General features: G+C 60.5%; 40 protein-coding genes and 2 tRNA genes (1 of these 42 cut by a window edge). 8 read left to right on the top strand and 34 right to left on the bottom strand.

Annotated elements, in window-relative coordinates:
• Positions 1–1,196, bottom strand: partial view of an NAD(P)/FAD-dependent oxidoreductase gene (locus M5B96_RS07470; RefSeq protein WP_248796057.1) — the 5' portion only. 88 nt of this gene lie to the left of the window's left edge; only the first 1,196 of its 1,284 coding nucleotides appear in the window; the start codon lies at positions 1,194–1,196; its stop codon lies off the left edge, out of view.
• Positions 1,197–1,420: 224 nt separating this feature from the next.
• Positions 1,421–2,911 (bottom strand): aldehyde dehydrogenase family protein, encoded by a 1,491-nt coding sequence (locus M5B96_RS07465; protein ID WP_248796056.1) that lies wholly within the window; start codon positions 2,909–2,911, stop codon positions 1,421–1,423.
• A gap of 164 nt (positions 2,912–3,075) precedes the next feature.
• On the opposite strand from M5B96_RS07465, the gene M5B96_RS07460 reads away from it, so the two are divergent.
• From M5B96_RS07460 to M5B96_RS07445, 4 genes are all read left to right on the top strand, one after another.
• Complete coding sequence (locus M5B96_RS07460) at positions 3,076–3,981, top strand: LysR family transcriptional regulator (protein WP_248796055.1); 906 nt, start codon at positions 3,076–3,078, stop codon at positions 3,979–3,981.
• 293 nt (positions 3,982–4,274) lie between these two features.
• The gene (gene pncB, locus M5B96_RS07455) at positions 4,275–5,474 is read left to right on the top strand and encodes a nicotinate phosphoribosyltransferase (protein WP_248796054.1); all 1,200 of its coding nucleotides are present in this window, start codon (positions 4,275–4,277) and stop codon (positions 5,472–5,474) included.
• 59 nt (positions 5,475–5,533) lie between these two features.
• The gene (gene nadE, locus M5B96_RS07450; RefSeq protein ID WP_248796053.1) at positions 5,534–6,361 is read left to right on the top strand and encodes an ammonia-dependent NAD(+) synthetase; all 828 of its coding nucleotides are present in this window, start codon (positions 5,534–5,536) and stop codon (positions 6,359–6,361) included.
• Between the two features lie 112 nt (positions 6,362–6,473).
• Entirely contained in the window at positions 6,474–7,169 is a 696-nt protein-coding gene (locus M5B96_RS07445) for a hypothetical protein (protein WP_248796052.1), read from the top strand.
• Positions 7,170–7,197: 28 nt separating this feature from the next.
• On the opposite strand, the gene azu is transcribed toward M5B96_RS07445, so the two are convergent.
• A complete protein-coding gene (gene azu, locus M5B96_RS07440; protein ID WP_248796051.1) occupies positions 7,198–7,644 on the bottom strand; it encodes an azurin in 447 nt (148 codons plus the stop codon).
• 419 nt (positions 7,645–8,063) lie between these two features.
• Here azu and M5B96_RS07435 point away from each other — a divergent pair, with 419 nt between their 5' ends.
• Positions 8,064–8,240 (top strand): hypothetical protein, encoded by a 177-nt coding sequence (locus tag M5B96_RS07435; protein ID WP_248796050.1) that lies wholly within the window; start codon positions 8,064–8,066, stop codon positions 8,238–8,240.
• Between the two features lie 110 nt (positions 8,241–8,350).
• Here the strand turns inward: M5B96_RS07435 and M5B96_RS07430 are convergent, their stop codons facing one another.
• From M5B96_RS07430 to rnr, 14 genes are all read right to left on the bottom strand, one after another.
• Entirely contained in the window at positions 8,351–9,262 is a 912-nt protein-coding gene (locus tag M5B96_RS07430; protein ID WP_248796049.1) for a transglutaminase family protein, read from the bottom strand.
• On the bottom strand, positions 9,262–11,748 hold the full coding sequence (locus M5B96_RS07425; protein ID WP_248796048.1) for a circularly permuted type 2 ATP-grasp protein: 2,487 nt from the start codon (positions 11,746–11,748) through the stop codon (positions 9,262–9,264). The genes M5B96_RS07430 and M5B96_RS07425 overlap by 1 nt, the downstream gene beginning before the upstream one ends.
• A gap of 87 nt (positions 11,749–11,835) precedes the next feature.
• The gene (locus M5B96_RS07420; RefSeq protein ID WP_248796047.1) at positions 11,836–15,111 is read right to left on the bottom strand and encodes a DUF2126 domain-containing protein; all 3,276 of its coding nucleotides are present in this window, start codon (positions 15,109–15,111) and stop codon (positions 11,836–11,838) included.
• 182 nt (positions 15,112–15,293) lie between these two features.
• Complete coding sequence (locus M5B96_RS07415) at positions 15,294–15,752, bottom strand: hypothetical protein (protein ID WP_248796046.1); 459 nt, start codon at positions 15,750–15,752, stop codon at positions 15,294–15,296.
• The gene (locus M5B96_RS07410) at positions 15,752–16,207 is read right to left on the bottom strand and encodes a hypothetical protein (RefSeq protein WP_248796045.1); all 456 of its coding nucleotides are present in this window, start codon (positions 16,205–16,207) and stop codon (positions 15,752–15,754) included. Before M5B96_RS07410 ends, M5B96_RS07415 begins: the two co-directional genes overlap by 1 nt.
• Positions 16,204–17,124, bottom strand: coding sequence for an NAD synthetase (locus tag M5B96_RS07405; protein ID WP_248796044.1), 921 nt, complete (start codon positions 17,122–17,124; stop codon positions 16,204–16,206). The genes M5B96_RS07410 and M5B96_RS07405 overlap by 4 nt, the downstream gene beginning before the upstream one ends.
• Positions 17,125–17,342: 218 nt before the next feature.
• Positions 17,343–19,646 (bottom strand): YgiQ family radical SAM protein, encoded by a 2,304-nt coding sequence (locus M5B96_RS07400; protein WP_248796043.1) that lies wholly within the window; start codon positions 19,644–19,646, stop codon positions 17,343–17,345.
• Between the two features lie 95 nt (positions 19,647–19,741).
• The gene (gene dnaB, locus M5B96_RS07395) at positions 19,742–21,139 is read right to left on the bottom strand and encodes a replicative DNA helicase (protein WP_103495657.1); all 1,398 of its coding nucleotides are present in this window, start codon (positions 21,137–21,139) and stop codon (positions 19,742–19,744) included.
• 127 nt (positions 21,140–21,266) lie between these two features.
• Entirely contained in the window at positions 21,267–21,713 is a 447-nt protein-coding gene (rplI, locus tag M5B96_RS07390) for a 50S ribosomal protein L9 (protein WP_017125059.1), read from the bottom strand.
• A 19-nt stretch (positions 21,714–21,732) separates the two neighbouring features.
• Positions 21,733–22,635, bottom strand: coding sequence for a hypothetical protein (locus tag M5B96_RS07385; protein ID WP_248796042.1), 903 nt, complete (start codon positions 22,633–22,635; stop codon positions 21,733–21,735).
• 36 nt (positions 22,636–22,671) lie between these two features.
• Positions 22,672–22,902 (bottom strand): 30S ribosomal protein S18, encoded by a 231-nt coding sequence (gene rpsR, locus M5B96_RS07380; RefSeq protein WP_002551829.1) that lies wholly within the window; start codon positions 22,900–22,902, stop codon positions 22,672–22,674.
• Between the two features lie 28 nt (positions 22,903–22,930).
• Positions 22,931–23,353 carry a 30S ribosomal protein S6 gene (gene rpsF, locus M5B96_RS07375; protein ID WP_040063859.1) on the bottom strand — a complete coding sequence of 141 codons (423 nt, stop codon included), beginning with the start codon at positions 23,351–23,353 and terminating at the stop codon, positions 22,931–22,933.
• Positions 23,354–23,655: 302 nt separating this feature from the next.
• Positions 23,656–24,417, bottom strand: a complete 762-nt coding sequence (gene rlmB, locus M5B96_RS07370; RefSeq protein WP_177090496.1) for a 23S rRNA (guanosine(2251)-2'-O)-methyltransferase RlmB — start codon at positions 24,415–24,417, stop codon at positions 23,656–23,658.
• On the bottom strand, positions 24,414–27,026 hold the full coding sequence (gene rnr / locus M5B96_RS07365; RefSeq protein ID WP_248796041.1) for a ribonuclease R: 2,613 nt from the start codon (positions 27,024–27,026) through the stop codon (positions 24,414–24,416). The genes rlmB and rnr overlap by 4 nt, the downstream gene beginning before the upstream one ends.
• 224 nt (positions 27,027–27,250) lie before the next feature.
• On the opposite strand from rnr, the gene M5B96_RS07360 reads away from it, so the two are divergent.
• Both M5B96_RS07360 and M5B96_RS07355 read left to right on the top strand, forming a co-directional pair.
• A tRNA-Leu gene (locus M5B96_RS07360) sits at positions 27,251–27,337 on the top strand.
• Positions 27,338–27,565: 228 nt separating this feature from the next.
• Positions 27,566–27,652, top strand: a tRNA-Leu gene (locus M5B96_RS07355).
• 277 nt (positions 27,653–27,929) lie between these two features.
• On the opposite strand, the gene M5B96_RS07350 is transcribed toward M5B96_RS07355, so the two are convergent.
• From M5B96_RS07350 to M5B96_RS07295, 12 genes are all read right to left on the bottom strand, one after another.
• Complete coding sequence (locus tag M5B96_RS07350) at positions 27,930–29,864, bottom strand: methyl-accepting chemotaxis protein (RefSeq protein ID WP_248796040.1); 1,935 nt, start codon at positions 29,862–29,864, stop codon at positions 27,930–27,932.
• A gap of 140 nt (positions 29,865–30,004) precedes the next feature.
• On the bottom strand, positions 30,005–31,297 hold the full coding sequence (locus M5B96_RS07345; RefSeq protein WP_040063855.1) for an adenylosuccinate synthase: 1,293 nt from the start codon (positions 31,295–31,297) through the stop codon (positions 30,005–30,007).
• 54 nt (positions 31,298–31,351) lie between these two features.
• On the bottom strand, positions 31,352–32,539 hold the full coding sequence (locus M5B96_RS07340) for an ATP phosphoribosyltransferase regulatory subunit (RefSeq protein ID WP_248796039.1): 1,188 nt from the start codon (positions 32,537–32,539) through the stop codon (positions 31,352–31,354).
• Between the two features lie 293 nt (positions 32,540–32,832).
• Positions 32,833–33,702, bottom strand: a complete 870-nt coding sequence (gene hflC / locus M5B96_RS07335) for a protease modulator HflC (RefSeq protein ID WP_152737685.1) — start codon at positions 33,700–33,702, stop codon at positions 32,833–32,835.
• A complete protein-coding gene (gene hflK, locus M5B96_RS07330) occupies positions 33,702–34,874 on the bottom strand; it encodes an FtsH protease activity modulator HflK (RefSeq protein WP_248796038.1) in 1,173 nt (390 codons plus the stop codon). The genes hflC and hflK overlap by 1 nt, the downstream gene beginning before the upstream one ends.
• 96 nt (positions 34,875–34,970) lie before the next feature.
• Positions 34,971–36,272 carry a ribosome rescue GTPase HflX gene (hflX, locus tag M5B96_RS07325; protein WP_248796037.1) on the bottom strand — a complete coding sequence of 434 codons (1,302 nt, stop codon included), beginning with the start codon at positions 36,270–36,272 and terminating at the stop codon, positions 34,971–34,973.
• Between the two features lie 12 nt (positions 36,273–36,284).
• Positions 36,285–36,545, bottom strand: a complete 261-nt coding sequence (gene hfq / locus M5B96_RS07320; RefSeq protein WP_040063849.1) for an RNA chaperone Hfq — start codon at positions 36,543–36,545, stop codon at positions 36,285–36,287.
• 93 nt (positions 36,546–36,638) lie between these two features.
• Entirely contained in the window at positions 36,639–37,619 is a 981-nt protein-coding gene (miaA, locus tag M5B96_RS07315) for a tRNA (adenosine(37)-N6)-dimethylallyltransferase MiaA (protein ID WP_248796036.1), read from the bottom strand.
• Positions 37,619–39,538 carry a DNA mismatch repair endonuclease MutL gene (gene mutL, locus M5B96_RS07310; protein WP_412548589.1) on the bottom strand — a complete coding sequence of 640 codons (1,920 nt, stop codon included), beginning with the start codon at positions 39,536–39,538 and terminating at the stop codon, positions 37,619–37,621. Before mutL ends, miaA begins: the two co-directional genes overlap by 1 nt.
• Entirely contained in the window at positions 39,535–40,962 is a 1,428-nt protein-coding gene (locus tag M5B96_RS07305; RefSeq protein WP_248796179.1) for an N-acetylmuramoyl-L-alanine amidase, read from the bottom strand. The genes mutL and M5B96_RS07305 overlap by 4 nt, the downstream gene beginning before the upstream one ends.
• Positions 40,963–40,965: 3 nt before the next feature.
• Positions 40,966–41,436, bottom strand: coding sequence for a tRNA (adenosine(37)-N6)-threonylcarbamoyltransferase complex ATPase subunit type 1 TsaE (gene tsaE / locus M5B96_RS07300; protein WP_248796035.1), 471 nt, complete (start codon positions 41,434–41,436; stop codon positions 40,966–40,968).
• Positions 41,424–42,284 carry an NAD(P)H-hydrate dehydratase gene (locus M5B96_RS07295; RefSeq protein WP_248796034.1) on the bottom strand — a complete coding sequence of 287 codons (861 nt, stop codon included), beginning with the start codon at positions 42,282–42,284 and terminating at the stop codon, positions 41,424–41,426. Before M5B96_RS07295 ends, tsaE begins: the two co-directional genes overlap by 13 nt.
• Before the next feature lie 63 nt (positions 42,285–42,347).
• Between M5B96_RS07295 and queG the strand changes: the two genes are divergently transcribed.
• Entirely contained in the window at positions 42,348–43,421 is a 1,074-nt protein-coding gene (gene queG / locus M5B96_RS07290) for a tRNA epoxyqueuosine(34) reductase QueG (RefSeq protein WP_248796033.1), read from the top strand.
• Between the two features lie 9 nt (positions 43,422–43,430).
• Here queG and M5B96_RS07285 read toward each other — a convergent pair whose 3' ends face one another.
• From M5B96_RS07285 to M5B96_RS07265, 5 genes are all read right to left on the bottom strand, one after another.
• The gene (locus tag M5B96_RS07285) at positions 43,431–47,690 is read right to left on the bottom strand and encodes a hypothetical protein (protein ID WP_248796032.1); all 4,260 of its coding nucleotides are present in this window, start codon (positions 47,688–47,690) and stop codon (positions 43,431–43,433) included.
• Between the two features lie 10 nt (positions 47,691–47,700).
• Positions 47,701–49,545, bottom strand: coding sequence for a hypothetical protein (locus M5B96_RS07280; RefSeq protein WP_248796031.1), 1,845 nt, complete (start codon positions 49,543–49,545; stop codon positions 47,701–47,703).
• A gap of 12 nt (positions 49,546–49,557) precedes the next feature.
• Complete coding sequence (locus tag M5B96_RS07275) at positions 49,558–52,578, bottom strand: hypothetical protein (protein ID WP_248796030.1); 3,021 nt, start codon at positions 52,576–52,578, stop codon at positions 49,558–49,560.
• A 53-nt stretch (positions 52,579–52,631) separates the two neighbouring features.
• Complete coding sequence (locus tag M5B96_RS07270; RefSeq protein WP_248796029.1) at positions 52,632–56,672, bottom strand: hypothetical protein; 4,041 nt, start codon at positions 56,670–56,672, stop codon at positions 52,632–52,634.
• A gap of 200 nt (positions 56,673–56,872) precedes the next feature.
• Positions 56,873–57,487: a trimeric intracellular cation channel family protein gene (locus M5B96_RS07265; RefSeq protein WP_248796178.1), complete on the bottom strand. Its 615-nt coding sequence runs from the start codon at positions 57,485–57,487 to the stop codon at positions 56,873–56,875.
• Between the last annotated feature and the right edge of the window lie 184 nt (positions 57,488–57,671).

Below are 57,671 nucleotides of genomic sequence, written 5' to 3'. Positions count from 1 at the left end.
GGACGCATGGGGGCGAAGGGAATCGGCAGGGCCTGAGGATTTCCGTTACACAGGTAATCGGCGAACGCCTTGCCGACCACCGTACCCGTGGTCACCCCACGCCCGTTATAACCGGTGACTGCCACTAAACCGGGCGCCGGTTCGAACAGGCGCATCAGATGATCGGGGGTAAAGGCGATACAGCCGGTCCAGGTGCATTCCCAATCGACCTTTTTCAGATAGGGGAAATAGTGCTGCTGGACCCGATCGGCCCAGGCCCGCAGGAACCACGCCGGCTTCTGGTTGCCGTTGCCCAGGCTGCCCAGCAGCAGGCGACCGTCGGCATCGCGACGAATGCTGCTGAGCACCTGGCGGGTATCCCAGGAACCCTGCCCGCCCGGCAGAATCTGCCGCGCGGCCTCTTCGGTCAGCGGACTGGACGCCACCTGGTAGTAGTAACCCGGAAAGAAGTTGCGCCGCAGTTCGGTCCATTCGCCTTCGGTATAGGCATTGGAAGCCATCACCACCTGTTCGGCGCTGACCGCGCCCTCGGCGGTCTGCACCGACCAGCGCTGGCCCTGACGCTCCAGGCGGGTGACCGGGGAATGGTCGAACAGCTGCGCCCCCAGCCGCGCCGCGGCCTTGGCCAGGCCCGAGGTATAGGCCATCGGATTGAGGGTACCGGCGCGCCGGTCGAGCAAGGCGGCGCCGATTTTTTTCGTTCCAGTGGCGATTTCACAGTCCTTGCCGGTCAGCAGTTCCACCGGGGCCCCGCGACGCTTCCACTGCGCCTCGCGGCTGCGCAGATCGGCCTCGCCCTTGGCGTTGTGGGCCATGTGCAGGGTGCCTTCGCGGCGCAGCTGGCAATCGATGCCATGCTTGTCCACCAGGCTGAAGACGAGGGCCGGCGCCGCCCCGAGCATGCGGTTGAGCTGGCTACCCACCGCTTCGCCGAAACCGGCTTCGATCTCGTCCGGGGGAATCCACATCCCGGCGTTGACCAGTCCTACATTGCGCCCGGAACCGCCATGGCCGGTACGATGGGCTTCCAGTACACAGACGCTCTTGCCTTGTTCACGCAGGTGAATCGCGGCCGAGAGCCCGGTGATACCGGCGCCGATGACACAGACATCGACCTTCAGTTCGCCCTTGAAGGACGGTGCTTCAGGCCGCTGCGGCGTCAGTGTTTCCCATAGACATTCTTCGCGTAACGGCATTGCCAGACTCCGAAAATGAAACCCAACAAACACACTCCCGACTTAACTTGTTGTGGCAGGCGGACTGAATGTGGCGAGGGGGCTTGCCCCCCGTTCGGCTGCGCAGCAGTCGTAAAATCGGTCGATGCGTTCTGTCTGATAGCTCGCGATTACCGATTTCAGGGCCGCTTCGCGCCCCAACGGGGGCAAGCCCCCTCGCCACAGGGACCTGCCTCGCACCTTCGTTAATCGAAGGTAATGCCCTGGGCCAGCGGCAATTCCAGCGAGTAGTTCACGGTGTTGGTCTGGCGGCGCATGTAACCGCGCCAGGCGTCCGAACCCGACTCACGACCACCACCGGTTTCCTTCTCGCCACCAAAGGCGCCACCGATCTCCGCACCGCTCGGCCCGATGTTGACGTTGGCAATGCCGCAGTCGCTGCCCACCGCCGACATGAACTGCTCGGCCTCACGCACATCGGTGGTGAAGATGCACGAAGACAGGCCTTGCGGCACCGCATTGTTCAAACGCAGGGCTTCGGCGAATTCGTTGTAGCCGATCACATAGAGGATCGGGGCAAAGGTTTCGTGGCAGACCACTTCGCTCTGCTCCGGCATCTCGACGATGGCCGGCGACACGTAATAGGCATTCGGGAATTTATCCTGCAACTGACGCTCGCCGCCGAACACCCGGCCGCCCTCGCTCAAGGCCTGTTCCAGGGCGTCCTGCATGTTCTCGAAGCTCTGCTTGTCGATCAGCGGACCGACCAGGTTGCCTTCCAGCGGATGGCCGATACGCACCTTGGAGTAGGCGGCTTTCAAGCGGCTGACAATCTCCGCCTTGACCGATTCGTGGGCAATCAGCCGGCGCAAGGTGGTGCAGCGTTGGCCGGCGGTCCCGACGGCGCTGAACAGAATCGCCCGTACGGCCATGTCCAGGTCGGCGCTTGGGCCGAGGATCATCGCGTTGTTGCCGCCCAGCTCCAGAATGCTGCGGGCAAAGCGCGCGGCCACTTTCGGCGCCACTTCGCGGCCCATGCGGGTGCTGCCGGTGGCACTGATCAGCGCCACACGCGGGTCATCGACGAGGGCGGCACCGGCGTCGCGGCCACCGATGATCACCTGGCTCAGGTACTCGGGGGCATCGCTGAAGTTTTTCACCACGCGCTCGAACAGGGCCTGGCAGGCCAGCGCGGTCAGCGGGGTCTTTTCCGAAGGCTTCCAGATCACCGCGTTGCCGCAGACCAGCGCCAGGGCGGTGTTCCAGGCCCAGACCGCAACCGGGAAGTTGAAGGCGCTGATGACCCCGACCACCCCCAGCGGGTGCCAGGACTCACGCATATGATGGCCCGGACGCTCGGAGGCGATGGTCAAGCCGTACAGCTGGCGCGACAGGCCGACGGCGAAGTCGCAGATATCGATCATTTCCTGCACTTCACCCAGGCCTTCCTGGGTGATCTTGCCGGCTTCCCAGGAGACCAGCTCACCGAGGTCGGCCTTGTATTCACGCAACACTTCGCCGAACTGGCGCACCAGTTCGCCACGGCGCGGGGCCGGTACCTTGCGCCAGGCGTCGAAGGCGTGCTCGGCACGGCTGACCTGCTGCTCGACCTCGGCCGGGCCTTCCCAGTTCACGCCGGCGATGCGGCTGCCGTCGATGGGTGAATGCACGGGCTGTTTGCCCTGTTGATACAGCGCCGGGTCCACACCAAGACGATCAAGCAATGCGGCAACCATGGGGGTCACTCCTGTAGGCGAAAAACGGAAAGCTTCAGTCGAAAACAACACGACGATTCAGACCTTCAGTTGTAGCGACCTTCAGCTTTGCCAACAAACGACGATTAGGCGAGATATCATTCCATTTATTCATGCAGCGCAAGACACAAGTAAAAGGCCCGTCCATGCTGAATAAAAGATACCTGCCTTCGATCACCGCCCTGCAATGCTTCGAGGCCGTCACCCGGCATCTGAGCTTCACCCGCGCGGCTGAAGAGCTGAACCTGACCCAGAGCGCGGTGAGCAAACAGGTCGCGCAGCTGGAAGAGCTGTTGCAGCACCTGCTGTTTCGCCGGGTACGGCGACGCCTGCAACTGACCCCGGCCGGCGATCTGTACCTGGTGGAAGTCCGAAAAATCCTGACCCAGGTGGAGATGTCGACCCACTACCTGCGTTCCTACGGCGGTGAAACCGAAGTCCTGCGGGTGTCCACGCCCTCGACCTTCGGCGCCCGCTGGCTAGTGCCGCGGCTCAAGGGCTGGCGCCTGCGTCACCCGCATATCCACCTGGACCTGTGCAACGAACAGGAGGCCGACGACCTGCTGCAGGGTCGTAGCGACCTGGCGTTCTATTTCGGCCAGGGTTCGCGTCCGGGCACCGAGTGCGTGAGGCTGTTCGGCGAAGAGCTGGTGGCGGTGTGCGCGCCGGCCTGCCTGCCGGAGCAACCGTTCAGCGATCCGACGCAGTTGAGCGAACTGGTCCTGCTGCAGAACGCCTCGCGCCCCCAGGCCTGGCACGACTGGTTCGACAGCCAGGGTTACCACACCGAGCACAGTTACCACGGGCCGCGTTTCGAGACCTTCTATATGTGCATCCGCGCCGCCCAGGTCGGCTGCGGCGTGGCCTTGCTGCCCAGGTTCCTGGTGGAAGAGGAACTGATGGAGGGCAAGCTGGTGCTCGCGTGGCCCCATGCGATGCCCAACCACGACGCCTATTACCTGGCCTACCCGGAGCATTCGGCCGAAGTGCCGAAGGTCCGGGATTTCGTCTCCTGGATGCTGGAGCAGCTTGGTCCTCTCACTCACAGCTGATCCCTTGTGGCGAGCGGGCTTGCCCGCGCTGGGCTGCGAAGCGGCCCTAGAACCTGTGAATCCGGTGTATCAGGCAGACTGAGATAGCCTGTTTTGCGACTGCTGCGCAGTCGAACGCGGGCAAGCCCGCTCGCCACAGAGAACCTGTGGGAGCGGAGCTTGCCCGCGAAGGGGCTGGCACCTACAGCAAAAATTGCTGGTAAAACGGCCCGCGGATATGCGCCACTAGCGATCTTCATTCAAGAACTGCCAGGACGCCGCTGTAACGCGCGACCGGCATGGAGATTCCCCTTATGAGCGATAAGGCCTTTGGCGATCGCATTGTGCAGAACCTGCTGGACACCGACTTCTACAAGCTGACCATGATGCAGGCGGTGCTGCACAACTACCCCAACGTCGAAGTCGAATGGGATTTCCGCTGCCGCAACAGCGAAGACCTGCGTCCGTACCTGGCGGAAATCCGCTACCAGATCGAACGCCTCGCCGAACTGAGCCTGAGCGCCGACCAGCTGGGCTTCCTGGAGCGCATCAGCTTCCTCAAGCCGGACTTCCTGCGCTTCCTCGGCCTGTTCCGCTTCAACCTGCGCTACGTCCACACCGGGATCGAGAACGGTGAGCTGTTCATCCGCCTGCGCGGCCCGTGGCTGCATGTGATCCTGTTCGAAGTGCCGCTGCTGGCCATCGTCAGCGAAGTGCGCAACCGCTATCGCTATCAGGAAACCCTGCTGAGCCAGGCCCGCGAACAGCTCTACCGCAAGTTCGACTGGCTCAGCGCCAACGCCGCCGCCGATGAACTGGCGGAGTTGCAGGTCGCCGACTTCGGCACCCGCCGACGCTTCTCCTACCGGGTCCAGGAAGAAGTGGTCAGCGTGCTCAAGCACGACTTCCCCGGACGCTTCGTCGGCACCAGCAACGTGCACCTGGCGCGCGAATTCGACATGAAGCCGCTGGGCACCATGGCCCACGAGTGGATCATGGCCCACCAGCAACTCGGCCCACGGCTGATCGACAGCCAGATCGCCGCGCTCGACTGCTGGGTCCGCGAATACCGTGGCCTGCTCGGCATCGCCCTGACCGACTGCATCACCACCGATGCCTTCCTCAAGGATTTCGACCTGTACTTCGCCAAGCTCTTCGACGGTTTGCGCCACGACTCCGGCGACCCGGTGATCTGGGCCGAAAAATGCATCAATCGTTATCACCAACTGGGCATCGACCCGATGAGCAAGACCCTGGTCTTCTCCGACAGCCTCAACCTGCCCAAGGCCCTGGAGATATTCCGCGCGCTGCGCGGTCGGATCAATGTCAGCTTTGGCATCGGCACCAACCTCACCTGCGACATCGCGGGGGTGGAACCGATGAGCATCGTGCTTAAAATGACCGCCTGCAACGGCCAGCCCGTGGCGAAGATCTCCGACGAGCCGGGCAAGGCCCAGTGCAAGGACCCGAATTTCGTGGCCTACCTGCGCCATGTGTTCCAGGTCAGCGGCTAGGAACTCGCCAGGCCGTACCGACCAACCCGTTCCAGACCCCATCCCGCAAGGAGTGAATCATGCAAGCCGTACAGCGCCAGATTGCTGAACAGCTCAAGGTCCAGCCACCGTTCGCCGACCAGGCCGCCCTCGAAGCCGAAGTGGCGCGACGGATCGCCTTTATCCAGGATTGCCTGCTGAACTCGGGGCTCAAGACGCTGGTGCTGGGCATCAGCGGCGGCGTCGACTCGCTGACCGCCGGCCTGCTGGCCCAACGCGCCATGCGTGAGCTGCGCGAGCGCAGCGGCAACCAGGATTACCGCTTCATTGCGGTGCGTTTGCCCTACGAGACCCAGTTCGACGAACATGAAGCCCAGGCTTCGGTGGACTTTATCGCCCCCGACGAGCGCCACACGGTGAACATCGGCCCGGCGGTGAAGTCGCTGGCAGCGGAAGTCGCCGCCTTCGAAGGCAAGGCCGCGGTGTCACGGGACTTCGTCCTCGGCAACACCAAGGCGCGCATGCGCATGGTCGCGCAGTACACCATCGCCGGGGCCGCCCATGGCCTGGTGATCGGTACCGACCACGCGGCGGAAGCGGTGATGGGCTTCTTCACCAAGTTCGGTGACGGTGCCTGCGACCTGGCGCCCTTGAGCGGATTGGTGAAAAACCAGGTCCGGGCCATCGCCCGGCACTTCGGCGCGCCGGAGTACCTGGTGGAAAAGGTCCCCACCGCCGACCTCGAGGACCTGGCCCCGGGCAAGCCCGACGAAGCCTCCCACGGCGTCACCTATACCGAGATCGACGCCTTCCTGCATGGCGAGCCGGTACGCCAGGAAGCCTTCGATATCATCTGTCGGACGTACGAAAAAACTCATCACAAACGTGAGATGCCATTTGCGCCGTGATTTATTCGGCAGGAATGTCGTAGGAAACATCTCTTTTCCCGCGTAACACTTGAGGCAGCATCGGTCACTGGGCAGTCTTCGCCGCATCTTGTTGTTGGCAGGGCCCCATCCGATGTTGCTCAATCGCAAATACCCGAAGCTGCAAGCGCAACCCGTGCTCCGATCCCCCTGGTCCTTTCCGTTGCTCGGAGCCCTCGCGATCATCTGTTGGGTCGCCACCGCCGCCAGCCCCCTCGACAACCCCGCCGCCGGCCAACCCAGCGCCGCGCATTTTTCGCTGATCGTCCAGATGCCGGCGCAAACCGCCTTGCAGGCCAACGCCCACTACATCCCGAAAGCCAGCCAACTCGGCTGTCCGTATCAGCCCACGGTGCTGCACTTCAATACCGCGCTCGGGCAAACGCCCCACAGCACCGACTTCAAGGTGCCCCTGGGCTACGAATTGCCTGACTGCAAACTGTATCTGAGTGAAGTGAGCTTCGAGACCGAGGCGCTGTACGGACCTGACAACCTGAACCGCAGCATCACCCATAGCGGCTCGATTGCCGTGCGCGACAACCTGCGCCCGGGTGTGTCGGGTTTTCCAAGTTCGGGGGAAAAACACTATGAGGGTTTGTGCGATTGGGAGATCAGCGACCCCGATGCCCTCTTCGGCCCGGGCCAGGTACTCACTTGCCACGCACTGGACGATCAGGGGCGGCTGATCGGCGGCAATCGCAAACCCTCCAAACTCGGCGGAACCCTGAGCCTGGAGGACCTGCAAGGCAAACGTATTCGCCTGGATCTCAAGATGAAGGAGCAACCCTGAGCGTTGGCGCCAGGGTTGCGGCAAGCGTTTACTTGACGGCGAGCGTGCCTTTCATGATCGAGTTGTGGCCCGGGAACGAGCAGAAGAACGCATAGCTCTCACCGGCCGTCAGTTTCGATACGTCGAAGGTGACCGAATCCTTCTCGCCGGCACCGATGATCTTGGTATGGGCGATGACCCGGGTGTCACCATCCTTCAGGTAGTTCTTGTCGATCCCGGCGGCCATGCCGTCGGTTGCGATCCCGGGCATGTCGGCGGCCTTGCTCAGCACCCAGTTATGGCCCATGACGTTCTTCGGCAGGCTGCCGGAATGGCTCAGGTTCACGGTAAAGGTCTTGCAGCTCTTGTCGATGCTGATGTCCTTGACGGTGTAGGACATCTGATCGGTGGAGTCGACATCGACCTTGCATTCGGCGGCAAGCAACTGGCCGCTGGCGAGGGCCAACAGGGATACCGCAACAACTTTGGCGAACATGGTGAATCTCCAAGGCAGGGTATGAAAATCAGGGAATCAAATGGGAAGACTGCCCGAAATCAAGAGCAGTCCCCCTGATCTGAATCAAGAAATTGTATACAATCCTAAGCTATCGCTTCGATGGATACAATCAACCAGCCAGACGAACTGGCGCCCTCTAACATTAGGACGTTCTCACTCACCGGAGCGTCTAAAATGTCTATCAACAGCCTGTTGCAAAGCTTGCTCGCCGCCTACGCCTGTGGTGCCAGCGGTACCTTTGAAAGGCCGTCGCGCGAGGTTTAATCCTTGGAGAGTCGCCGGCCAACCTTTACTCTGGGGCCAGCCTGTCGCGAAAAACCATTGTTTCGTGTGCTGCGCCACGAACACAGGCAGAATACGCGCCGCTCAACCTCACCTTCGACCCCAGAGGATCGCCCATGGCCAAACCCAATTACTCCTTTGCCAAACGTCAGCGCGACCTGGCCAAAGAGCAGAAGAAAGAGGAAAAGCTGCAACGCAAGAAAACCACCGCCGAAGAAGAGGCCGCGGCCTTGTTGAATCCGGAAGCGGAAAGCGAAGCAACCGAGGCGCAGGAACCAACACCGAACGCCTGATCGACTGATTACACCGAAACCTGTGGGAGCGGAGCTTGGTCCGGGCGGCGTTCCGACGAAGCTTTTGCCGGTCTTGACGCCCCATCGCCGGCAAGCCGGCTCCCACAGCCTCAGTTGAGCGGCCGCCCCACCTCGCCCATCGGCATCACCGTTACCCGCACTTCCGGGTCATGGCTACCACCTCCCAGGATCACCCCGCGCAACGGCGACACATCGGAGAAATCCCGGCCCCAGGCCAGGGTGATGTGCTCCAGGGCCGGCTGCACATTGTTGGTCGGATCGAAATCCACCCAGCCCGACACCGGACAGAACACCGACACCCAGGCATGCGAGGCATCGGCGCCGATCAGGCGCGGCTGGCCGGGCGGTGGCTGGGTCAGCAGGTAACCGCTGACATAACGCGCCGCCAGACCCCGCGAGCGCAGGCAGGCGAGCATCAGGTGGGCGAAATCCTGGCAGACCCCGCGTCGCCGCTCCAGCACCTCCACCAGCGGCGTGGCGACCTGGGTCGCCTCGGCATCGAAGGTGAACTCGCTGAAAATCTTCTCCATCAGCGCCTGGACCCCCACCAGCAACGGCCGTCCGAGCGGGAAGCAACTCTCGGAAAACTCGACGAAGCTTTTCTTCAGATGCACATAGGGTGATTCGAAGCGATAACGACACGCCTCGAGAATCTCCGGATTCAATACCTGGCCACTGTAGGTCAGGGCGCTGCGGGTAGCATCCCAGGCGGTGGAGCGGTCGAAATCCACCGCCGGCCGCGCCAGCACCTCGACATTCAGCCAGGCGTTGACCAACAGCTCGTCATGGGGCCGCTCGAACGCCAGGCGGGTCAACGGATTGCCGAACACATCGAACTCATCGCGGCGGCTGGTCGGCTCGGGGCTGATCTGCAACATCTGCTCGCTGCACACTTGCCAGTCACAGGCTCGCGGCCACAGGTGAGCGAGTTGCTGGGCCAGGGACACCGGGCTGTCGTAGTGATAATGGGTATCGTGGAAAATCTGGTAGAGGGCACTCATCACACGGACACCGTCTGCTGGCTGACATCGTCGACATGGGCAAAATGCCGCAAAGCCAGGCGATCGGAGACCTGGCCGCTGGCATCGGCGATTTCCTGCAACAGCTCGGCCAGGCCGTCGAGCACGTCGCGCACGCCGGTCTCGCCGAACAGGGCGCTTTCCAGGTTGCCGAGATCGAAACGCCCCAGGCGCTCGGCCAACTGGCTCAATCCCGACTCCCGTGGAACCCCGAAGTCATCGTTCAAACGACGCAAGGTACGGCTCACCAGCTTCAGTTGGAACAGCACCGCATGGGGGTTCTGCTCATCCAGCAGCAACAGGTCGAGCACCGGGATCAGTTGCGGCACCGCGAGGTAGCGCGAGCGATAGGTGATGCTGCTGTTGCCCAGCTCCAGCAACCACGCCAGCCCGGCCTGATCGAACACCGCGATGCCACGCAGGAAGGCCGCCAGGCTGCTGCTGAGAAATTGCAGGCGCTCGATGCGCCGACCGATCATCAGGAAGCGCCAGCCCTCGTCGCGGGTCATGTCGTCCAGGGCAAAACCGGACAACGCCGCCAGGGACATGACCAGACGGTTGAGGAAATCCAGCAGTTCACCGAAGTTCGGGTCTTCGCTTTCCAGGCTCAGGGCTTCGCGTTGCAGTTCCACCAGCGCCTGCCAGTTTTCCCGCGACAGCTTGCCGCGCACCTGGGACGCCGCCCACTGCAAGCGTTGCAGATTGGAGCGCAGGCTGAACGGCCAATCGTCGCCGAGCAGGGCCGCCAGCAGGCGCTCGGGCAACTCGCCCTCCTCCGGCAGCAGCATCAGGCTTTCGCCGAGCTCCACCGCCGCCTGCAAGGCCTGGGGATCGTCGCCGTCGACGTAACGCGCGAGCATGATCCGCAACAAACGCGCACTGTCGTCGCAACGCTCGCAGTAGCGACCGAACCAGAACAGGTTTTCCACCACCCGCGACGGCAGGTAGGGATCGCGCCGCACCAGGTCGCGGACCCCAAGAGAACGCTGGGTGCGCCATTGCTCGCCGCTGGGCATGCGCTCGCTGAGCACCCAGGTGTCCTTGCTCGCGCCACCGCGCTGCATCGACACCACCTCGGCGTCGGCCTCCGCCGCCACCCGTGTCAGGCCGCCGGGCAACACCCGATAACCGTCGGCGCTAGCCACCGCATAGACCCGCATGCCAATGGCCCGGGGTTGCAGGGCACCCTCTTCGGCTTGCCAGATCGGCGCCTGGGACAACTGCGCCAGCTCCTGGGCTACATAGGCGTAAGGCCGGGCGCGTATGCGCTCGGCCAGGGCCTGGCGTTGTTCGTCATTGAGGTCGCGGCCGAACACCGGGACAAAACTCTGTGACGGAAACGCCGGCTTGATCAGCAGTTCCGGCAGTTTTTCCAGGGCCTGGGCCAACACCGGCGGTTCGCCACACCACCAGGTGGCGATGGACGGCAGGATCAATTCCTCGCCGAACAGGTGCTGGTTGATCTGCGGCAGGAAGCCCAGCAGGCCGGGCGACTCCAGCACGCCGCTGCCCAGGGCATTGGCCACCAGCACCCGGCCCTGGCGCACCGCTTCCAGCAGGCCGGGCACGCCCAGGGCCGAGTCGGTGCGCAGTTCCAGCGGATCGCAGAAGTCGTCGTCGAGCCGGCGCATGATCGCGTGCACCCGTTGCAAGCCGCTCAGGGTCTTGAGGTAGACCGTGGCGTCGCGCACCGTCAGGTCGCCGCCTTCCACCAGTGGATAACCCAACTGGCGCGCCAGGTAGAGGTGTTCGAAATAGCTTTCGTTGAAACGCCCCGGGGTCAGCAGCACCACCAGCGGCGCCTCGGCATCGCTGGGTGCCTGGCGGACCAGGGTTTCCTGCAGGGTACGGAAGAACCCGGCCAGGTGATGCACCCGCAGGTCGCGGTACAGGTCGGGGAAGGCCCGCGACACAATGGTGCGGTTTTCCAGGGCATAGCCGGCCCCGGACGGCGCCTGGGTCCGATCCGCCGTGACCCACCAGCGCCCGTCGGGCGTGCGCGCCAGGTCCACGGCGAACAGGTGCAGGAAGGTTCCGGCCGGCGGCTGGATCCCTTGGCAAGGCCAGAGGAAATTGTTGTGGCCGAAGACCAGCTCGGCGGGCAGCAGGCCGTCGCGAATCAGGGTCTGCGGGCCATACAGATCGGCCAGCACCGCATTCAGCAGGCGCGCGCGCTGGGCGATACCCGCCGCCACCCGCTGCCATTCGTCGGCGGGAATGATATGCGGCAGCAGGTCGAGCTCCCAGGGCCGGTCGGCGCCCTTGGGATCGGCGTAGACGTTGTAGGTCACGCCGTTTTCCTGGATCTGCCGGGCCAGCAAGGCCTGGCGCTGGGCCAGTTGCGCAGGCGTGCTGCGCTGCAACTGCTCGAGCAGCGGCCGCCAATGCGCACGCACGGCGCCGCCGTCGTCCAGCAGTTCGTGATAGGTCCCCGGTGTCAGCGGGTAGCGGTCAAGCAGGTCGGGCATGGAAAGCTCGGCAGACGGCAAGGGCAATCAGGTTAACGCAGACAGATGACGCACGGATACGCGAAAACTCCGTGCGCCCTGCCAGCTTTATGTGTGTCGCAGGTCCAACGTCATCGGCAGTTCGTCGTTGATCTTCAACGGCGGGATCGGCAGCGTGCCGGGACTGTGGCCGAGGCGGAAGAAGCGCGCCATGCGCCGGCTTTCCGCTTCGTTGGCGTTGACCGGCAAGGTTTCGTAGTTGCGCCCGCCCGGATGGGCGACATGATACTGGCAACCGCCCAGGGAACGATGCATCCAGGTGTCGAGCAGGTCGAACACCAGCGGCGCGTGGACCGGGATGGTCGGTTGCAGGCAGTTGGCCGGTTGCCAGGCACGATAGCGCACCCCGGCGACAAATTCGCCGACCCGCCCGGTGGGTTGCAGCGGCACCGCCACGCCGTTGCAAGTCAGCAGATAGCGTTGCGGCGCCAGGCCGCTCAACTTGACCTGCAAGCGCTCCAGGGATGAATCCACATAGCGCACCGTGCCGCCGACCGCGCCCTCCTCGCCCAGTACATGCCAGGGCTCAAGGGCCTGGCGGACTTCCAGCTCGATGCCGTTGACCGCGTAGTCGCCGACTTTCGGGAAACGGAATTCCAGGTGCGCGGCGAACCATTCGGCGCGCAGCGGATAACCGGCGGCGTTGAGGTCGACGATCACATCGGCGAAGTCCTGCTCGATAAAGTGCGGCAACAGGAAGCGATCATGCAGTTCAGTACCCCAGCGCGCCAACTTGGGCGGGGCATAGGGCTCGCGCCAGAAGCGCGCCACCAGCGCCCGTAGCAGCAGTTGCTGGGTCAGGCTCATGCGCGCATGGGGCGGCATTTCAAAGGCACGCAGTTCCAGCAGGCCAAGACGCCCCGTGGCGCCGTCCGGCGAGTAGAGCTTGTCGATGCAGAACTCGGCGCGGTGAGTGTTGCCGGTCACGTCGATCAGCAGGTTACGCAACAGGCGATCGACCAACCAGGGCGGACACTCCTCGCCCGGCTGCGGCATCTGCGCGAAAGCGATTTCCAGCTCGTACAGCGAGTCGTTGCGCGCTTCGTCCACCCGCGGGGCCTGGGAGGTCGGGCCGATAAACAGCCCGGAGAACAGGTAGGACAGCGACGGGTGGTTATGCCAGTAGCTGATCAGGCTGCGCAGCAGGTCCGGCCGCCGCAGGAACGGCGAGTCCGCCGGCGTCGCGCCGCCGAGGACAAAATGGTTGCCGCCGCCGGTGCCGGTATGGCGCCCGTCGATCATGAATTTTTCGGTGGTCAGGCGAGTCTGGCGCGCCTCCTCGTAGAGGAACTCGGTGCGCTCGACCAACTCGTCCCAACTGGCGGACGGCTGCACATTGACCTCGATCACGCCCGGGTCGGGGGTGATCCGGAAATTCGCCAGGCGTGCATCGTGGGGCGGCTCGTAGCCTTCCAGCAATACCGGACAATGCAGCTCCTCGGCGGTGGCTTCAATGGCGCTGACCAGCTCCAGATAGTCTTCGACCCGCTCCAGCGGCGGCATGAACAGATACAAGCGCCCGCCCCGGGCCTCGGCGCACAAGGCGGTGCGGGTCAGCCAGGCCGCCGACTCGTCGATCTTCGGTACCCGCTCCTCGCTGACCACCGGCTCGCCATGGACCTTGAGGGCGGTGGTATCCGGCAGCTCCGGCAGATCCTGGTTGGGATCGGTCGAGTGCACGAAGGGATATTCCGCCGCTGTCACCCACGGCTGCGAGGCCAATGGCAGACGGTAACCCAACGGCGAATCTCCCGGCACCAGCCGGCAATGGCTGTCCCGCAGGTACCAGCGCCCGCTCTGCCAGCGATCATTGGCGGCGGTGCGGGCCAGCGGCAGCACCTGGCCGATGACCTTGTCCAGGCCCTGGGAGAACACCTTGCGCAAGCGCGCGCGTTCCAGTTCGTCATCCAGTCGCGGATCCGTGGCCGTGACGTTGATCGGCAACTGCCCCTCGCGCCACAGGTAGTAGAAATTGTCCTCGTAAGCAGGAAAGACAAAGCGGCTCGGCAGTTTCAGACGTTCGGCGACACTCGCCAGGAAACGCCCGGCCGTTTCGCCGTCGGCACCGTAGTCTTGCTGCTCGTCGGCGATCAGCGCGCTGTTGTGCCAGATCGGCACGCCGTCGCGGCGCCAGTAGCTGTTGAGCGACCAGCGCGGCAACTGTTCCCCCGGGTACCACTTGCCCTGGCCGAAATGCACCAGGCCTTGCGGCGCATAACGCTGGCGCATGCGCTGGAACAGTTCGGCGGACAGCCGGCGTTTATCCGGGCCCAGGGCGGCGGTGTTCCACTCGGCGCCGTCGGGGTCATCAATGGAGACAAAGGTCGGCTCGCCGCCCATGGTCAGGCGCACATCGCCTTCGAGCAGGTCGGCGTCGATCTGCCGGCCCAGGGCCTGGATCGCCAGCCACTGTTCCTCGGTGTAGGGTTTGGTGACACGCGGCGCCTCCCAGATCCGCTCCACCGACATCTCATGGCTGAACTCGCACTCGCAAGGTTCCACCAGGCCGCTGATCGGCGCCGCTGACGACGGATCGGGGCTGCAGGCCAACGGAATATGCCCTTCCCCGGCGAACAGCCCGGAAGTGGCGTCCAGGCCGATCCAGCCAGCACCGGGCAGATAGACTTCGCACCAGGCGTGCAGGTCGGTGAAGTCGACCTCGGTGCCGGACGGGCCGTCGAGGGCTTTCACGTCGGCGGTGAGCTGGATCAGGTAGCCGGAGACAAAGCGCGCCGCCAACCCCAGGTGCCGCAGCAGCTGCACCAGCAGCCAGGCCGAGTCGCGGCAGGAGCCGGAGGCGTTGACGAGGGTCTGCTCGGGCGTCTGCACGCCGGGCTCCATGCGGATCAGGTAGCCGATGTCTTCGCTCAGGCGCTGGTTGAGAGCCACCAGGAAATCCACGCTGGGCAGCGGCGTGCGGTCGATGCCGTCCAGGTAGGCCTGGAACTTGGGCGTCAGCGGCAGTTTTTCCAGATAGGGCGACAGCTCGTGCTTTTCATCGGCGGCGTAGGTGAACGGGATTTTCTCGGCATAGGGTTCGAGGAAAAAGTCGAACGGATTGAACACCGCCATCTCGGCGACCAGGTCGACCTCGATGCGCAGTTCCGCGGTTTTTTCCGGAAACACCAGACGCGCCAGGTAATTACCCTGGGGATCCTGTTGCCAGTTGATGAAATGCTGCTCGGGCTGGACCTTCAGCGCATAGGACAAAATCCGCGTGCGACTGTGGGGCGCCGGACGCAGGCGAACAATCTGCGGACCGAGCTCGATGGCGCGTTCATAGCGGTAATGCGTGACATGGTGCAATGCGACATGGATCGACACGGCGTGCCTCCTGCGAGCCTGGGCTTGAACCGACGCGCGCAAGACTTATGCCACTTGGCCAAGTCCTGCGCTTTCGGCGTGAGTCGTGCTCGCTCAGCTAAGCACAGCACCAGAATGGCGCCAGCTTGAGGGCGTAGTGCAGAGAGTCGCACAGAAAGAGGGCGAATGGTCGAACAGCGCTCTCAGCGTGGTTTGCGCCGGGCCCCCAGGGCATTTTTCAGGGCTTCGCGCTGGTGACGGATGTCGACGAGCTTGCTGCGCATTTCGCGGTGGCGCCTGCTGTTGAGCAATAGCAGACCCAGTAGCGGAAACAGCACAGCCAGTGCATGGATGACTTTATGCGGATGATCCTCGATGGTCGGCAATACGCCCAACAGGCATACAACCAGCACCCCGGCCAGCCCCCAAACCCACTGCGGCCTGCCGCGCACCAGCATGAAATTGCAATGCACCACGACCAGGGTGATCGCCATGCCACCCAGCATGGACCAGGTTGCTTGTTCACCCAGCGAGGTGTCAGGGAAATAAAAATCCGTCATCAAGGGAATAGCGCAGGCCAGCGAGACCAGCATCGCGAAGATAGCGCCGATGAACGTCGGGAAATAGCGCGCCAGGAAACGGGGCAGATCCACCAGGAGCATCAGGCTCGACGCTGTGCCTGAGCGCGCTGCAGCTTCTCCCGCTGCGCACGGATATCCACCAGCTTGCGCCGCATGCTCCGCTGACCACGACTGTTGAGAAACAGCAGACCCAGCAAGGGGAACAACAATCCCAGCCCATAGAGGCCTCGATGAGGGTCATACGTGATCATCGGCAACACGAACAACAGGCAGGCCCCGAAGACGCCGATCAGCAACCACACCCATTGTGGCCGGCCCCACAGCACCATGAGGTTGCCATGAACGATCAGCAGCGTCAGTACCGCCCCCGCCAGGAGAATGTATAACCCGCTGTCGGCCAGTGGCAGCTGCCGGAAGTAAGTTACGAAGGCCAGGACGACACTCAACCCAAGCGAAAAATAAGCCGCAAAGATTCCGGCGATAAACCCGAGAAAGTGTTCGCGGAAAAAGCCACGCAGTGTCAGCTCCTCACTCACTCGTCAAACTCCTCGTAGAGTCCCACGGCGATGGTTTTGACATTGCCGGACAAGGCGCTTCCGGTCAGGCCGATGGCCGCGCCGAGGGAGTCCTTGATCTGGGTGATCGTGCCGTGCTTGAGCTGGGTGGTTGTATAACGCTTGGGCAATTCACCTGCCAGCTGCCGCAGCTTGAGCATCTTCGAGGTCATCCGCGGGTCGTTGATGCTCAGCAGCTCCTTGGTCAGCTTGGACCGCTCCTGCCGGTTCAAACCACGCAGCACCTCACGTAGGGTTTTCCCAGTGGTGGCCCTGGCGACCCGCACCAGCTTGATGGTGGTGAGGGCGGAAGCGCCGACGCCGACCAGCGAGGCCGCATCCAGGCCGATGGATGCGTTCTGGTACCAGGCCTCGCTGTCCAGCCAGTCATTCACTTCGGGCTTGGCGATTTCCAACCCCGTGCGGATAACACCGTTGACGCACTGCAAGCTGCTGGCACCGGCGGCGGTATAAGCGATGGCGACCACCACCCCACTGGCACCCGCCGTAAAAGGCACCAGGACACTGCCACTGGCGATCACCACCCAACTGATCACTGCACCAGCGCATGACAGTGTGGTGTTCACCGCCTCCATCGCCAGGCGCGACTCGCGTGGATTGCTTTGCACCTGCTGGGCGAATTGCGTGGGCGCAATGTACTTCTGCGCCTCGCGCAGGATGATGCGCTTGGGCTTGATGCTGCAGATCGGCTGGAACTCGCGCAGGGTGACGACGTTGAAGTCGGCGTCGATATAGACCACCCCGGCCCCGACGATGCCTGGGTCGGCGTCAATCGCCGCAAAGAGTCGCGGTAAGTTGATCTGGCTCTCGATACGTTGGCGAGCGAGAAATTGCGAGGGGCTGGAATCCATGCCGATGCCAGGGAGCGGGTTGCTCACGGGTATTCATCCTTGAGAAGACTTGCGTCGGGTGACGTGGGAATCGCGCCACCTTAACAAAGGACTCGGGGTCCCACTAGAACGCAAAAGGCCATCAGGGCCGCTTCGCAGCCCGGCGCGGGCAAGCCCGCTCGCCACAAACCTCAGCCTGGCTTGAGATCGCTTTCAACCGACGGGCATTGAACCAAGCACATCAACCAGGGCAGTCCAGGCTGTAATCAGCGCGGCACCACCGGCTTGCGGGTCGGCTTCTTGCCTTTGCCCTTGGCCGCGTCGGCACGTTCCTTGGCCGCCTGCTGGTTACGGGCAAACGCGGCGGCCTTGGCCTGTTCGCGCTTGTCCCAGGCATTGCCACCATCGCTGCCACGCGGCGGCAGGCCGGTGTGCTGGGTGAGGATCTTGGTGGTCGTGTCCTTCGCCACTTTGTGGCTGCCGGCCGGTGTCGAGTTCTTCCGGCGCGCGCTCTGGTAGCTGTCGGTCGCCGGCTGGTGCAGCGGGATCAACTGGTCCTTGCCCGGCCCGATCAGGTCGCCACGGCCCATGCGTTGCAAGGCCTCGCGCAGCATCGGCCAGCCCTTCGGATCGTGGTAGCGCAGGAACGCCTTGTGCAACCGGCGCTGCTCCTCGCTCTTGACGATGGTCACCGCGTCGCTCTTGTAGGTGACCTTGCGCAATGGGTTCTTGCCCGAGTGGTACATGGCCGTGGCGGTGGCCATCGGCGACGGGTAGAACGCCTGCACCTGGTCGGCGCGGAAACCGTTGCCCTTGAGCCACAGCGCCAGGTTCATCATGTCTTCGTCGGTGGTGCCCGGGTGCGCGGCAATGAAGTACGGAATCAGGTACTGCTCTTTCCCGGCTTCCTTGGAGTACTTCTCGAACATGCGCTTGAACTTGTCATAGCTGCCGATGCCCGGCTTCATCATCTGGTTGAGCGGACCTTCCTCGGTATGCTCCGGGGCGATCTTCAGGTAACCGCCGACGTGGTGGGTCACCAGTTCCTTGACGTACTCCGGCGACTCGACCGCGAGGTCGTAGCGCAGGCCGGAAGCGATCAGGATCTTCTTCACCCCCGGCAAGGCACGGGCACTGCGATAGAGCTGGATCAGCGACGAGTGGTCGGTGTTCAGGTTCGGGCAGATACCCGGGAACACGCACGACGGCTTGCGGCACGCGGATTCGATTTCCGGGCTCTTGCAGGCGATGCGGTACATGTTCGCGGTCGGCCCGCCGAGGTCGGAAATAACCCCGGTAAAACCCGGCACCTTGTCGCGGATCTCTTCGATCTCGCGAATGATGGACTCTTCGGAACGGTTCTGGATAATCCGCCCTTCATGCTCGGTGATGGAGCAGAAGGTACAGCCGCCGAAGCAGCCGCGCATGATGTTCACCGAGAAACGGATCATCTCGTAAGCCGGGATCTTCTCCTTGCCATACGCCGGGTGCGGGACACGCTGATAAGGCATGCCGAACACGTAGTCCATTTCTTCGGTTGTCATCGGAATGGGCGGCGGGTTGAACCAGACGTCCACATCACCATGCTTCTGCACCAGCGCGCGGGCGTTGCCCGGGTTGGTTTCCAGGTGCAATACGCGGTTGGCGTGGGCATACAGCACCGCATCGCCACGGACCTTTTCCACCGACGGCAGGCGGATCACGGTCTTGTCGCGGGTCATGCGCGGGCTGGCCAGGATCTGCACGACCTTGGCTTCCTGCGGATCTTCAACCGGCCCCTTTTCCTGCTCGATGGCACAGGCCTGGGTGTCCTGGGTGTTCACGTAGGGGTTGATGATCTTGTCGACCTTGCCCGGCCGGTCGATGCGCGTGGAGTCGACTTCGTACCAGCCAGCCGGCGTGTCACGACGAATGAACGCGGTGCCGCGCACATCGGTGATGTCTTCGATCTTGTGGCCATAGGACAGGCGCTGGGCGACTTCGACAATCGCCCGCTCGGCGTTGCCGTAGAGCAGGATGTCGGCGCTGGCGTCAATCAGGATCGAGTTGCGCACGCGGTCCTGCCAGTAGTCGTAGTGGGCGATCCGGCGCAGCGAGGCCTCGATGCCGCCGAGGACGATCGGCACATGCTTGTAGGCTTCCTTGCAGCGCTGGCTGTAGACCAGGCTGGCGCGATCCGGCCGCTTGCCGGCCAGGCCGCCCGGCGTGTAGGCGTCGTCGGAGCGGATTTTCTTGTCGGCGGTGTAGCGGTTGATCATCGAATCCATGTTGCCGGCCGCTACCCCGAAGAACAGGTTCGGCTCGCCGAGCTTCATGAAATCGTCCTTGGACTGCCAGTTCGGCTGGGCAATGATCCCGACGCGGAAGCCCTGGGACTCCAGCAGCCGGCCGATGATCGCCATGCCGAAGGACGGATGGTCGACGTAGGCATCGCCGGTGACGATGATGATGTCACAGGAATCCCAGCCAAGCTGATCCATCTCTTCCCGGCTCATGGGCAGGAAGGGCGCAGGCCCGAAACATTCGGCCCAGTACTTGGGATAGTCAAATAACGGCTTGGCTGCTTGCATGGCGATGACCGGTGTCGAGATGAAAATTCGCGGGCGCGGAATATAGCACAAAAAATAACCAAGTCCGACCGTTATAGTCGGAAATCGGCGGGGCCTTACTCGTCGTCGTCGAAGTTGTAGCTGCCCGGAGCCAGGTTCTCGAAGCGCGTGTATTTGCCGATAAAAGCCAGGCGGATAAAGCCGATCGGGCCGTTCCGCTGCTTGCCGATGATGATTTCGGCGATGCCTTTATGCTCGGTTTCCGGGTGATAAACCTCATCGCGGTACACGAACATGATCACGTCGGCGTCCTGCTCGATCGCTCCGGATTCACGCAAGTCGGAGTTCACCGGGCGCTTGTTCGGCCGTTGCTCGAGGGAGCGGTTGAGCTGGGACAGGGCCACCACCGGGCAGTTGAATTCCTTGGCCAGGGCCTTGAGGGACCGGGAGATCTCGGAAATCTCGTTGGTCCGGTTGTCGCCGCTGGACCCGGGGATCTGCATCAGCTGCAGGTAGTCGATCATGATCAGGGCGATATCGCCGTGTTCACGTACCAGGCGCCGGGTCCGCGCGCGCATTTCCGACGGGCTGATACCGGCCGTATCGTCGATGAACAGCTTGCGGTCGTTGAGCAGGTTGACCGCCGAGGTCAGGCGTGGCCAGTCGTCGTCTTCCAGGCGACCGGCGCGGACCTTGGTCTGGTCGATCCGCCCGAGGGAGGAGAGCATACGCATGATCAGCGACTCGCCGGGCATCTCCAGGGAGTACACCAGCACCGCCTTGTCGCTGCGCAGTACCGCGTTCTCCACCAGGTTCATGGCGAAGGTGGTCTTACCCATGGACGGACGGCCGGCGACGATGATCAGGTCGGACGGTTGCAGACCGCTGGTCTTCTCGTCGAGGTCGGTGTAGCCGGTGGACAGCCCGGTGATGGCGTTGTCGGTGTTGAACAGCGTATCGATCCGGTCGATGGCCTTGGTCAGCAGGTCGTTGACGCTGACCGGACCGCCGGTCTTGGGCCGTGCTTCGGCGATCTGGAAGATCTGCCGCTCGGCCTCGTCGAGAATCTCCGCCGCGGTCCGCCCTTGCGGGTTGAATGCGGTGTCGGCGATTTCAGTGCTGATGCCGATCAACTGGCGCAGGGTCGCCCGCTCGCGAACGATCGCGGCGTAGGCCTTGATGTTGGCCACCGACGGGATGTTCTTCGCCAGCTCCGTCAGATAGCCCAGGCCGCCGACCTGCGAGGTCTGCCCTTCCTTGTCCAACTGCTCGGCCAGGGTCACCACGTCGATCGGCATGTTCTGATCGGCCAGCTTGGCAATGGCGCGGAAGATCAGGCGGTGGTCATGTCGATAGAAGTCGCCGTCCGAGACTTGATCGAGCACGCGCTCCCAAGCGTTGTTGTCCAGCATCAGACCACCGAGCACAGCCTGTTCGGCCTCGATGGAATGCGGCGGCACTTTCAGCGCGGCGGTTTGCAGATCGTATTGCTCGGGAGCGGAGATATCGTTCATGGCCACTTGGAATCAGGGGGGTTGCAAAAGGACGTTGCCAAAAAAACAAAGGGCACGACCTGAATGAACAGAGTCGTGCCCGATGTTAACCGTCTGGCGCACAAGTCGCCAGACGATTGGGTACTGCTTAAGCAGCCACCACGACAACGCGTACGGTTGCTTCGACTTCGGCGTGCAGGTGCACGGCCACGTCGAATTCACCCACGTTACGGATGGTGCCGTTCGGCAGACGCACTTCGCTTTTTGCCACTTCAACGCCGGAGGCGGTCAGGGCATCAGCGATGTCGTGGGTGCCGATCGAACCGAACAGCTTGCCTTCGTCACCGGCGGTGGCAGTGATGGTCACTTCCAGCTCAGCCAGTTGGGCGGCACGCGATTCAGCCGAAGCTTTCTTGTCTGCTGCGGCTTTTTCCAGCTCAGCGCGACGCTCTTCGAACGCAGCCAGGTTGGCAGCGGTCGCAGCGGTGGCTTTGCCGAATGGCAGCAGGTAGTTACGACCGTAACCGGCCTTAACGTTTACCTTATCGCCCAGGTTGCCCAGGTTGGCGATTTTTTCCAGAAGGATCAGTTGCATGTGGAAATCCTCTTAACTTTTAACCTTCACCGTTCGCGGAACCGTTATCGGCATCTTTCGACGCCAGGCGTCCGCGAAAATCAATCAGGCTGTCGACAATGGCCAATACCATGAGCAACGGACCGAGCAAGTGCATGAATGGCACGAGCGTGACGTACAACCCCACCAGCCAGAAACTGGCCAGCTTCTTCTGCGCCACCAGCCCGTGAATCAGGGCCAGGCCGGCGAAGACCAGCGGAACACTGCACAGCGGCAACAGAATCAATGCATGCAGGCCGATAAACGGCGCGACAAACATGACGGCCAGCAGCGACAGCGCCACCTTCCTGGGGATCCGGATCGCGCGAAACTCGCGCCCGAAACCACCGGGGTTGTACAACAACGCTTGCCAATAGCGCCCAAGAATCAGGCACATCACACTAAAGACCTGCAGCGAGATCGCCGTCGAGGTGATCAACAGGGGCACGGCCAGTGACGCGAGGAACGCTCGCTGATCTACCGACAACTTGTGGTAGACCTCACCGAGAGCCAGCGGCACGACTTGTTCAAACGTCTGCGCCAACCCTTCGATGAAGGGACTGAAAATCGTCCCCAGACTCACCGCACATGCCAACCCTACAGCCATGCTGACCAGCAGCACGCGGTTCCAGGAGTAGCCGGCGCGTAAAACCAGCGCCAGGCTGCAAGACCCGAGCAGCACCAGAAGGGCCGTGGGGTCTTTCTGGATGTTGAAGTGCCAGAACAGCAGCACCGACAACACACCCAGACCAATGACGCCAAGGGCGTCCGAACCGCGCCGCAGGAGCACAAGGCACCCGGCGGCGGCACTCAACCAGAACAACAGCGGCAATGCCGCAGATCCGGCCACGACGAGCATGGCCTGCATACGTCCGCGCATGATGAAACCAGCTAAGGCGCGCATGCATTCAATCCTTTACTACGTGTCGACTGCCCGGTCTCAGCGGCCGTGGCTGTCGGTGTAGGCCAGCAGGGCCAGGAAGCGGGCGCGCTTGATAGCGGTGGCCAGCTGACGCTGATAACGAGCTTTGGTACCGGTGATACGGCTTGGAACGATTTTGCCGGTTTCGGATACGTAGGCTTTCAGGGTGTTGAGATCTTTGTAATCGATCTCTTTCACGTCTTCAGCGGTGAAGCGGCAGAATTTACGACGACGGAAGAAACGTGCCATGTAATTGGCTCCTCAAAAGGTCCGTGGATTACTCGTCAGCGTTATCGCTGGCGTCGCTGTCATCACCCTCAACGCCATCGGCGTCGGAGTGCTCAGGACGGTCGCGACGCTCACGGCGCTCACTGCGGTTTTCTTCAGCCTTGAGCATCTCGGACTGGCCGGTAACGGCTTCGTCGCGACGGATGACCAGGTTACGGATCACAGCATCGTTGTAGCGGAAGTTGTCTTCCAGCTCGGCCAGGGCCTTGCCAGTGCATTCAACGTTCAGCATCACGTAGTGAGCCTTGTGAACATTGTTGATTGCATAGGCCAGTTGACGACGGCCCCAGTCTTCCAGACGGTGGATTTTGCCGCCGTCTTCTTCGATCAGCTTGGTGTAACGCTCTACCATGCCGCCGACTTGTTCGCTTTGATCCGGGTGGACCAAAAAGATGATTTCGTAATGACGCATGAATGCTCCTTACGGGTTGTAGCCTGCCGCTCAAAAACGGTCAGACAAGGAGTGAATGACACTTGTGTGTCTTGCCTGGAGTAGGCACAGATGCGCCAGCCATCACGGCAAGGGGCGCAATTGTAGAGAAGGGGGGCGAGGGGCGCAAGACAATTGGTGATTATTTGAACAACATCACCCACCGATGCGCACCCGTGCATGTGGATGCAGGCAACCTTGTGGCGAGCGGGCAAGCCCGCACGCCACAAGACCGCGCTCGGCTTAAAACTTGCGAACAAGCCGGCATCGGCCAAGGCCTCAGATCAGGCCTTTTTGCTAGCAGCCTTGACACTGCGCTGGCGCAGCGCTTCGAACAGGCACACACCAGTCGCCACGGAGACGTTGAGACTGCTGACGCTACCGGCCATCGGCAGGCGCACCAGGTAGTCGCAATGCTCGCGGGTCAAGCGCCGCATGCCCTTGCCTTCGGCGCCCATGATCAGGATGGTCGGACCGGTCAGGTCCTGCTGGTACAACTCCTGCTCCGCCTCGCCCGCCGTACCGACAACCCATAGACCGCGCTGCTGAAGTTTTTCCAGGGTCCGCGCGAGGTTGGTCACCGCCACCAGCGGAATCACTTCCGCCGCGCCGCAGGCCACCTTGCGCACCGCCGGGGTCAGGGTCGCCGACTTGTCCTTGGGTACCACCACCGCTAGCGCACCCGCCGCATCGGCCGTGCGCAGGCAGGCGCCGAGGTTATGCGGGTCGGTCACGCCGTCGAGCACCAGGATCAACGGCGCGCCTTCGGTACGATCGAGCAGTTCGTCGAGCATCGCCTCACCCCACACCTGGCTCGGACTGACGTCCGCGACCACGCCCTGGTGCACGCCTTCGACCCAGGCATCCATCTCGCGACGCTCGGCCTGGCCGACCGACACGCGGTTTTCCGCGGCCAGCCCCAGTAACACCTGGACCCGTGGATCACTGCGGCCTTCGGCCAGCCAGATCTGCTTGACGCGTTTCGGGTGATGACGCAACAACGCCTCTACGGCGTGTACGCCGTAGATTTTTTCCAACTGACTCATGACTTGCCCTTGGGTTTACGTGCCCCGCCGCTTTTCGCGGGACCAGCGCCCGCTTTTGGCGGGCCTTTACGATGCTTGCTCGGCTTTTCCGGCGGAGTCCCGCGTGCGGGCTTTCCCTCGGTCTTGCCTTTACCGCCGTTCTTGGCTTCGGCCAACAACGCCTGCTTCAGTTCACGACTTCTGCGCACTTCGGCGTTTTTTGCCGCCGCATCGCTGGGACGATAGGCATCGTCCGATTTCTTCGCGGTCACGCCACGGCGCCCGGCCTTCGCCGGCTCCGCTGCTTTCTCGACCGCTGCCGGAGCAGGAGCGCTGGTTTCAGCCCCGCGCTTCTTGCGACCGATCGGCGCATTGAGGGTTTTCTCGGCCATTTCGAAGTCGATCTTGCGCTCGTCGAGGTCGACGCGCATGACCTTCACTTCCACCGTATCGCCGAGACGGAAGCTGCGACCGGTACGCTCACCCGCCAGGCGGTGATGAACCGGATCGAAATGGTAGTAATCACCCGGCAAGGCGGTGACATGCACCAGGCCTTCGACGTAGATATCGGTCAGCTCGACGAACAAGCCGAAACCGGTCACGGCGGTGACCACGCCCGGGAACGACTCGCCGACGCGATCCTTCATGAACTCGCACTTGAGCCAGTTCACCACGTCGCGGGTCGCTTCGTCGGCACGCCGCTCACTCATCGAGCACTGTTCACCCAACTGCTCCAGCGCCGCTTCGTCGTACGGATAGATCCGCGCCTTCGGAATGGTCATCGCGCCGGCACGCCGCACGTGCGGCGTATCCTGCTTGGAGTGGATGACGCTGCGGATCGCGCGGTGCGTCAGCAGGTCCGGGTAACGGCGGATCGGCGAGGTGAAGTGGGTATAGGCCTCGTAATTCAGGCCGAAGTGGCCCTGGTTATCGGCGCTGTACACCGCCTGGCTCAGGGAGCGCAGCATCACGGTCTGGATCAGGTGGAAATCCGGGCGGCTCTGGATACTGGCCAGCAACGCCTGGTAATCCTTCGGCGACGGACCGTCCTTGCCCTTGTGCAGGGACAGGCCCAGCTCACCGAGGAAGGCCCGGAGTTTTTCCAGGCGCTCCGGCGGCGGGCCGTCGTGGACCCGGTACAACGCCGGAATCTCGTGCTTCTTGAGGAACTCGGCGGTGGCCACGTTGGCCGCCAGCATGCACTCCTCGATCAGCTTGTGTGCATCGTTACGGGTGGTCGGACGGATTTCCGCGATCTTGCGCTCGGAACCGAAGATGATCCGCGTTTCCTGGGTTTCAAAGTCGATGGCGCCACGGGTATGCCGCGCCGCCAGCAATACTTTGTACAGGGCGTAGAGCTGCTTGAGATCCGGAACCACTTCCGAATACTCGCCACGCAGCTTCTTCGCCTCGGTGGTCTTCGGCTGCTCCAGGATCGCGCTGACCTTGTTGTAGGTCAGGCGTGCATGGGAGTGGATCACCGCTTCGTAGAACACGTAGTCGGTCATCTGCCCGCTTTTGTTGATGGTCATCTCGCAGACCATCGCCAGACGGTCGACATGCGGGTTCAGCGAGCACAGGCCGTTGGACAATTGCTCAGGCAGCATCGGTACGACGCGCTCGGGGAAGTACACCGAGTTACCGCGCACCTGGGATTCGGCATCCAGCGCCGAACCGATCTTCACGTAGCTGGAAACGTCGGCAATCGCCACGTACAACTTCCAGCCGCCGGAGAACAGCCGCAGCTTGCCCGGCGTGGCTTCGCAATAGACCGCATCGTCGAAGTCGCGGGCGTCTTCGCCGTCGATGGTGACGAACGGCAGATGGCGCAGGTCAATGCGCTTCTCCTTGTCCTTCTCCTCGACTTCCGGCTTGAGCTTGGCCGCTTCCTTGAGCACGGCCTCGGGCCAGACGTGGGGAATGTCGTAGGTGCGCAGCGCGACATCGATTTCCATGCCGGGCGCCATGTAGTTGCCCACCACTTCGATCACGTCGCCCTGGGGCTGGAAGCGCGGCGTCGGCCAGTGGGTGATCTTCACCTCGACGAACTGACCGACCCGGGCGTCGGCGTTGCGGCCCGGGGTCACCAGCACTTCCTGCTGGATCTTCGGGTTGTCCGCCACGACGAAGCCGATGCCGCCTTCTTCGAAGTAACGCCCGACGATGCTTTCGTGTGCCCGGGACACCACTTCGACGATCACGCCTTCACGGCGCCCGCGCCGGTCCAGACCGGAAACCCGTGCCAGGGCGCGGTCGCCATCGAACACCAGGCGCATTTGCGCCGGGCTCATGAACAGGTCGTCGCTGCCGTCGTCCGGGATCAGGAAACCGAAACCGTCGCGGTGACCGGCGATGCGGCCGAGGATCAGGTCAAGCTTGTCCACCGGCGCATAGGTGCCGCGACGGGTGTAAATCAGTTGCGCATCGCGCTCCATGGCACGAAGGCGGCGGCGCAGAGCCTCGATCTGATCCTCAGTGGTCAGGCCGAACTCATCCACCAGCTCCTCGCGACTGGCCGGCGATCCACGCTCGGACAGGTGCGCCAGGATAAGTTCGCGGCTAGGAATGGGGTTTTCGTATTTTTCCGCTTCACGAGCGGCCTCGGGATCGAGGGACTGCCAATCGGCCATTAGATAAATTTCACCTTGTCTATATGCGGGTTAGTTTGGCATACGCGTATTGAAACGGGAAATTTCAGGCACATAGGCGGCCTTAAAACCCATTTGTCGGCGTGAAAAATGCCATGAGAAGCACATTGAAGCGTTTTTCCAAGTTTTTTTCATGACAGGGGTTTACACTTCAAAGGCGCCTCCGTATAGTGCGCGCCATCGACGACGGAGACGTTGGCGATACTGCCCAGATGGTGAAATTGGTAGACACGCCAGCTTCAGGTGCTGGTGACCGCAAGGTCGTGGAAGTTCGAGTCTTCTTCTGGGCACCAATTCAAGTTTCAGAGTAACACTCTGGAATCTCACAAAAACCCGCGAAAGCGGGTTTTTGCGTTTCAGCTCCCGGAAAACAAGCTGAACCCTCACGCCCCACCCCAGCATGGCCCGACGAACCGCGAACTCGCACCTGAGATTTAATTAAAAGCAAAAACAGGGGTTTACAGATCAAAAGGCTCTCCGTATAGTGCGGTCCATCAACGGCGTGCAACGCTGCTGATGCTGCCCAGATGGTGAAATTGGTAGACACGCCAGCTTCAGGTGCTGGTGACCGCAAGGTCGTGGAAGTTCGAGTCTTCTTCTGGGCACCAATTCAAGTTTCAGAGTAATGCTCTGGAATTTCACAGAAACCCGCGAAAGCGGGTTTTTGCGTTTATGGCCCCATCATTTCTCCTGAACACACCACACCCATGTGGCTGCCCAGCCACAGGTCCGTACTTTGTCGACCTTGAGACCCTCTTCGCGGGCAAGCTCCGCTCCCACAGTGTCCGCGCCTGACCACAGATTGGCGCAGAGACACAAAACCTGTGGGAGCAGAGCTTGTCGGATCGCCGCACCGCCGCGAAGAGGCCGGCACTGACGCCCCGGTCAGGCCCGGAACTGCCCCAGGCTCGCCTTGAGTTGCCCCGCCAGGCTGTCCAGCACCTTGCCGCTGGCCGTGGTCTCCACCACCGCCTGCGCCGCACGCTCGGCCTGGGCATGGATCACCTCGACCCGCCCACGCACCGCATGCGCGCCCTCGGCCTGATGGGCCGCCGCCTGGGTCGCCAGGCCAATCGCCGCATGCACCTGCTCCACCGAAGACTGCACGCTCTGCTGCAACTTCACACTGCTGCGCAACACCGCCAATCCCTCACTGGCCTGGCGCCCCGCCTGGCCGATAGCGGCCACGGCCTCCCGCGCGCCCTGCTGCAAGGCACCGATATGCGCCTGGATATCACCCGTGGAACTTTGCGTCTTGCTCGCCAAGGCCCGCACCTCATCCGCCACCACGGCAAACCCGCGACCGGTTTCACCCGCCCGCGCCGCTTCGATGGCCGCGTTCAGGGCCAGCAGGTTGGTCTGCTCGGCAATCCCGTGGATCACCGTCAGCACCACCTCAATCTGCTCACTCTGCTGCGCCAGCCGCTCGATCACCTTGGCACCGGTATCCACCTGCCCGGCCAACGCCTCGATCAGATTGCCGACCTGGGTCGAAGTCCGGGTGTTTTCATCGGTCGCCTGGCGAATATCCACCACCTGCTTCAATGCCGCCTGCATCGCATGGCTTTCGGTCTGCGCATCGTCAGCCATCTTCGACAATTCGCGCAGGCTCTGCGCCACTTCGTCACGCTGCAAATTCGCGGCCGCATCGGCACCGGCATTGCGCAAGGTCATCTGGCCGATTTCCACCCCGGTACGCTGGGCCACATCCCCCGCTTCGCGCACGATCGGCTGCAACTTGTCGACAAAGCGGTTCACCGCCGAGGCCATGTCGCCAATCTCGTCATTGCTGTTGAGCTGGACCCGCTTGGTCAGGTCCCCCTCCCCGGCCGCCAGGTCATTCAGGGCCGCAATCAGCAGATGCAGCTTGTTCACCACTCGCCGCCCGAGCACCACCGCCAACAACAGCAACACACCGAGACCGACCAGGGCCAGGCCCATGCCGATCCGCCAGCGCAAGGTCTGCGCCGCGTCCTGCACGGTTGCGGTGGTGTTGGCCTGCATTTGCGAAGCAGTGGCCTGGGCCGATTGCAAGCGGGCCTGCATGGCCTTGGAACTGTCCGCCGACGCCCCTTGCAGGCTGTCGCCCACCAGCTTGTCGCTGCTGGCGATCAAGGCCGCGAAACGCAGGTCCAGGGCCTTCAGGTCGGTCTCGACCGAGGCCGTGGAAACCCCCATGCGAACCTTGCCGATCTCCACGCCATTGGGGCTGATCGAAGCTTCAAGGTAGTAGACCGACGGATCGTTCTTCGCCGCGCTGAGCACCTTGTCCAGCGCCCGCTCCCCCTCACCCTTTGCCAAAAGAGCCTGGTTGATCGGGTTTTCCCGGTTCAGGTAGCGGGTCAGGTGCTCGCCGGTCGCATCGTCATAGACTACGAACAGTACGTTCGGATTACGCTGGGCACGGCGGGCGAACTCGGAAAGTGTCGGCACATCGTTATCCCACATGGCCCGGGGGGCCACGGAGGCGAGCAATTGCGCCATGTCATTGGCCGAATCCTTCAGATCCTTCTCCAACGCAGTGCGCAACTGGCCCTGCTCATCCTTCAGTCGCGAGGACAAACCGCTGTTCAGGCGCTGGCGCGTATTGACCGAAAGAGCATCAAGACTTGACGTAACTTCCTTGCCCGCCTGCTCCAACTCGCCGGACAACTTCTGGCTGTCGATACCCAGGCGAGCGCCCAGATCCGCCTCCAACGCAGTCACCGTGCTTCGGGTCAGAGCGACCGCCACCAGCACCTGCACCAAAAGGGCGATACCCAGGGTAACGAACACAGGCCGCAATAGACGGCTTTGTAACAGTGAGAGAATGGCCGACACTGGAGATTCCTCGACTTTGGCGCCATTAATTTGATGGCACCCTTTTTAGAGGATAATCCCAGCAAGGCTCGTGCCGAACAACAGGCAGAAACGACAAAGGGCCCCAAAAGGGACCCTTTGTGATCTACATCAACGGCTTATCAGGCGAACGGGTGACGCAGTACGATGGTTTCGTTGCGATCCGGCCCCGTCGAAATAATGTCGATCGGCGCGCCGACCAACTCTTCGATACGCTTGATGTAGGCGCGCGCCGCCGCCGGCAGCTCTTCCAGGGTCTTGGCCCCCAAGGTCGATTCGGTCCAGCCCGGCATTTGCTCGTACACCGGCTCCAGGCCGATGTAGCTGTCGGCATCGGTCGGCGCGTCGATGACCGCACCGTTTTCGTTCTTGTAACCCACGCAGATATTGATGGTTTCAAGACCGTCCAGCACGTCCAGCTTGGTCAGGCACAGGCCCGAAATGCTGTTGACGTCGATGGCGCGACGCAGGATCACGGCATCGAACCAGCCGCAACGACGAGCACGACCGGTGGTTGCGCCGAATTCGTGACCACGCTTGGCCAGGAAGGCACCGACGTCATCGAACAGTTCGGTGGGGAACGGACCCGAGCCCACGCGGGTGGTGTAGGCCTTGGTGATGCCGAGGATGTAATCCAGGTACATCGGACCCACGCCCGAACCGGTGGCGATACCGCCGGCGGTGGTGTTGGAGCTGGTGACGTACGGGTAGGTACCGTGGTCGATGTCCAGCAGCGAACCCTGGGCACCTTCGAACATGATGTCCTTGCCGGCGCGACGCAGGTTGTGCAGCTCGGCAGTGACGTCGAGCATCATCGGCTTGAGCAGCTCGGCGTATTCCATGCACTCATCGAGAGTCTTCTGGAAGTCGATCGCCGGCTCTTTGTAGTAATTGACCAGCACGAAGTTGTGGTAGTCGAGCAACTCGCCCAGCTTCGCGGCAAAACGCTCGCGGTGGAACAGGTCACCGATACGCAGGCCGCGACGCGCAACCTTGTCTTCGTAGGCCGGGCCGATGCCACGACCGGTGGTACCGATCTTCAGCTCGCCACGGGCCTTCTCGCGGGCCTGGTCCAGGGCAACGTGATAGGACAGGATCAGCGGGCAGGACGGGCTGATACGCAGGCGCTCACGCACCGGCACACCCTTCTCTTCCAGCTTGGTGATTTCCCGCAGCAGGGCATCCGGTGCAACCACCACGCCGTTGCCGATCAGGCACTGCACGCCTTCGCGCAGGACACCCGAGGGGATCAGGTGCAGGACGGTTTTCTCGCCGTCGATCACCAGGGTGTGGCCAGCGTTGTGGCCACCTTGATAGCGCACCACGGCGGCAGCATGTTCGGTCAGCAGATCAACGATCTTGCCTTTGCCCTCATCACCCCACTGGGTGCCCAGGACTACGACATTCTTACCCATAACACTTGTCCTCATTCGCGCAAACTTGGTGCCGGCAGCCGCCGGCGGGAAAACTCAAGAAGCCAGCGGCAATACTTGCCAAAGCCCGTTCTGCTGAATCAATTGCCGGTCGCAGTCCGCTTCGCGGGCGGCGGCCAATGGTTGTCCGGGCAAGCCCTGGACCACACGCTGACCCTCGCCGCGCAACTGGCAAACCAACTGCCAGAGTGCCGCATCCGTGCTGTCAGGCATCCAGATACCGCCAGACGGTAGCTCGATCTCGGCACGCCCCAGGGTCACCAGGGTTTTCAAATCGGTGGAAAAGCCCGTTGCCGGCCGCGCACGACCGAAGTCCGCGCCGATGTCGTCATAGCGACCGCCCTGGGCGATGGCCTGGCCGACACCCGGCACGAACACCGCGAACACCACACCGGTGTGGTAGTGGTAACCGCGCAGCTCGCCCAGGTCGAAATACAGTGGCAACTGCGGGAAGCGTGCGGACAACCGCTCGGCGATCGCCAGCAGGTCATCCAGCGCCGCCGCGACCTGTGCCGGCGCACCGGCCAGGCGCTCACGCGCCGCCGCCAGCACTTCACGGCCGCCACACAGATCCACCAGCGCCCGCAGCATCGCGGCCAGGTCGGCCGGCAGACCTTCGGTCAGCTGGATCACTTCATCGATCGCCTTGCGCTGCAGGGCATCGAACAACTGTTGCTCCACTTCGCCGGACAAGCCGGCGGCGCGGGCCAGGCCACGGTAGATACCGACGTGGCCGAGGTCCATGTGCACATCCGGCACATCGGCCAGTTGCAGCATTGCCAGCATCAGGCTGATGACCTCGACGTCGCTGCTCGGACTGGCATCGCCATACAACTCGGCACCCAACTGGATCGGGCTGCGCGAGGACGACAAGGCCCGCGGCTGCGCATGCAGCACGCTGCCGGCGTAGCACAGGCGGCTCGGACCTTCGCGACGCAGGGTGTGGGCGTCGATACGCGCCACCTGCGGCGTGATGTCAGCGCGGAAACCCATTTGCCGGCCCGACTGCGGGTCGATGACCTTGAAGGTGCGCAGGTCCAGGTCCTGGCCGGCACCGGTCAACAAGGATTCCAGATATTCGATATGCGGGGTGACAACGAACTCATAGCCCCAGCTCTGGAACAGGTCCAACACCTGGCGCCGCGCCACTTCGATGCGCGCCGCTTCAGGCGGCAGTACTTCTTCGATGCCATCTGGCAGGAGCCAGCGATCTACCGTTGCCATTACGCCTTTCCCCTATGATCTGGGCAGCAAGCCCACAGGCGAGCCTTGAGTGAAGCAGAAAATGGTTAACACGCGCGCAAGAACGACGCGACGAACAGCCTGAAACCGGCTTCGCCTACCACTTTCCTCGAAAAACCTGTCGGGTCGATCAACCCGCCGTCTGCCAACCAAACATGCAGACGCAAAAAAGCCGGGAATTTCCCGGCTGCCGCATCATACACCCGTTTTCCGAAAGGATCACCCCGCCCGGCGTTTTAGCTGCCGGGCGGAGGGGGGACATGACGCGTTTTGGATCAGGGCTTGGCTTTTTCCAGGTAGCGGAAAAAGTCGCTGCTCGGATCCAGCACCAGTACGTCGCTCTTGTCCGCAAAGCTTTCACGGTAGGCACGCAGGCTACGATAGAACGCGTAGAACTCCTGGTCCTGGCCGTAGGCCTTGGAATAGATTGCGGCGGCCTGGGCGTCACCATCACCACGGGCTTCTTCCGACTGGCGATAAGCTTCGGCCAACAACACACGACGCTGGCGATCGGCGTCGGCACGGATGCCTTCGGCCAGTTCGTTACCCTTGGCGCGGTGCTCGCGAGCCTCGCGCTCACGCTCGGTGCTCATGCGCTCGAAAACGCTGCGATTGACTTCCTTCGGCAGGTCGATGGCCTTGACCCGGACATCGACCACCTCGATCCCCAGCTCCTTGGCGGCCATGGCATTCAGCGAGGCGGTGATGTCAGCCATCAGCGCGTCGCGTTCGCCAGAGACCACCTCGTGCAGGGTACGCTTACCGAACTGGTCACGCAGGCCTGACTCCAGGCGCCGGGACAAACGCTCGTCGGCGATCTGCTTGAGGCCGGAAGTCGCGGTGTAGAAGCGCTCGGCGTCCTTGACCCGCCATTTGGCGTAGGCATCGACCATCACCGCTTTCTTTTCCAGGGTCAGGAAGCGCTGTGTCGGGGCATCCAGGGTCATCAGGCGGGCGTCGAACTTGCGCACCTGGTTGACGTAAGGAAGCTTCACATGCAGGCCTGGCTGGACATCCGCCTCGACCACACGGCCGAACTGCAGCAGGACGGCCCGTTCGGTCTGCAACACGATGTAGAAGCAGTTCCAGGCAGCCACCGCCACGATGACCCCGAGGATCAGGGCGATCAGTGATTTATTGCTCATCAGCGGCTCTCCCGGGTGCGTGTGGGTTGCGGCTCGGTGATATGCGGCGTGACATCAGTGTTGCCACTGGCCATCGGCCCCACGCCCTTGGCCGGCGAACTGCCGCCCGAACCGCTCTGGATCATCTTGTCCAGCGGCAGGTAAAGCAGGTTGCTCTGGCCGTTCTTGTTGCCGGTCACGAGCACCTTGCTGGTATTGCTGAAGACTTCCTGCATGGTGTCCAGGTACAGACGCTCACGGGTGACCTCCGGTGCCTTGCGGTACTCGGCCACCAGCTTGGTGAAGCGGTCGGCCTCACCCTTGGCGCGGGAAACCACTTCGTCACGATAGCCGTTGGCATCCTCGAGGATACGCTGGGCCTGGCCACGGGCTTCCGGGACCACGCCGTTGGCATAACCTTCGGCCTGGTTGCGCGAACGCTGTTCGTCTTCACGAGCACGGATCACGTCGTCAAAGGCTTCCTGCACTTCACGTGGCGCCGCGGCGCTCTGGACGTTCACCTGGGTCACGGTGATACCGGTGCGATAGGTGTCGAGGAAGCGCTGCAGGCGCTCCTTGATCTCGCCGGCCATCTGCACGCGCCCTTCGGTCAGCACCTGGTCCATCGCGGTGGAACCCACCACATGGCGCAGGGCACTGTCGGTGGCCTGTTGCAGACTGATTTCCGGCTGGTCGACGTTCAGCACGAAGTCCTGCAGGTTGCTGATCTTGTACTGCACGGTCAGCGGCACTTCGACGATGTTCTCGTCTTCGGTCAGCATCTGGCCCTGCTTGGTGTACGCCCGCTCACGGGTGACGTTCTCCATGAACTTCTTGTCGATCGGCGGGAAATAGATGTTCAGGCCCGGCCCCACGGTCTCGTAGTACTTGCCGAAGCGCAGCACCACGGCCTGCTCCTGTTCATCGACGACGTAGACCGCGCTGTACAGCCACATGGCCGCAAGCACGACAAGGCCGATGCCGAGCAGGCCGAAACCGCCGCCCTTGCCACCGCCCGAACCGCCATCGTCACCGCGTTTCTTACCGCCGCCGAACAGCCCGTTCAGGCTCTCCTGCAGCTTGCGGAAGGCTTCGTCGAGATCCGGCGGCCCCTTGCGGTCGCCGTTGTTACGGCGCTTGCCACCCCAAGGATCCTGATTGTTCGAGTTGCCACCCGGCTCATTCCAAGCCATAGCGCTCTCCATCTGATAAAGCAAAGACGCGCCCGCGGCGCGCCGACCAATGCTACAGAATGCCTGTCAACGCGGCACAACCGCTTTCCCAGGCTTTTATTGCAAAGTGTGTTGTTCGATGAATTCCGGCGCCTTCATCCCTTCGCGCGCGACCACTCGATTGAGTTCGGCCCTGGGCAAACGGACGGACAGCAGACAACTGCCTTCTTCGTCGTGTTCTTCCTTCTGCACCGCGCCCATCTCGAAGAACTGTGCACGCAGTCGAGCAAAACGCTGCGGCAAGCGCAAGGTGCCGACGAACAAATCGTTGCCCAACAACTCGGCAATCGCCTGTTCGAGCAGTTCCAGGCCCACTCCATCCCGGGCGCTGAGCCAGACCCGCTGCGGCTTGCCGTCTTCATCGCGCTGGATCTGCGGTTCGACGCCTTCGAGCAGATCGAGCTTGTTGTAGACCTCGAGGATCGGCAAGTCCTGTGCCCCGATCTCGCCGAGGACCACCATGACCTGCTCGATCTGCAGCATCCGGTCCGGTTCCGCGGCGTCAATCACGTGCAGCAGCAGGTCGGAGTTGCTCGACTCTTCGAGCGTAGCCCGGAAAGCCTCGACCAGCTTGTGCGGCAGGTGGCGGATGAAACCCACGGTATCGGCCAGCACGATCGGCCCGAGGTCGTCGAGATCGAGACGCCGCAGGGTCGGGTCGAGGGTGGCGAACAGCTGGTCCGCCGCATAGACGTCGGATTCGGTGAGCGCATTGAACAGCGTCGACTTGCCGGCGTTGGTATAGCCCACCAGCGACACGGTCGGGATATCCGCGCGCTTGCGCCCGCGGCGGGACTGCTCGCGCTGGCTGCGGACCTTCTCCAGGCGGCCCTTGATCTGCCGCAGGCGGACCCGCAACAGGCGTCGGTCGGTTTCCAGCTGGGTTTCACCCGGGCCGCGCAGGCCGATACCGCCTTTCTGCCGCTCAAGGTGAGTCCAGCCGCGGACCAGCCGCGTACTCATGTGCTCAAGCTGGGCCAGTTCGACCTGGAGCTTGCCTTCATGGGTGCGGGCGCGCTGGGCGAAAATATCGAGAATCAGGCCCGTGCGATCCAGTACGCGACACTCGAAGACACGTTCGAGGTTACGCTCCTGGCTGGGCGTGAGGATGTGATTGAAAATCACGATATCGACCTGTTCGGCCTTGACCAGGTCGCGAAGCTCCTCGACCTTGCCAGTGCCAATCAGATACTTGGCGGTTGGCCGATGACGCGGCACGTTGAAGAACGCGACGGTCTCGGCACCTGCCGATACTGCCAACTCCTGAAACTCCTGCGGATCTTCGCGCGCCTCAGGGTCCTGACCTTCCAAGTGAACGAGAATGGTCCGTTCACCACCACCGTGGCGCTCAAAGAACAAAGGAGACTCCTATCAGGCGTTACCTGGCTCAGCGTCACCCTGTTCGGTTTCGGTTGCGCTAGGCAGACGAATTGGACGAACCGGCACCACTGTCGAGATAGCGTGCTTGTAGACCATCTGGCTGACGGTGTTCTTCAGCAGGATCACGAACTGGTCGAAGGACTCGATCGTACCTTGCAGTTTGATACCGTTGACCAGATAGATGGAAACCCCGACCTTCTCTTTACGCAAGGTATTCAAGTAAGGGTCTTGTAGCGAATGCCCTTTTGACATGTGCCGCACTCCTTTAAGGATCAATAATAAAAAATGGGTAAATGGATGGCTTGTACCGCCTTTCCCCCAAGGATAGACGGCAATTGCAAGGACTCAGCCCAATATGGAGATCGTCCCAAGGTATTTCAAGGCGCGTGGCAGATTGTCGCAATCCAGGCTGTCCAGCCACTGCAGACCCGTCCAGCTGCGCAACCAGGTGAACTGGCGCTTCGCCAACTGGCGCGTGGCAATGATGCCGCGCTCCTGCATTTCGGCTGACGTCAGCTTGCCCTCCAGGTACTCCCAGACTTGCCTGTAGCCTACCGCACGTATAGACGGCAACCCGACATGCAGGTCACTTCTCCCACGCAAAGCTACGACCTCGTCTACAAACCCCTGTTCCAGCATTTGTGTGAATCTTTGTGCAATTCGGTCGTGCAGGACCTGGCGATTCGCCGGAGCGATGGCCAGGTTGGCAACAGTATAGGGCAATTGAGGCCGTCCCGAAGCGGCTGCGTCAGTACTTTGCGCAGATTGTCGCTGGCGATGGGCGGTCATGCTCGATCCGCTGACCCGGTAGACTTCCAGCGCCCGGCTCAGGCGCTGGGGATCATTGGGATGGATGCGCGCCGCCGATTCCGGGTCGATAACCGCCAATTGCTCGTGCAGGGCCTGCCAGCCAAGGCGCGCGGCCTCTTCTTCGATTTCGGCACGGATCTGCGGATCGGCCGCCGGCATGTCCGCCAGGCCCTCCAGCAATGCCTTGTAATAGAGCATGGTGCCGCCCACCAGCAGCGGAATCTTGCCGCGCGCGGTGATCTCGGCCATCGCCGCCAGGGCGTCGCTGCGGAATTCGGCGGCGGAATAACTTTGCGCCGGGTCGAGAATATCGATCAGACGGTGCGGAAACTCCGCCAATAGCGCTTTCGAAGGCTTGGCCGTGCCGATGTCCATGCCCCGGTAGACCAGCGCCGAGTCGACACTGATCAGCTCGCACGGCAGCACCTTGGTCAGCTCGATGGCCAGGTCGGTCTTGCCCGCCGCCGTCGGGCCCATCAGGAAGATCGCTGGCGGTAATGCCCTGGAAGCCGTCATCAGCGACCACGCAAGAACAGTTTGTCCAGATCGTCCAGCCCGAGCTGGGTCCAGGTCGGCCGACCATGGTTGCACTGGCCGCTGCGCTCGGTGTTTTCCATATCTCGCAACAAGCCGTTCATTTCCGCCAGGGCCAGGCGCCGATTGGCGCGAATCGCGCCGTGGCAGGCCATGGTCCCGAGCAATTCGTTCAGGTGCGCCTGGATCCGGTCGCTGGTGCCGTACTCCATCAGGTCGGCCAGGACGTCCTGGACCAGGCGATTGGCTTCGGCCTGCTTGAGCAGCGCCGGAATCTGCCGGATCGCCAGGGTTTCCGGGCCCAGGCGCTGCAATTCGAAGCCCAGGCGCTGAAACCAGCTGACATGCTCTTCGGCGCAATCGGCCTCGCGCTGGCTGACCGCCAGGGACTCGGGCACCAGCAGCGGCTGACCACTCAGGCCTTCGCTGGCCATGGCGATCTTCAGGCGCTCATACATGATCCGCTCATGGGCCGCGTGCATATCCACCAACACCAAGCCCTGGGCGTTTTCGCTGAGGATATAGATGCCCTTGAGCTGCGCCAGCGCATAACCCAGCGGCGGGACGTCGCCCTGGCTGTCGGGCAGGGTCGGCGATGCCACCGCGTCGGGCAGCGGCGCGAAAAACTCGCGATAGACACCCTGGGCCTCGGCAGCAGGCGGCATCGGGGTCGATTGCGGACGGTACTGATACTGATAACCGGCACCGGAGCCCGATCCGGCCGCCGGCGCAAACGTGGACGCAGGCTGGGCCTGGGGCTGCTCCAGCAGATTGGCCGCCAGGCGCATTTCGCCCTGGGGACCGAATTCGCCGGCCTCGAGCCCTGTCGGCCGGACCATGCCGGCCACCGCGGCGGGCGCGGCCAGGTGATCCTCCGGGCGTACGTCGCCCAGGGCGCGGTGCAGGGTGCCATAAAGGAAGTCGTGGACCATGCGTCCGTCACGGAAACGCACCTCGTGCTTGGTCGGGTGCACGTTGACGTCGACCACCGCCGGATCGACCTCGAAAAACAGCACGAAGGTCGGGTGCCGGCCGTTGAACAGCACGTCGCGATAGGCCTGGCGCACCGCATGAGCCACCAGCTTGTCGCGCACCGCGCGGCCGTTCACATAGAAATACTGCAAGTCCGCCTGGCTGCGGGAGAAGGTCGGCAGGCCAACCCAGCCCCACAGGTGCAGGCCGTTGCGTTCCACTTCGATGGGCAGCGCCTGTTCGAGGAAACCCGCACCGCACACCGCCACCACGCGCCGGGCACGGGCTGCATCGTCATGGGCCTCGTGCAGGCTGAGAATGCTCTTGCCGTTATGGCGCAGATGAAAGGCCACATCGAAACGCGCCAGGGCCAGGCGCTTGATCACTTCCTGCAGGTGATCGAATTCGGTCTTCTCGGCCTTGAGGAACTTGCGCCGCGCCGGGGTATTGAAAAACAGGTCGCGAACTTCCACCGAGGTGCCCACCGGATGGGCAGCCGGCTGCACCCGGGCATCCATGTCGCGGCCTTCGGTTTCCACCTGCCAGGCCTGGTCGGCATCGCGGGTGCGGGAAGTCAGGGTCAGGCGCGCGACGGAACTGATGGAGGCCAGGGCCTCGCCACGGAAACCGAGGCTCATCACCCGCTCCAGGTCTTCCAGGTCGCGAATCTTGCTGGTGGCATGGCGGGCCAGCGCCAACGGCAGGTCGTCGGCGGAGATGCCGCTGCCGTCGTCGCGCACCCGCAGCAGCTTGACGCCAGCCTGTTCGACATCCACATCGATGCGCCTGGCACCGGAGTCCAGGCTGTTTTCCAGCAGCTCCTTGATCACCGAAGCCGGACGTTCGACGACCTCACCGGCGGCAATCTGGTTCGCCAGTCGCGGGCTGAGCAGTTCGATCCGAGCGCTGCTGTTCAGGGCTTCGCTCATTGCTTGGCCGCCAGTTCAGTGCCGGGAATGGTCAGGGTCTGCCCGACCTTCAGTTCGTCGCTGCTCAGATGATTGACGCTACGCAAGGTCGCCGCCGAGACCTGGTAGCGTACGGCGAGCATGGCCAGGGTCTCGCCCGGCGCCACGCGATGGTCACGCGGGCCCTCGGCGATCTTGCCGGAGTCACGCAGCCAGGCGACATAGGTGCCTGGCGGCGGGTTCTGCTGGAAGAACTGGCGGATACCGGCACTGATGGAGCGCGCCAGGGCCTGCTGGTGATTCGCGGAGGCCAGCTTGGAGGCCTCGTTGGAGTTGGAGATAAAACCGGTCTCCACCAGAATTGACGGAATATCCGGCGATTTCAGCACCATGAACCCGGCCTGTTCCACCCGCTGCTTGTGCAGCGGCGTGACCCGACCGATATTACTCAGGACCTTCTGCCCGACGTTGAGGCTGGAGGTCAGCGAGGCGGTCATGGACAGGTCGAGCAAGACACCGGCGAGCATCTTGTCCTTGTCGTCGAGACTGACGTTGCCGGCACCGCCGATCAGGTCGGAGCGGTTTTCACTGTCCGCCAGCCAGCGGGCGGTCTCGGAGGTAGCGCCGCGATCGGACAGAGCAAACACCGAGGCCCCGAAAGCCGCGGAGGAAGGCGCGGCGTCGGCGTGAATCGAGACGAACAGGTCGGCGCCTTTCTTGCGGGCGATCTCGGTGCGACCGCGCAGAGGGATAAAGTAGTCGCCGGTACGGGTCAGCTCGGCACGATAGCCTTTCTGGCCACTGACCTGACGTTGCAACTCTCGGGCAATGGCCAGTACCACGTCTTTCTCATGCTGGCCACGGGAGCCGGAAGCGCCCGGGTCTTCGCCGCCGTGGCCGGCATCGATCACCACAATGATGTCACGCTTGCCCGCCGGCGCTGGCGGCAGCTTGATCGCCGGCTCGGTCGGCGTTACCGGCACCGCCGGCACGGTGGATACGGCGGGCGTCGGCGTCGGCGGCGGCGCGGCATCGGCGGGATTGTCGAACAGGTCGACCACCAGGCGATTGCCATACTGCGCGTTCGGCGCCAGGACGAAGCTTTTCGGGGTGACGGCCTTTTTCAGGTCGACCACCACGCGCAGGTCGGTCGGTGTGCGCTGGGCGGCGCGCACGCTGGTGATCGGGGTGTTGGCGGTCGGCACATTCATCGGGCCACCTAGGGTCGCGCCGTTGATATCGATCACCAGCCGATCCGGGGAAGTCAGGGTGAAGACACTATGCTGCACCGGGCCGGACAGGTCGAATACCAGCCGCGTGTTGTCCGGGGCCCGCCACAGGCGAACACTCTTGACCTGTGTCGCCGCCCAGGCGTCAACGGCCAGTGCCGCCAGCAACAATCCCACGACAGCAACCAACGCGCGAATGCGCATACCAAACCCCATCATTTATTTGATTTCCAATGCCAGATCGGCACACCAGGAGTCGCCTCGCGCCCCCTGGGACAACAGATACAGCGAACGGCCGCCATTATGCGGGCTAATGGTAATGGTCAGGTCAGGCTTTGGCAAAAAGCCCTCGCCACGCCGGGGCCACTCCACCAGACACAGGGCTTCGCCGTCGAAATAGTCGCGAATGCCCATGTATTCCAGCTCTTCCGGGTCAACCAAGCGATACAGGTCGAAATGGAAGGCGCGGATATCGCCGATTTCATACGGTTCGACCAGCGTAAACGTCGGACTTTTCACCGCGCCGCCATGGCCGAGGCCGCGAATGATGCCGCGGGACAGGGTGGTCTTGCCGGCGCCAAGATCGCCTTCGAGGAAAATCACCCCGACGCCACCGCTCACCTCGGCAATTTTCCGGCCGAAGGCGACCATGGCCTCTTCATCGGGCAGTTGAAGGGTTAGTTCAGACACGGTGATTGCTCCTCCAGCAACTGTCGAATGACCGGGATCAGATCGCTGGCCGCCAGTCCACGGCCGTTTTTACCCAACTGCTCGCCGGCGCTGGCGTGCAGCCACACCGCCAGGCAGGTGGCTTGATAGGCCTCCAGGCCCTGGGCGCGCAGGGCGCCGAGCAAACCGGACAGGACATCACCGAGCCCGGCGGTGGCCATGGCCGGATGGCCGCGTTCGCAGATCGACAAGCGCCCGTCCGGCGCGGCAACCAGGCTCCCCGCGCCCTTGAGCACGCAGACCGCCTGGTACTGCTGGGCCAGCCGGCGCGCGGCGGCGGGACGATCGGCCTGCACCGCGGCCGTGGAAATTCCCAGCAAGCGTGCCGCCTCTCCGGGATGCGGGGTGATCACGCTGTCCTCCGGCAGCGTGAAACCGCCCGCGGCCAGCAGGTTCAAGGCATCGGCATCCCAGACTTGCGGCAACCCGGCATTGGCCGCCAGCGACAACAGGCTGCGGCTCCAGGCGGACTGGCCGAGCCCCGGGCCGACCACCAGCACGCCGGCCTGGGCCAGCAGCGTCATCAACTGATTGGCCGACTCGACCCCCAGCGCCATCACCTCCGGCAGCCGGGCCAGGGACGCCGCCACATGCTCCGCACGGGTCGCCAGGGACACCAACCCCGCGCCATTGCGTAAGGCCGCTGCGGCAGCGAGCAGGATCGCACCGCCGAAACCCCGGTCGCCACCGATCAACAGCACATGGCCGAACTGCCCTTTGTGGGCGTCCAGTTGTCGTGCGGGAAGGCTCGGCAGCGTGGCGAGGGTCAATGACTGAATATCGGAAAAAGGCGGTTTGGTCTGCGGCATGCGTCGTCGAGCTCTGATGTCTGGCAGAATTATACGCACCAAAGCCTAGGTTTCTCCTGTCTCATGCCTGTAAATAGCGTCGACCTTCCCGCCCTCGCCCAATCCATCAAGGAATGGGGCCGTGAACTGGGCTTTCAGCAAGTCGGCATCGCCGGTCTTGAGCTGGGCGAGCATGAACAGCACCTGCAACGCTGGCTCGACGCCGGCTATCACGGCGACATGGATTACATGGGCGCCCACGGCAGTAAACGCTCGCATCCCGACGAACTGGTACCCGGCACATTGCGGGTGGTGTCGCTGCGCATGGACTACCTGCCGGGCGACACACAGATGGCCCGGCGCCTGGGCCAGGCGGAAAAGGCCTATGTCTCGCGCTACGCCCTGGGCCGCGACTATCACAAGCTGATCCGCAAGCGCCTGCAACAGCTCGCCGAACGCATCCAGCAGGTCATCGGGCCGTTTGGCTACCGGGCCTTCGTCGACAGTGCGCCGGTGTTGGAAAAAGCTATCGCCGAACAGGCCGGGCTCGGCTGGATCGGCAAAAACACCCTGGTGCTCAATCGCAAGGCCGGCAGCTACTTCTTTCTCGGCGAGCTGTTCGTCGACCTGCCGCTGCCGGTGGATCCCCCCCACGCCACGGAGCATTGCGGGCGCTGCACGGCGTGCATGGATATCTGTCCGACGGCGGCGTTCGTCGGCCCCTATGTACTGGACGCGCGGCGCTGCATTTCGTACCTGACCATCGAGCTGAAGACCGCGATCCCGGAGGATCTGCGCCCATTGATCGGCAACCGGGTATTCGGCTGCGACGATTGCCAGATGGTCTGCCCATGGAACCGCTTCGCCCGCCCGTCCGATGAAGGCGACTTCAAGCCCCGCCACAGCCTGGACAATGCCGGGTTGGCCGAGCTGTTCCTGTGGGACGAAGAGACCTTCCTGAAAAACACCGAGGGCTCGCCGCTGCGCCGGGCGGGCTATGAGCGCTGGCTGCGCAACCTGGCGGTCGGGCTGGGCAATGCACCGTCGACGATTCCGGTGCTGGAGGCGCTCAACCAGCGTCGCGACTATCCCTCGGAGCTGGTTCAGGAGCATGTGCAGTGGGCGCTGCGGCAACATGCGCAGCGCAGCGCCGTTTGACCCCCAATCTCAAATCGAGACCGCAAAACCGCCGACCGACGCCTGGATATCGATCTCGCAACGAACGACCTCCCGCCTCAACAGCAACAGGGATCGGCCCTTCGAGTTTCTCAGGGTAATCCGCGAGCCCTGCCCGAGCACCGCCATCACCGGGTGCTGCTCTCCGCTCTTGAACTGGATATGGGCAGGCAATTGCACGGTTCGTACTACCTGCTCCAGCGCACAGGGGGTGTGGCCATCGGTGCTGACCAGCCCCAGCTTGAAGGTGCTCTTGTCCTTGAACTTGACGACCTCCAGGGAAGAGCGCGACAAGTCCAACTCGGGAATGCTCGCGCGCGCGTCCTCCTGGCCGGACAGATCCAGGCTTACTTGAGGCAGCGCCTGGAACTCTCCCCCAGGGACGATCAGCTCGGTTCGACCGCCAAAGTTGGAGTCGAGGTCATTTGACGCCATCACACCGCTCTTGAACTGAAGGGTGTAGCTGGTCTCCGGGTGCAACCTGACCTGATATTTGTTACGGGCCTGTTCCTCCGGGGACTCCCCCGCTGCCCAGCCGAAAGGATTGACGTTGAGCAGCAGGTGCGGCGTTGCGCCGAATAAAAGAATCGTCGGGATGGGACCAAAATCCAACACTTCCAACCGCGTGTTCGGTGTGGAAGGCATCGTCACCAGCAGTTTTCGCTCTCGTCCCCGGCGCGCTTCCCGACGACGCAGGTACCAGCCCTTGTAAACCTGTCCGGCTTTCCCCCGGCCCTTGGCATCCGCCCAGGTTCTCAGATCATCCGGGCCAAATCCCGAAGGCGACAACGTATAACCCCTGGGTTCCCGACGAAAGCCGGCGTCTTGGTTGACCGTACCAATGTCCTTGAATGGGTTGGTCTGATCATGATCGTCGGCGTCATTGATCATCGGTGTCAGAAACAGATCGATGCCATCCTGATGCAAACCCGTGGCGAGATCACTCCCATCAAAGAGCTGATCCGCCACCCCGCGCATCTGCTGCTGGGTCAGGATCCCATCCAACGCCGTAGAGCCGAACATATTGCCGAAGAACAGGCCGACCTTTTCATTCCAACAGTAGTTGTCCAGCTGCGAGAGGCTCACGATCGAATTCAGGATGATATTGACGATAGCCAGCGCCGCCCCCACCAGAATGAGAACGACATTCACCCCGGGCACGCCAATCAGGACAAAGGCCGCCAGGTTCACGCCAAAGGCCGCTGCATCGATGACCGTCATGGTGATGTAGAGCGCCTGTTCTTCGGCGCTCTTGGCCAACTGGGCACCTTCGATGTTGCGATGGAGACTCACTGCGGTGAACAGCACATCCAGGGGCAGCAGCACCTTGTTCATCTTGAAGAAGAGCTGGTCCAATCGCGGTCGCCAGAGCGCCCGGGTAGCACTGGAGGCCAGACGCAAGGCCAGCACCGGTCCGATATCAGTGGTGAAATCAAAGACCCCTTTGACCACCGCCAGCGAATCACTGACGGTGAAGACCCCTGACCTGGCAGATGAAAAATCAAGATGGAAAGGCTGGGTTCGGAAATCCGCAAAAACCCCAAAAGCACCCAATAGTCGGCTGGAGCCAGTGGCGATACGGGCGGAGGTCTTCAAAACCAAAGACGAGAGTGTTTTCTTCTGGATGCCGGTTTTGACGCGACTCAGATTGTCCTGGGTCTCTTGCAGACGCTTCAGGGACTGCGAGTCGTTGAGAATGCCCCTCTTGCTTTTCAGATTGTTTTCCAGCTCTCCCAGGGCGGGAAGAATCCTTGCCTCCTCGCCCCCATCGAGCAGCACTCTCAGCTCCCATGTCGACGCGCCAAGCTGCTCGCAGCCCAAGAGGCCGCGATACAAGGGCGCGCTGAGTATTACCCTCAGCCCGGTCCAGTCATGCTTGGGTTTTTGAACTTTGCTGAACGTATCCTCTGGCACACTGACTTCAGAAAACAGGTGAATTTTATCCACCTCGATCCCCGTCATCTCCCGATACTCCTGCTTGGTCGCGACAAACAGGATCTCCGCCAGCTGCTGGTTATAATAGGAGACCCAGGCGTAATTGTCCGGCTGCACGTCAAACACTGGCGACTGGTGCGGGTTATAAAATGGAAAGTCCCGAAACTCCCTGTACACGACACCCAGATGGGCCCTGAACCCCTTGAGGATCGACTGTCGTTTATAGTGGTATCGCGGATCCAGCGGATCAAGAAGAAACTTGATCCGATTTTCTCGTTTCAGATCATCCAAAGCCTGCTTGTATATTTGACTGTTGAGCTCGGCGGCATCATCACTGGTCCGACTGGGCGCCAGAGCGCGATATCGATTTTTCACCGCCGCATAATATTCATGCAACAAACGCATCGTTTCAAATGTATTAACCCGTAAAAAGGCGGTGGCGCCTCCCGGCTTGATCGAGGCGCTCTCATAAAACAGACGCTCTATCGCCGCAACGTGTTGCTCCCTGTCCAGCGGGCCAAAGGGCGGTGACGGTATTTCAAGAATAGCGTTTGCCTCAACCCTTCTCCTTTTTTTCTCCTCCCTCAGGCCTTGCTCATAAACTTTATAATCCACCGTCCTGCGCTTTGTTGCCTCATCCAGTGCCTCCTCCGAGACCATCCCACCTTGAAAGGCTTCACCGACCAGGCTGTCGATGGAGAATACACGAGTCTCTTTTAAAAACTCCTGAACATAGGCTTCATTGAAATCCAAGCCCCCGGCCCGAGATAAAAAACCGGAAAACTCGCTAGCGCGCATGACGTTCATGATATTCAGCACAACCCCAGGAAAGGGGGCCATTGTATGGATTGCGTCCACAACGGAGAACGGAATCAAATCCAGCCCGGGGTTGTACGCCAAGGCCGTATGAGGACTGCAAACAACGGTTATATTAGGCACCCAGTTCCTTTCAACACCGTCGCCACCCAAAACCTTGAAGCGCCCGTCCTCCAGGCATTGTTCCAAAAACAGAACGGCCACATACTCCGCCATGGCCTTGGGGAAATGGCAGGCCGTGAAATTAATGCACTTCAGCTCCTTGAACCTGGCCGCAGCCCTCCCAAACGTACTTGAAAAATTACTGTATATCCAACTGGCAATTCTCTCAGGATTAGAGACACCACCCAGGCCAAAAATATCCGCGTGAGCGACAACATGGAGGGTTCCATCAAAAGGGATTTCGCTAGCGCCCGGACTGATGTAATCAATCGGCAACAGGTCAATGAATGTCGGCTGAGCCCTGCCCCAGAGCGCATTGACTGCCGGTGATTGCAGCCTATGGTAGTGACTGATCGTGTAGACCCCAAAGCCCTGCTCGCGGGTAATGCGCCGGTCCAGATTGTCTTTTCTGAAGCGCACAAAATCCCCATCCAGATTATCGAGGTAACGTTGAACACTTTCTGGATCACCGGACCCTAGCCTATGAGGATCCAGTATATCGGCAATGAAGGGATAAACGGCGCTATCAAGCCGCCACCTGTAACTACTGACATCCGCCGCGATCATGGTTTGCAGTGCAATAGAAAACCTGGTCAGGTCCGCGGAGTTTTTCAGCCCAGCTTTACTTTTATAAGAAAAATACAAGCCGATAACATCCATGGAAACGGGATCTTCATAAGTAGCCAACGCCCTATACAACTTGACACTGGCAATGTCTTCGCCAATCAGCAGAGTCAGTGAGTTTTTGGCCGTGCGCTTCACCCGCGCAGAAGGCCGGGCAAGGCTATCCGGCAAGTTGACACCTTGCGACATCCTCCATTGTTTCTGGACGACCCCCAGGTAATAAAGCGCAATCACACCTTTCAAAAAATTCAGCTCTTGCCTTTTTTGAAAAACCTGCTCCCCTTGCACGTCGACCAGCGCGACAAACTCTTCGAGCAAGGCCAGGCTGATCAACGCCCGTGCAGCGTCACCTTTGCTCTTCAACAAACCTGACTGAAGATCTGAATAGGTTGCCCTCAAGGTTTCACTCATGTCTCTCCAGAGTAGAAAGGACGAGAGGTCTTTCGTAAAATCAAAGCTCCATTGATCTCGGAAACAAGGGTAAATAATCCGATCTTTCTCGCCCCCTTGAGTATAAATTTCACCCAGCGTGTACGTGCGTGCGCCCTGTGTTGCTCCAATCACCCGACCATCCAGATGAATCTCAGGAGCAACGATAGCGTACGACTTCAAGAGCTTTATAATCGCTTCAAGATAACCAAGGTTGTCCCTGCTCAGCCCCGCACCCGATATTTCGTATTGATTCAAACTATAATCAAAGGTCAACATTGGCATATGCCCCCCCCTAAGCCTTCAGAGACTTTTTATACTGAACGATCAGAGGATTGAGCGAGCCAGAGAAACCGAGATGGGCCAATGTCTTCACATTATAATCCTGGTCCAGCTTGTCACCGCCCGTGACAAGCCCCCCACGCTGCCATAATGCGGTATTCCAGAGCCCCAGGTTTTTGACCGTAATCATCGGCCCTTCCATCCCGAATGCCCCCACGCCGAGCTCCAGAATGACCTCATCGAGATACCCGGGCGCCTGATCGGCAGCCTGGGGAGCGGTATAGGTCAGGGTTGCTACCAAGGGCCCGGAAAGGTCACTCCCGGAGCGCGCGAAAAACACATTGAATGCTTTCCGATCATCACTCAGGGACAGCAGCAGGAAGCCGGGAAAATGCTTCAAGTCAGTGGCCCCCTGGTCATGACCTTGGGTATCTTGGAAGACGACTTTTTCCTCATAACTCAGCTCGGCGCCTGCTGCGTCAGCATTCATGCGCCTTAATACTTGAACCCTGAAGACGACGGCACTCTTCGACGTCGAGGCCTTGAAGCGAAGCATGCCAATAGTGTCCCGGCGCTCGTAGAGCAGTTTTTTATCTTCGTTCAGTTTGAGCTGAAGACGGCGAATCGTATCTTTTATCTGGCTCTCGACTTCGAAATTCGACACCCCCAACTGCTTCATGAAATTCGGAAGCCTGTGGGTCAACACGCCGGCTTTGATGATCTCCGCGAGGCTGCCGTCTTTATAAGAGGGAGACAGGACAAACGGCTTGGCCGGGTCGAAAGTCTCTATATCCTCTAGAAAACGCTTGAAATTCAACCAATGCTTACGCCGTGACAGAACGGGTTCTGATTTACCCCATACGTCAATCTGTGCACTGACAGTGGTGATGTTGAATAAGCGGGATTCATCCAGTAGAACATTCAATATCAAGCTGGCGGAGGCCCCCTGCCCCACGCTGGGACGCAAGGTAAGCGAACATTTGTTTTTGAAGGCATCAAAACAAAGTCCTTGAGTGGCCGTTATTTCAAAATCAGCAGTGTCGACCGTATGAAACAGCCCGTTATCAAGTACATCCCATCTGTTCTTTTCAAATGGATAGTACGCCGACAACCGCTGCAGAGGCAGTTGCCGGTAGCCGAAGCCCTTCAGGAGCTGTTTTTTTTCATCCAGAAAATCCCTGAAATTCCCTTTGCCCTCCGGTTGAGCGTTCCCTCGCCAGGCCGCCACTCGTTCCAGTTTCAAGGAGTGCCGGCCATTTTTCACGGCCAAGGGTATTGTATTGAACTGGAACTCGGTAAAGGCTGAGAAAAAGCTCTTAAAGTCCTCGCCAAAGTCACCCAGGATAAAAGGTGCCTCCCCGGCCTTTTGCGTATTCCAGACCTTGACTGTCGAAACACCGCCTTGGGTTTCCAGCTTAACGATGCAAGGGTCCGCATGGGAAAACATCAGCGGCTCAGTCTTCCCCGAGACAGTGCGGGTCGCCACCTTTAGCGCACTTTTAGCCCGTCGACTCGCCAATGAAACATTTCCGTGTTCATCCTCCTCCCATATCCTGAGCATGAGGTACAACTGATCATTCAGACAGACCAGGGTAAAACCACGGCCTTCTCGATAAGCAAACACACGCTCATCGGCTGCGCCCTCGCGCTGCCCATCGCTATAATGGTCCTGCCTCTCCTCGCCCATCCAGATGTTCGGTTTAGCCACAAGACTGGCAGAGTCGACAGCACGCCCCTGCCAGACCGCGTTGACACTGGCAAACTCAAAGCTGAACGCATAGTCCTTTTCACCATAAAAAGGGCTGACCACCTTGTAGCGGTCCTCGTTCATCTCCAACGGTTTGATTTGCGCAGACATCCGTGTCCCTCCTTATTCCTTTTCGACCACGTCATATGAGCCGACCTGATCTTTCAGAAAGGCCTTTACCTGCCCCTCCTGGACGACGCGATCAGCCAATTGGGTAAAGCCTTGTTGGAGCAGCGGTTCTGGAAGAACCGACTGAAGCCTATAAGCCTCTTCGCGATCATTCAGTTCCATCCATCTCAGGGACTGAATTAACTGATCGGCGCTGAACGTGCCTTCTGCGAGCGCGAGGCTGACACGGCCTTGTCTGGTCTTGTCCCAGGCGACCAGCCCTTTCAAACAAATCGTCAGTAGGTAGGCTTCACGCTCCAGAAAAAAGAACAGGTCATCCTCCTGGATTTGCGCCGCGGTAAAACTGACACCCGGCGCGAAAATGAAATTGACCGCGTCTTTTTTGGTGGACAGGAAAATAACTTTGTTACCGCCCAATTGGCTGGAGATTTCGATGGTATTGCGGTATCCATTGGCAATCACATTGTCGGTACCGCCCTGGTCAAGATAGAAAAAATTCTCGGGTAGATTGCCGATCAGTTGGGTTTCATTTTTACCGCCGTGAAGGTAGGCAACCTCGCCACGGGCGATAAGAATATCCTGCCCCTCCTCAGTGGGATAAACCGCTGTATTGGCCTTACCCAGGATACTGTTGCGCAACACGTACTCGGTCTTGCCACTCCACTGACGAAGTACGGTTTTTTCACCCAACACCTCGCGACTCAGATCCACTTGCCGGCGCCATTGAATCTTGCCATCGCCCGGCGACACCTCCAGGGTGTAAAGGCGCCCTTTTATCTCGATTTCCAAAAATTCGCTGATCGGCTCTTTCAGAAAGTTGACCAGGGTCAGCGAACCTTCCTTGATCGCCGCCTGACTGTCCTCCAGCCAGGCCAGGACCGCCGAGTCCCGGGTCGTCGCCAGCTCCTTTTTGGGATCGACAAACATGGCCCACTCCAGAAGGACACTGCCCCAGCGCTCATGCTCCGGCCCCGGCACCTGGATGACGATGTTTTCCAGTTCGACGCCGATGAGTTTCAGACGAGAAGGTGCCAGTCCCCGCTGAAAATCGTCTTCCGCAGCGAAATCGAAAGTGGTGTGGGAGTCCCACATCAGATAAAGCGTGTTGGGCGAACCGCGACCTTGAACCTTACTACGGCCCTGCCCCACATACAGGGTGTTGGAGAACTGCGGGTCCAGTTCATATTCATGATTGCCTTTCAAACAAGGGATATAGCTATAGGGATTGAATTTCCCTTCGATCGCCAGGAAATATGGCGCGTCATAGACACCGCCTTCAAACTCCCTCTCGGCGCGGTACGAATAAGGCGAAGGGGTTGCCGAAAGCGCTTCTTTTTTCATCCAGATGCAAAACACCAGGATATCGACGCCGCGCCACCAGCCGACCTCATCTTCTATCTGGGATTTTTCCAACCATTTCGTACCGAACAGCTTTCTCCCGACCTTGGAATAGCCATGGATGGAAACATTTTTTCCGACTGTCTCGGGAAAACCTCGGACCATGAAGACATCTCGTGCCATTCGTTCAAAAGAGAACGGAATGGCCGTATAGGCCAACGTATGCTCAGCAAGAAAATCTTCCAGCTGGGCATCGGCTATCGCCGGGGCGATGTCCAGGCCCTCGTAGGGAAGATCCAGTTCCGTTACAAGCTTCTCGAATGTCAGCTTCTGGTTGTAATAAAAATCAACCTCGGAGATAAATAGCTGATCAACAGTGACGAAAGGCAAGAGTGAGGAAAGGTCAACTCGGTAATAGGAAACCGAGCCGTTCTCTTTCAAGGGATCTTTAAGATCTATTTCAAAAAAATAGGCTTGCCCTTGAGTCTCCAAATTGAATAACCGGCGCGAGTTCAGATCCTCGGCAACCGCCCTGAAATGGCAGCGCCCAATGTATTTTTCCGTTGCCAATACCTGATAGTTTGCATCGAGCATTTCATACGCAACATTAACCATCGTCGACGAGGGCGGCGTCTCAAAATAGGTCAGGCCTTTCGCCCGCAAAAAAGACTTCTTGTCCAGGTAGACCAGCGGAGCGAGTGAGGTCACATCAATCAGGAGTTCACGCCGGTTTTTTTCCAGGGCACTCGTGAGATCAATCCGCTGACGGCTGTTGTATGTCACTTCCGTCACGGAATCATAAAAAACCCTGAACCGCGGGAAGGGAATATTCAGGTACTTGAATACTTCCTTGCCATCCAGCGGGAATTTCAGGTAGAGAAAATCAAGGGTATGGGCTTTATTGATGGCCTTCATGTCGACAAGCTGATGACTCGACGCCGTGACCTTGACCTGCAAAAAATCATTTTTTTCGTCCTCGAATGCTTCGATTCGAGCGCCACTGCGCGTCGTGACGCGATAGGAAAACTGCACGGAGCTCAAATTGAAGGCCGATGTCGAAACACTCGGCCGAAGCACGAAGCCTGTGGATTTGGCCTTTTTTATCTCGGCAAGGCTCAGATATCCCGATGTCGGCAACGTCGGCTGTCCGTCATAGCGCGTCAGCTTGATCTCATAATTGACCAGCGTATCCGGCGGATAGCGCTCGAGATCCGCTTCCCTTTCTGCATTGAACAGCAACGTAGTCGTGTCATAAGGGCGACTGGCGGCACTCCCTAAAAAAACCGCTTCGTTGTTTCCCGGAACCCGCAGCTCAGGCAAATCCATTTCCAGCACATTATACAAGCGCCCCCCATAATAGAGATCGGGGTCCAGGGTAATGGTTTGATTCTGCAAAATGATCTTCAGTTCCCGTTCGATGTTCTTTCTCAACATCAACTCATCGCCGTTAACCTCGGCGACAAAATAATTTCCCTCCAAAGACACTTGCAGCTTGGACTGGCTACGGTCCTCCACTTTGAATGATTGCTTGTTAACAGCGCTCACCCGAGGAACCAGCCGGGTACTAATGTCATGATAGCGAAGTGAGGTATCCGTTAAAATCAGCTCGACCTTATCCAGTTTGGAGTCCGCCGCCGCACCATGCCCTGTAATTTTTACTACTTTCCTGTCACTCATCACTTATATTCCCTTAAAGTGTTTTAACGCTGTGCAAAACACCAGGCGTGCCGCTAAATGGAAACCGCAAAACCGCTGACTGACGCCTGGAGATCAATCTCGCAATGACTGACCTCCCGTCTTAACAGCAACAGGGACCTTCCCTTCTTGTTTCTCAGGGTGATCCGTGAGTTTTCCCCGACCACCGCCATCACCGGGTGCTGCTCTCCGCTCTTGAACTGGATATGGGCGGGCAGTTGCACGGTTCGTACTACCTGCTCCAGCGCACAGGCGATGTGGCCGGCGGTGCTGAGCAGATCCAGCTTGAAGGTACTCTTGTCCTTGAACTTGACGACCTCCAGGGAAGAGCGCGACAAGTCCAACTCGGGAATGCTCGCGCGCGCGTCCTCCTGGCCGGACAGATCCAGGCTCACTTGAGGAAGGGTCTCGAAGGCGCCCTCAGGGACGATCAGCTCGGTTCGACTGCCAAAATTGGAGTCGAGGTCATTTGACGCCATCACATTGGTCTTGAACTGCAAGGTGTAGCTGGTTCCGGGGTGCAATCTGACCTGGTATTTGTTGCGGGCCTGTTCCTCCGGGGATTCCCCTGCTGTCCAGCCGAAAGGATTGACGTTGAGCAGCAGGTGCGGCGTTGCGCCGAATAAAAGAATCGTCGGGACGGGACCAAAATCCAACACTTCCAACCGTGTGTTCGGTGTGGAAGGCATCGTCACCAGCAGTTTTCGCTCTCGTCCCCGGCGCGCTTCCCGACGACGCAGGTACCAGCCCTTGTAAACCTGTCCGGCTTTCCCCCGGCCCTTGGCATCCGCCCAGGTTTTCAGATCATCCGGGCCAAATCCCGAAGGCGATAACGTGTAACCCCTCGGCTCCTGGCGAAAGCTGGAGCCCTGGCTGACCGTACCGATATCCTTGAGAGGGTTGGTTTGATCATGATCGTCAGCGTCATTGATCATCGGTGTCAGAAACAGATCGATGCCAGCGCCCTGCAAACCCGTGATGATGGTCCCGTTCATATCCCCCCCGTCAAAGAGCTGATCCGCCACCCCGCGCATCTGCTGCTGGGTCTGGATCCCTTCCAACGTCGAAGAGCCGAACATATTGCCGAAGAACAGGTCGACCTTTTCATTCCAGCGGTAGTTGTCCAGCTGCGAGAGGCTCACGATCGAATTCAGGATGATATTGACGATAGCCAGCGCCGCCCCCACCAGAATGAGAACGACATTCACCCCGGGCACGCCAATCAGGACAAAGGCCGCCAGGTTCACGCCGAAGGCCGCTGCGTCGATGACCGTCATGGTGATATAGAGCGCCTGTTCTTCGGCGCTCTTGGCCAACTGGGCACCTTCGATGTTGCGATAGAGACTCACTGCGGTGAACAGCACATCCAGGGGCAGCAGCACCTTGTTCATCTTGAAGAAGAGTTGGTCCAACCGCGGCCGCCAGAGCGCCCGGGTAGCACTGGAGGACAGACGCAGGGCCAGTACCGGCCCGATATCAGTGGTGAAATCAAAAACCCCTTTGACCACCGCCAGCGAATCACTGACCGTGAAGACCCCTGACTTGGCCGACGAAAAATCGAGGTGAAAGGGCCGGGTGCGAAAGTCGGCAAAAACCCCGAACGCCCCCAGCAATCGACTGGAGCCGGTGGCTACGCGCGCGCTGCTTTTCAGGACACTGGGCGAGAGTTTGTTTTTCTGGATACGGCTTTTGACGCGGCCGAGCTGTTCCTGGGTTTCTTGCAGGTTTCTCAGGGACCGCGAGTCATCGAGCAGCGTCTTCTTGCGCTTCAGGTTGCCCTCCAACTGACTCAGGGCTGGCAGGATCTTCGTTTCGTCCCCCCCCACGAGCAATGTCCTCAGCTCTCGCGTTGACACGCCGAGCTGTTCGCTACCCCAGAGACTCTGCCGCAGGGCTGCATCCACAGTCATCATGTCCGACTGAGGGCTGGCCACTTGAAAGGATTGGAACTCACTCGGAGCAAACTGTATATAAGGATAATTCTTGAAAAACTCACGGGCGGCGAAATCGATATTGATTCCGGTCATCGCCCGATACTCCTGTTTATCGAGCAGGAAAAATTTATTGTAGGCCGCCGCATAGCCAGCTTCACTATTAGGCGTCGGCGAACCACACAACCTGAAAATGATGTCCGATATATATCTTATCTTTCCAGCGCCGTAGGGATCATAAGGATCAATCAGAAACTTGACTTTCGTTTCGTTATAAAGCCGATACCCCGCCAGTGAATCGTTGCTATCTCTTGCCGACTTCAACGCTGCCAGAAAATCTATCACTTTTCGAGCGGTTTCGATCTCACCGACGGGCAACAGCCTTGATGCCTCGGCGATGGAGGCAATGCCCACCAGTTTCTGAATATCTCCATCGCTCTCGGAGAACTTATCACTGATCAGTCGAGCACACTCATCAAGCCCTACTTTACGGATATCGATCTCAGCTTGTGCAATATTTCTGACAAGGTCGAATGTCGTTTTTTCAATATAATAAAAATCCTTGGCACTGGTAGAAACCTGTCTGACCGCTAAAACATGGGTGCGCCTCAAATAATCGATAAACGAAAGATTGTTCGGCTCAGGAAAAGCACGGGACCAATCAAAATTCTCCTTGATCGCTACTTGAATCCCCGAAGAATGATCAATGAGATGCCTGAAGGCCTTGAGAACATGCCCAGGAAAAACAAGATGTTGCTCTTGCCATATGCTCGAACGAGGATGGCCAAGCAGCAGCTGCGAAGTCAATACCAGAGACGTCCTGGGACTGGAAACAATGAGTACATTGGGAATCCTATCCTGTTCAAAATGAAATAACGCCCGCTCCAGAAGAAGACAGGTGATATGCGTGGCCAGCACCTGAGGGATATGACAAGATTGAAAATTGATAACTTTCAATTTTCTGAACCCCGTTGCGGTATAGGTATCGAGTATATTTTTATACAGCCATTCCGCGACCTTCTGCGGATGCCCTGACACACGCCTTTCTATATCACGGCCATGCCCGATAATGTTGACGACCCCGTCAAAAGACACGCCTTGCGCCGCGGCAGCAGAGTATTTTATGAGCAATTCATTATTACTGATCGAATAATCCGCCCCCAACTCCAGATAGTAGCGACCGCCAGGCCTGAGGATGCGCCCCAGCTCTCGCTTTCTAAACAGTTCAAGCTCCCCATGGATGCTGACAAACATCCCTCGCCAGGCAGCGGAACCTTCGGCGGGTAGAGAGAGAAGGACTTGTCTCAGGCTGCGCGTTCTCAACGCATTGAGTTGATGGAACCCGGCAAAGAGAGAAGGCGGCATTGACCAGAGATTGATGGAAGACAAGAAATTGGAAAATTCCTGCCTTGTGTTGATAACCCCTTTCCATTGCCTATGGTATTTCGAAAGCAACTGCATGCTGGCAACGGAGTCGGGACTTTGCGCCGCAATCACCTGATAAAATTTGACATCGGCAACATCGTCACCCACCAGAAGATTCAATGCGTGTTCGACGGCACGTTTGCGACGACTTTTTGCGCCAGACTTCATGAGGTTCGCCAGACTCACCCCATGGAAGGTTCTCATCTTCGCCTGTGCGACACCCAACTGATAAAGACAGATCAGGCCATTGAGAAAATCCAACTCTTCTTTTTTCACCCTGAAGCGCTCGCCCTCCAGGTGGGTCATGGCGATGAAGTCCAGGGTCAATACCAAGTTGACCCGATGCGCTTCAGCAGAACTTTCCTTCACCAAGTCCGACTTGAGCTGCACATAGGAAGCCGCCAACGCCTCATTCATGTCTTTCCAGAGTGAGAAGGAGGTTATATCGCGAACGAAATCGAATACAAACTCATCTCGAAAGCACGGATAAATAATACGTTGTTCACCCGCACCCTGCGTATAAACCTGGCCCAAGGTATAAACCTTCCCACCTTGGCTGGCACGCATCTCCGTACCCTCCAGATAAAGCCCGGAAAAAGAAATATCACACTTCTTTAACGTACGCGCGATTTCTTCCAGACAGGCCAGACTGTCTTTACCTGACCCATCACCCAACAGTTCATATTGATTCGCGGCGTGATCGAACAGTAGCTTACTCATAGGTCAAACCTGCCCTGCACAATGACGCGCAAAGGGCGGCTTTCAGGGCAAAGCGACTCAGACATCGTAATATCCTTATTACTACTCTTGAGTCACAAGGCTACTCGCTGTCCTTTTCAAAAGAAAAACGCAATTTATAGATCAGAGCCCGTTCGAACAGATCAACAATAAGGTCGCAAAAAAATAGTTATATACGCCCCTTAATTTTCATCGTTATAAACAAACTTCGGCATTTCCCAATGGAAGCGAATTGCCAACAGGCGTAGCAGGAAGCCACCGAACAGCGTGATCAAGATGGCTTGCTCGTGGGGCAGCTGCCAATAGGTGCAACCGAGAAAACACCAGGCGGCCGCGAAGGAGACGCTGGCATAGAGTTCGCGCCGGAAAACCAATGGAATATCGTTGCAGAAGATATCGCGCAAGACCCCGCCAAACACCCCGGTGATCACCCCGCTGACCGAAGCCACCATCAGGCCCTGGCCCATTTCCAGCGCGGTCATGCAGCCGATCAGGGTAAAGGCCACCAGGCCCAGGGCATCGAGCACCAGGAAGAGTGAGCGCAAGTGGCGCATCAACGGTGCGATAAACACCGTCACCAGCGCCGCGACCGAAGTCAGCACCAGGTATTCCGGGTGCTTGACCCAGGTCAGCGGGTAATGCCCCAGCAGCACGTCACGCACCGAACCGCCGCCGAGGGCGGTGACGCAGGCGATCAGCACCACGCCGAACCAGTCCATGCCGCGCCGTCCGGCCGAAAGGGCACCGGTCATGGCTTCAGCGGTAATGGCAACGAGGTAGAGCATCAGTAGCATGATGGCGATCCGGGCACGGGCAGAAGAAGGCCCGCAGTCTACTGTCTTGCACCGCGCACCAAAAGAGCGCGGGCAAGCCCTGATGCCGTTCAGTTAAGCCCGAACACGATCCCTGTGGGAGCAGAGCCTGCTCGCGAAGAGGCCCTTGAGGCCGCTAAAAGCTTCGCGGCGGCGCGGCGATCCGACA

This window comes from Pseudomonas sp. MWU13-2105 (genome assembly GCF_023242315.1).
Taxonomy (GTDB): Bacteria; Pseudomonadota; Gammaproteobacteria; order Pseudomonadales; family Pseudomonadaceae; genus Aquipseudomonas.
The sequence above is the reverse complement of the archived record's forward strand: the minus strand, read 5'-3'. Positions and strand labels throughout refer to the sequence as shown.

Excerpts from the sequence above, each read along its gene's own strand:
- M5B96_RS07345 (WP_040063855.1), bottom strand. The coding sequence starts at position 31,297 with ATGGGTAAGAATGTCGTAGTCCTGGGCACCCAGTGGGGTGATGAGGGC.
- M5B96_RS07435 (WP_248796050.1), top strand. The coding sequence starts at position 8,064 with ATGGCCAAACCCAATTACTCCTTTGCCAAACGTCAGCGCGACCTGGCC.
- M5B96_RS07280 (WP_248796031.1), bottom strand. The coding sequence starts at position 49,545 with ATGTCTGCGCAAATCAAACCGTTGGAGATGAACGAGGACCGCTACAAG.
- mutL (WP_412548589.1), bottom strand. The coding sequence starts at position 39,538 with ATGAGCGAAGCCCTGAACAGCAGCGCTCGGATCGAACTGCTCAGCCCG.
- hflK (WP_248796038.1), bottom strand. The coding sequence starts at position 34,874 with ATGGCTTGGAATGAGCCGGGTGGCAACTCGAACAATCAGGATCCTTGG.
- M5B96_RS07340 (WP_248796039.1), bottom strand. The coding sequence starts at position 32,539 with ATGGCAACGGTAGATCGCTGGCTCCTGCCAGATGGCATCGAAGAAGTA.
- M5B96_RS07460 (WP_248796055.1), top strand. The coding sequence starts at position 3,076 with ATGCTGAATAAAAGATACCTGCCTTCGATCACCGCCCTGCAATGCTTC.
- M5B96_RS07295 (WP_248796034.1), bottom strand. The coding sequence starts at position 42,284 with ATGCCGCAGACCAAACCGCCTTTTTCCGATATTCAGTCATTGACCCTC.
- M5B96_RS07400 (WP_248796043.1), bottom strand. The coding sequence starts at position 19,646 with ATGCAAGCAGCCAAGCCGTTATTTGACTATCCCAAGTACTGGGCCGAA.
- dnaB (WP_103495657.1), bottom strand. The coding sequence starts at position 21,139 with ATGAACGATATCTCCGCTCCCGAGCAATACGATCTGCAAACCGCCGCG.
- M5B96_RS07445 (WP_248796052.1), top strand. The coding sequence starts at position 6,474 with ATGTTGCTCAATCGCAAATACCCGAAGCTGCAAGCGCAACCCGTGCTC.
- M5B96_RS07425 (WP_248796048.1), bottom strand. The coding sequence starts at position 11,748 with ATGCCCGACCTGCTTGACCGCTACCCGCTGACACCGGGGACCTATCAC.
- M5B96_RS07270 (WP_248796029.1), bottom strand. The coding sequence starts at position 56,672 with ATGAGTAAGCTACTGTTCGATCACGCCGCGAATCAATATGAACTGTTG.
- pncB (WP_248796054.1), top strand. The coding sequence starts at position 4,275 with ATGAGCGATAAGGCCTTTGGCGATCGCATTGTGCAGAACCTGCTGGAC.
- M5B96_RS07305 (WP_248796179.1), bottom strand. The coding sequence starts at position 40,962 with ATGGGGTTTGGTATGCGCATTCGCGCGTTGGTTGCTGTCGTGGGATTG.
- rnr (WP_248796041.1), bottom strand. The coding sequence starts at position 27,026 with ATGGCCGATTGGCAGTCCCTCGATCCCGAGGCCGCTCGTGAAGCGGAA.
- M5B96_RS07275 (WP_248796030.1), bottom strand. The coding sequence starts at position 52,578 with ATGAGTGACAGGAAAGTAGTAAAAATTACAGGGCATGGTGCGGCGGCG.
- hfq (WP_040063849.1), bottom strand. The coding sequence starts at position 36,545 with ATGTCAAAAGGGCATTCGCTACAAGACCCTTACTTGAATACCTTGCGT.
- rpsR (WP_002551829.1), bottom strand. The coding sequence starts at position 22,902 with ATGGCACGTTTCTTCCGTCGTCGTAAATTCTGCCGCTTCACCGCTGAA.
- miaA (WP_248796036.1), bottom strand. The coding sequence starts at position 37,619 with ATGACGGCTTCCAGGGCATTACCGCCAGCGATCTTCCTGATGGGCCCG.
- azu (WP_248796051.1), bottom strand. The coding sequence starts at position 7,644 with ATGTTCGCCAAAGTTGTTGCGGTATCCCTGTTGGCCCTCGCCAGCGGC.
- rpsF (WP_040063859.1), bottom strand. The coding sequence starts at position 23,353 with ATGCGTCATTACGAAATCATCTTTTTGGTCCACCCGGATCAAAGCGAA.
- nadE (WP_248796053.1), top strand. The coding sequence starts at position 5,534 with ATGCAAGCCGTACAGCGCCAGATTGCTGAACAGCTCAAGGTCCAGCCA.
- queG (WP_248796033.1), top strand. The coding sequence starts at position 42,348 with ATGCCTGTAAATAGCGTCGACCTTCCCGCCCTCGCCCAATCCATCAAG.
- rlmB (WP_177090496.1), bottom strand. The coding sequence starts at position 24,417 with ATGAGTCAGTTGGAAAAAATCTACGGCGTACACGCCGTAGAGGCGTTG.
- rplI (WP_017125059.1), bottom strand. The coding sequence starts at position 21,713 with ATGCAACTGATCCTTCTGGAAAAAATCGCCAACCTGGGCAACCTGGGC.
- M5B96_RS07430 (WP_248796049.1), bottom strand. The coding sequence starts at position 9,262 with ATGAGTGCCCTCTACCAGATTTTCCACGATACCCATTATCACTACGAC.
- M5B96_RS07465 (WP_248796056.1), bottom strand. The coding sequence starts at position 2,911 with ATGGTTGCCGCATTGCTTGATCGTCTTGGTGTGGACCCGGCGCTGTAT.
- hflC (WP_152737685.1), bottom strand. The coding sequence starts at position 33,702 with ATGAGCAATAAATCACTGATCGCCCTGATCCTCGGGGTCATCGTGGCG.
- M5B96_RS07385 (WP_248796042.1), bottom strand. The coding sequence starts at position 22,635 with ATGCGCGCCTTAGCTGGTTTCATCATGCGCGGACGTATGCAGGCCATG.
- M5B96_RS07285 (WP_248796032.1), bottom strand. The coding sequence starts at position 47,690 with ATGCCAATGTTGACCTTTGATTATAGTTTGAATCAATACGAAATATCG.
- M5B96_RS07415 (WP_248796046.1), bottom strand. The coding sequence starts at position 15,752 with ATGCTCCTGGTGGATCTGCCCCGTTTCCTGGCGCGCTATTTCCCGACG.